The 55,867-nt window shown below is 72.2% G+C and carries 56 protein-coding genes (2 of these 56 cut by a window edge); 30 read left to right on the top strand and 26 right to left on the bottom strand.

The genetic code is table 11. The features are described 5' to 3' along the window. A protein-coding gene (locus tag AB0C38_RS17715; protein ID WP_360673858.1) for a beta-galactosidase crosses the window boundary here: on the top strand, window positions 1-1,071 show its 3' portion. It extends 888 nt beyond the left edge of the window; only the last 1,071 of its 1,959 coding nucleotides appear in the window; the start codon falls outside the window, past its left edge; its stop codon occupies window positions 1,069-1,071. Window positions 1,072-1,073: 2 nt separating this feature from the next. After that, a complete protein-coding gene (locus tag AB0C38_RS17710) occupies window positions 1,074-2,900 on the top strand; it encodes a sialidase family protein (protein WP_360673856.1) in 1,827 nt (608 codons plus the stop codon). On the opposite strand, the gene AB0C38_RS17705 is transcribed toward AB0C38_RS17710, so the two are convergent. After that, complete coding sequence (locus tag AB0C38_RS17705) at window positions 2,806-3,729, bottom strand: DMT family transporter (RefSeq protein ID WP_360673853.1); 924 nt, start codon at window positions 3,727-3,729, stop codon at window positions 2,806-2,808. The genes AB0C38_RS17710 and AB0C38_RS17705 overlap by 95 nt on opposite strands. Window positions 3,730-3,800: 71 nt before the next feature. On the opposite strand from AB0C38_RS17705, the gene AB0C38_RS17700 reads away from it, so the two are divergent. After that, window positions 3,801-4,700 (top strand): LysR family transcriptional regulator, encoded by a 900-nt coding sequence (locus AB0C38_RS17700; protein ID WP_360673850.1) that lies wholly within the window; start codon window positions 3,801-3,803, stop codon window positions 4,698-4,700. A 45-nt stretch (window positions 4,701-4,745) separates the two neighbouring features. Here the strand turns inward: AB0C38_RS17700 and AB0C38_RS17695 are convergent, their stop codons facing one another. The 3 genes from AB0C38_RS17695 to AB0C38_RS17685 form a co-directional block, all read right to left on the bottom strand. After that, entirely contained in the window at window positions 4,746-6,098 is a 1,353-nt protein-coding gene (locus AB0C38_RS17695) for a protein kinase (protein ID WP_360673847.1), read from the bottom strand. Between the two features lie 172 nt (window positions 6,099-6,270). After that, window positions 6,271-6,732 (bottom strand): HNH endonuclease, encoded by a 462-nt coding sequence (locus tag AB0C38_RS17690; protein WP_360673844.1) that lies wholly within the window; start codon window positions 6,730-6,732, stop codon window positions 6,271-6,273. Between the two features lie 110 nt (window positions 6,733-6,842). Beyond that, window positions 6,843-7,784 carry a ferulic acid esterase gene (locus AB0C38_RS17685; protein WP_360673841.1) on the bottom strand — a complete coding sequence of 314 codons (942 nt, stop codon included), beginning with the start codon at window positions 7,782-7,784 and terminating at the stop codon, window positions 6,843-6,845. A 163-nt stretch (window positions 7,785-7,947) separates the two neighbouring features. Here AB0C38_RS17685 and htpG point away from each other — a divergent pair, with 163 nt between their 5' ends. Next, window positions 7,948-9,852 carry a molecular chaperone HtpG gene (gene htpG / locus AB0C38_RS17680; RefSeq protein WP_360673838.1) on the top strand — a complete coding sequence of 635 codons (1,905 nt, stop codon included), beginning with the start codon at window positions 7,948-7,950 and terminating at the stop codon, window positions 9,850-9,852. Window positions 9,853-9,971: 119 nt separating this feature from the next. Here the strand turns inward: htpG and AB0C38_RS17675 are convergent, their stop codons facing one another. Beyond that, window positions 9,972-11,408 (bottom strand): glycoside hydrolase family 76 protein, encoded by a 1,437-nt coding sequence (locus AB0C38_RS17675; protein ID WP_360673835.1) that lies wholly within the window; start codon window positions 11,406-11,408, stop codon window positions 9,972-9,974. Window positions 11,409-11,560: 152 nt separating this feature from the next. Here AB0C38_RS17675 and AB0C38_RS17670 point away from each other — a divergent pair, with 152 nt between their 5' ends. Together AB0C38_RS17670 and AB0C38_RS17665 are read left to right on the top strand one after the other, a co-directional pair. Beyond that, window positions 11,561-12,208: a phosphoribosyltransferase family protein gene (locus tag AB0C38_RS17670; protein ID WP_360673832.1), complete on the top strand. Its 648-nt coding sequence runs from the start codon at window positions 11,561-11,563 to the stop codon at window positions 12,206-12,208. 56 nt (window positions 12,209-12,264) lie between these two features. Beyond that, window positions 12,265-12,699, top strand: a complete 435-nt coding sequence (locus AB0C38_RS17665; RefSeq protein WP_360673829.1) for a DUF6292 family protein — start codon at window positions 12,265-12,267, stop codon at window positions 12,697-12,699. Window positions 12,700-12,778: 79 nt separating this feature from the next. Here AB0C38_RS17665 and AB0C38_RS17660 read toward each other — a convergent pair whose 3' ends face one another. Beyond that, window positions 12,779-13,183, bottom strand: coding sequence for a hypothetical protein (locus tag AB0C38_RS17660; protein ID WP_360673826.1), 405 nt, complete (start codon window positions 13,181-13,183; stop codon window positions 12,779-12,781). Window positions 13,184-13,322: 139 nt separating this feature from the next. Then, complete coding sequence (locus tag AB0C38_RS17655) at window positions 13,323-13,481, bottom strand: hypothetical protein (RefSeq protein WP_360673823.1); 159 nt, start codon at window positions 13,479-13,481, stop codon at window positions 13,323-13,325. A gap of 163 nt (window positions 13,482-13,644) precedes the next feature. On the opposite strand from AB0C38_RS17655, the gene AB0C38_RS17650 reads away from it, so the two are divergent. Then, window positions 13,645-14,820 (top strand): FUSC family protein, encoded by a 1,176-nt coding sequence (locus AB0C38_RS17650; RefSeq protein WP_360673820.1) that lies wholly within the window; start codon window positions 13,645-13,647, stop codon window positions 14,818-14,820. 3 nt (window positions 14,821-14,823) lie between these two features. Here AB0C38_RS17650 and AB0C38_RS17645 read toward each other — a convergent pair whose 3' ends face one another. The 3 genes from AB0C38_RS17645 to AB0C38_RS17635 form a co-directional block, all read right to left on the bottom strand. Continuing rightward, window positions 14,824-15,003 carry a hypothetical protein gene (locus AB0C38_RS17645; protein ID WP_360673817.1) on the bottom strand — a complete coding sequence of 60 codons (180 nt, stop codon included), beginning with the start codon at window positions 15,001-15,003 and terminating at the stop codon, window positions 14,824-14,826. A 109-nt stretch (window positions 15,004-15,112) separates the two neighbouring features. Further along, a complete protein-coding gene (locus AB0C38_RS17640; protein ID WP_360673814.1) occupies window positions 15,113-15,307 on the bottom strand; it encodes a hypothetical protein in 195 nt (64 codons plus the stop codon). Window positions 15,308-15,319: 12 nt separating this feature from the next. Continuing rightward, window positions 15,320-16,528 (bottom strand): glycosyltransferase, encoded by a 1,209-nt coding sequence (locus tag AB0C38_RS17635; RefSeq protein ID WP_360673811.1) that lies wholly within the window; start codon window positions 16,526-16,528, stop codon window positions 15,320-15,322. A gap of 313 nt (window positions 16,529-16,841) precedes the next feature. Here AB0C38_RS17635 and AB0C38_RS17630 point away from each other — a divergent pair, with 313 nt between their 5' ends. The 6 genes from AB0C38_RS17630 (at window position 16,842) to AB0C38_RS17605 (ending at window position 24,485) form a co-directional block, all read left to right on the top strand. Further along, on the top strand, window positions 16,842-17,456 hold the full coding sequence (locus tag AB0C38_RS17630; RefSeq protein ID WP_360673808.1) for a DUF47 family protein: 615 nt from the start codon (window positions 16,842-16,844) through the stop codon (window positions 17,454-17,456). Continuing rightward, the gene (locus AB0C38_RS17625; protein ID WP_155543624.1) at window positions 17,457-18,452 is read left to right on the top strand and encodes an inorganic phosphate transporter; all 996 of its coding nucleotides are present in this window, start codon (window positions 17,457-17,459) and stop codon (window positions 18,450-18,452) included. It abuts the gene before it with no gap. 77 nt (window positions 18,453-18,529) lie between these two features. Next, complete coding sequence (locus AB0C38_RS17620; protein ID WP_360673805.1) at window positions 18,530-19,723, top strand: zinc-dependent alcohol dehydrogenase; 1,194 nt, start codon at window positions 18,530-18,532, stop codon at window positions 19,721-19,723. Between the two features lie 20 nt (window positions 19,724-19,743). Beyond that, window positions 19,744-21,768 (top strand): CocE/NonD family hydrolase, encoded by a 2,025-nt coding sequence (locus tag AB0C38_RS17615; RefSeq protein ID WP_360673802.1) that lies wholly within the window; start codon window positions 19,744-19,746, stop codon window positions 21,766-21,768. A 33-nt stretch (window positions 21,769-21,801) separates the two neighbouring features. Next, window positions 21,802-22,875 carry an NAD-dependent epimerase/dehydratase family protein gene (locus AB0C38_RS17610; RefSeq protein ID WP_360673799.1) on the top strand — a complete coding sequence of 358 codons (1,074 nt, stop codon included), beginning with the start codon at window positions 21,802-21,804 and terminating at the stop codon, window positions 22,873-22,875. A gap of 17 nt (window positions 22,876-22,892) precedes the next feature. Continuing rightward, entirely contained in the window at window positions 22,893-24,485 is a 1,593-nt protein-coding gene (locus tag AB0C38_RS17605) for an NAD(P)/FAD-dependent oxidoreductase (protein WP_360673796.1), read from the top strand. 21 nt (window positions 24,486-24,506) lie between these two features. On the opposite strand, the gene AB0C38_RS17600 is transcribed toward AB0C38_RS17605, so the two are convergent. Further along, entirely contained in the window at window positions 24,507-24,971 is a 465-nt protein-coding gene (locus AB0C38_RS17600; RefSeq protein WP_360673793.1) for an SRPBCC family protein, read from the bottom strand. A gap of 85 nt (window positions 24,972-25,056) precedes the next feature. Here AB0C38_RS17600 and AB0C38_RS17595 point away from each other — a divergent pair, with 85 nt between their 5' ends. Beyond that, entirely contained in the window at window positions 25,057-26,040 is a 984-nt protein-coding gene (locus tag AB0C38_RS17595; protein WP_360673790.1) for a YihY/virulence factor BrkB family protein, read from the top strand. A 5-nt stretch (window positions 26,041-26,045) separates the two neighbouring features. Then, a complete protein-coding gene (locus AB0C38_RS17590; protein WP_360673787.1) occupies window positions 26,046-26,426 on the top strand; it encodes a VOC family protein in 381 nt (126 codons plus the stop codon). Between the two features lie 300 nt (window positions 26,427-26,726). On the opposite strand, the gene AB0C38_RS17585 is transcribed toward AB0C38_RS17590, so the two are convergent. From AB0C38_RS17585 to AB0C38_RS17575, 3 genes are all read right to left on the bottom strand, one after another. Beyond that, complete coding sequence (locus tag AB0C38_RS17585) at window positions 26,727-27,047, bottom strand: hypothetical protein (protein WP_360673784.1); 321 nt, start codon at window positions 27,045-27,047, stop codon at window positions 26,727-26,729. 154 nt (window positions 27,048-27,201) lie between these two features. Continuing rightward, complete coding sequence (locus AB0C38_RS17580; protein WP_360673781.1) at window positions 27,202-28,215, bottom strand: DNA topoisomerase IB; 1,014 nt, start codon at window positions 28,213-28,215, stop codon at window positions 27,202-27,204. Between the two features lie 60 nt (window positions 28,216-28,275). Beyond that, window positions 28,276-29,778 (bottom strand): FAD-dependent oxidoreductase, encoded by a 1,503-nt coding sequence (locus AB0C38_RS17575; protein ID WP_360673778.1) that lies wholly within the window; start codon window positions 29,776-29,778, stop codon window positions 28,276-28,278. 84 nt (window positions 29,779-29,862) lie between these two features. On the opposite strand from AB0C38_RS17575, the gene AB0C38_RS17570 reads away from it, so the two are divergent. From AB0C38_RS17570 to AB0C38_RS17555, 4 genes are all read left to right on the top strand, one after another. Then, window positions 29,863-31,134, top strand: a complete 1,272-nt coding sequence (locus tag AB0C38_RS17570) for an ATP-grasp domain-containing protein (RefSeq protein WP_360673775.1) — start codon at window positions 29,863-29,865, stop codon at window positions 31,132-31,134. A 73-nt stretch (window positions 31,135-31,207) separates the two neighbouring features. Next, window positions 31,208-32,239 (top strand): chemotaxis protein CheB, encoded by a 1,032-nt coding sequence (locus AB0C38_RS17565; RefSeq protein ID WP_360673772.1) that lies wholly within the window; start codon window positions 31,208-31,210, stop codon window positions 32,237-32,239. Between the two features lie 20 nt (window positions 32,240-32,259). Further along, window positions 32,260-33,000: an ATP-binding protein gene (locus AB0C38_RS17560; protein WP_360673769.1), complete on the top strand. Its 741-nt coding sequence runs from the start codon at window positions 32,260-32,262 to the stop codon at window positions 32,998-33,000. An 11-nt stretch (window positions 33,001-33,011) separates the two neighbouring features. After that, window positions 33,012-34,865, top strand: a complete 1,854-nt coding sequence (locus tag AB0C38_RS17555) for a CheR family methyltransferase (protein WP_360673766.1) — start codon at window positions 33,012-33,014, stop codon at window positions 34,863-34,865. A 14-nt stretch (window positions 34,866-34,879) separates the two neighbouring features. Here the strand turns inward: AB0C38_RS17555 and AB0C38_RS17550 are convergent, their stop codons facing one another. After that, the gene (locus AB0C38_RS17550) at window positions 34,880-35,035 is read right to left on the bottom strand and encodes a hypothetical protein (RefSeq protein WP_360673763.1); all 156 of its coding nucleotides are present in this window, start codon (window positions 35,033-35,035) and stop codon (window positions 34,880-34,882) included. Window positions 35,036-35,229: 194 nt separating this feature from the next. Here AB0C38_RS17550 and AB0C38_RS17545 point away from each other — a divergent pair, with 194 nt between their 5' ends. After that, window positions 35,230-35,442, top strand: coding sequence for a CDGSH iron-sulfur domain-containing protein (locus AB0C38_RS17545; protein ID WP_360674158.1), 213 nt, complete (start codon window positions 35,230-35,232; stop codon window positions 35,440-35,442). Here the strand turns inward: AB0C38_RS17545 and AB0C38_RS17540 are convergent. Together AB0C38_RS17540 and AB0C38_RS17535 are read right to left on the bottom strand one after the other, a co-directional pair. Next, the gene (locus AB0C38_RS17540; RefSeq protein ID WP_360673760.1) at window positions 35,424-36,425 is read right to left on the bottom strand and encodes an iron-containing redox enzyme family protein; all 1,002 of its coding nucleotides are present in this window, start codon (window positions 36,423-36,425) and stop codon (window positions 35,424-35,426) included. The genes AB0C38_RS17545 and AB0C38_RS17540 overlap by 19 nt on opposite strands. 9 nt (window positions 36,426-36,434) lie before the next feature. Then, window positions 36,435-37,568 (bottom strand): glutamate--cysteine ligase, encoded by a 1,134-nt coding sequence (locus AB0C38_RS17535; protein WP_360673757.1) that lies wholly within the window; start codon window positions 37,566-37,568, stop codon window positions 36,435-36,437. Window positions 37,569-37,681: 113 nt separating this feature from the next. Between AB0C38_RS17535 and AB0C38_RS17530 the strand changes: the two genes are divergently transcribed. Beyond that, complete coding sequence (locus AB0C38_RS17530) at window positions 37,682-38,077, top strand: STAS domain-containing protein (RefSeq protein WP_360673754.1); 396 nt, start codon at window positions 37,682-37,684, stop codon at window positions 38,075-38,077. Here the strand turns inward: AB0C38_RS17530 and AB0C38_RS17525 are convergent. Then, complete coding sequence (locus AB0C38_RS17525; RefSeq protein WP_360673751.1) at window positions 38,074-39,162, bottom strand: glutamate--cysteine ligase; 1,089 nt, start codon at window positions 39,160-39,162, stop codon at window positions 38,074-38,076. The genes AB0C38_RS17530 and AB0C38_RS17525 overlap by 4 nt on opposite strands. A gap of 96 nt (window positions 39,163-39,258) precedes the next feature. Here AB0C38_RS17525 and AB0C38_RS17520 point away from each other — a divergent pair, with 96 nt between their 5' ends. From AB0C38_RS17520 to AB0C38_RS17505, 4 genes are all read left to right on the top strand, one after another. Continuing rightward, entirely contained in the window at window positions 39,259-39,621 is a 363-nt protein-coding gene (locus AB0C38_RS17520) for a hypothetical protein (RefSeq protein WP_360673748.1), read from the top strand. Between the two features lie 8 nt (window positions 39,622-39,629). Beyond that, window positions 39,630-40,109, top strand: a complete 480-nt coding sequence (locus AB0C38_RS17515; RefSeq protein ID WP_360673745.1) for a hemerythrin domain-containing protein — start codon at window positions 39,630-39,632, stop codon at window positions 40,107-40,109. Between the two features lie 69 nt (window positions 40,110-40,178). Beyond that, entirely contained in the window at window positions 40,179-41,366 is a 1,188-nt protein-coding gene (locus AB0C38_RS17510; RefSeq protein ID WP_360673742.1) for an amidohydrolase, read from the top strand. A 104-nt stretch (window positions 41,367-41,470) separates the two neighbouring features. After that, entirely contained in the window at window positions 41,471-41,932 is a 462-nt protein-coding gene (locus AB0C38_RS17505) for a hypothetical protein (RefSeq protein WP_360673739.1), read from the top strand. A gap of 48 nt (window positions 41,933-41,980) precedes the next feature. Here AB0C38_RS17505 and AB0C38_RS17500 read toward each other — a convergent pair whose 3' ends face one another. The 6 genes from AB0C38_RS17500 to AB0C38_RS17475 all read right to left on the bottom strand — a co-directional run bounded on the left by AB0C38_RS17500 (window position 41,981) and on the right by AB0C38_RS17475 (window position 48,169). Then, window positions 41,981-42,877 carry a TauD/TfdA family dioxygenase gene (locus AB0C38_RS17500; protein WP_360673736.1) on the bottom strand — a complete coding sequence of 299 codons (897 nt, stop codon included), beginning with the start codon at window positions 42,875-42,877 and terminating at the stop codon, window positions 41,981-41,983. Then, on the bottom strand, window positions 42,874-44,187 hold the full coding sequence (locus tag AB0C38_RS17495) for an LLM class flavin-dependent oxidoreductase (RefSeq protein WP_360673733.1): 1,314 nt from the start codon (window positions 44,185-44,187) through the stop codon (window positions 42,874-42,876). The genes AB0C38_RS17500 and AB0C38_RS17495 overlap by 4 nt, the downstream gene beginning before the upstream one ends. Next, the gene (locus AB0C38_RS17490; protein WP_360673730.1) at window positions 44,184-45,026 is read right to left on the bottom strand and encodes an ABC transporter permease; all 843 of its coding nucleotides are present in this window, start codon (window positions 45,024-45,026) and stop codon (window positions 44,184-44,186) included. The genes AB0C38_RS17495 and AB0C38_RS17490 overlap by 4 nt, the downstream gene beginning before the upstream one ends. Continuing rightward, the gene (locus tag AB0C38_RS17485) at window positions 45,023-45,796 is read right to left on the bottom strand and encodes an ABC transporter ATP-binding protein (protein WP_360673727.1); all 774 of its coding nucleotides are present in this window, start codon (window positions 45,794-45,796) and stop codon (window positions 45,023-45,025) included. The genes AB0C38_RS17490 and AB0C38_RS17485 overlap by 4 nt, the downstream gene beginning before the upstream one ends. Beyond that, window positions 45,793-46,812 (bottom strand): ABC transporter substrate-binding protein, encoded by a 1,020-nt coding sequence (locus AB0C38_RS17480; protein WP_360673724.1) that lies wholly within the window; start codon window positions 46,810-46,812, stop codon window positions 45,793-45,795. The genes AB0C38_RS17485 and AB0C38_RS17480 overlap by 4 nt, the downstream gene beginning before the upstream one ends. A gap of 142 nt (window positions 46,813-46,954) precedes the next feature. After that, complete coding sequence (locus AB0C38_RS17475) at window positions 46,955-48,169, bottom strand: ROK family transcriptional regulator (protein ID WP_360673721.1); 1,215 nt, start codon at window positions 48,167-48,169, stop codon at window positions 46,955-46,957. 89 nt (window positions 48,170-48,258) lie between these two features. Between AB0C38_RS17475 and AB0C38_RS17470 the strand changes: the two genes are divergently transcribed. Beyond that, on the top strand, window positions 48,259-48,594 hold the full coding sequence (locus tag AB0C38_RS17470; RefSeq protein WP_360673718.1) for a metalloregulator ArsR/SmtB family transcription factor: 336 nt from the start codon (window positions 48,259-48,261) through the stop codon (window positions 48,592-48,594). A 1-nt stretch (window position 48,595) separates the two neighbouring features. Continuing rightward, window positions 48,596-49,072 carry an SRPBCC family protein gene (locus AB0C38_RS17465; protein WP_360673715.1) on the top strand — a complete coding sequence of 159 codons (477 nt, stop codon included), beginning with the start codon at window positions 48,596-48,598 and terminating at the stop codon, window positions 49,070-49,072. Here the strand turns inward: AB0C38_RS17465 and AB0C38_RS17460 are convergent. Continuing rightward, window positions 49,041-50,006 (bottom strand): YafY family protein, encoded by a 966-nt coding sequence (locus AB0C38_RS17460; RefSeq protein ID WP_360673712.1) that lies wholly within the window; start codon window positions 50,004-50,006, stop codon window positions 49,041-49,043. The genes AB0C38_RS17465 and AB0C38_RS17460 overlap by 32 nt on opposite strands. Window positions 50,007-50,059: 53 nt before the next feature. On the opposite strand from AB0C38_RS17460, the gene AB0C38_RS17455 reads away from it, so the two are divergent. Genes AB0C38_RS17455 through AB0C38_RS17445 form a run of 3 tightly spaced genes read left to right on the top strand, consistent with a single transcriptional unit; the run spans window position 50,060 to window position 55,455 of the window. Then, entirely contained in the window at window positions 50,060-51,190 is a 1,131-nt protein-coding gene (locus AB0C38_RS17455; RefSeq protein WP_360674154.1) for an epoxide hydrolase family protein, read from the top strand. A 28-nt stretch (window positions 51,191-51,218) separates the two neighbouring features. Further along, window positions 51,219-54,215, top strand: coding sequence for a BTAD domain-containing putative transcriptional regulator (locus tag AB0C38_RS17450; protein ID WP_360673709.1), 2,997 nt, complete (start codon window positions 51,219-51,221; stop codon window positions 54,213-54,215). Between the two features lie 31 nt (window positions 54,216-54,246). Further along, window positions 54,247-55,455, top strand: coding sequence for an FAD-dependent monooxygenase (locus tag AB0C38_RS17445; protein WP_360673706.1), 1,209 nt, complete (start codon window positions 54,247-54,249; stop codon window positions 55,453-55,455). A gap of 8 nt (window positions 55,456-55,463) precedes the next feature. On the opposite strand, the gene AB0C38_RS17440 is transcribed toward AB0C38_RS17445, so the two are convergent. Continuing rightward, on the bottom strand, window positions 55,464-55,867 hold the 3' portion of the coding sequence (locus AB0C38_RS17440; RefSeq protein ID WP_360673703.1) for an HIT family protein. It continues 46 nt past the right edge of the window; only the last 404 of its 450 coding nucleotides appear in the window; its start codon lies beyond the right edge, outside the window; its stop codon occupies window positions 55,464-55,466.

The raw sequence follows: 55,867 nt of genomic DNA, 5'->3' as shown, positions 1-55,867 counted from the left end.
CTGCTCGAACAGGCGCCGAGCGCGGTGAACTGGCGGCCCCGCAACAGTCCCAAGCCGCCGGGCGCGATGCGGCTCGGCAGCTGGCAGGCCATCGCGCAGGGTGCCGACGCCGTGCTGTTCTTCCAGTGGCGTCAGACCAGCGGCGGCGCCGAGAAGTTCCACTCGGCGATGGTTCCGCACGGCGGCCGCGACACCCGGACGTTCCGGGAGACGGCCGCGCTCGGGCAGGAGCTGGCCCGCGTGCCGGAACTGGCCGGGACGCGCGTGCGGGCCGACGTCGCTCTCCTGCACGACTGGCCGAGCTGGTGGGGCCTCGAACTCGACTCGCACCCGGCGGCGCTGGAGCAGCTGGAGACGCACCTCGCGCACTACGCGCCGTTGTTCGACGCCAACATCACCTGCGACGTCGTCCATCCGTCGCGGGATCTCACGCGCTATCAGCTCGTCGTCGTCCCGAACCTGTATCTGCTGGAACAGGCTTCCGCGGACAACCTGCGTGCGTACGTCACGGGCGGCGGGCACCTCGTGGTGTCGTACTTCTCCGGCATCGTCGACGGGTGCGACCGCGCCTACCTGGGCGGGCATCCCGCACCGCTGCGGGACATCCTCGGCCTGCGGGTCGACGAGTTCTGGCCCGTGGACTCGATCTCACTCGAGTTCGCCGACGGGACAACGGGTTCCGGGTCGATCTGGTCCGAGTGGATCGAAACCGAAGGCGCCGAGGTGATCGCGTCCTTCGCCGCCGGGGACCTGGCCGGGCGGCCCGCGATCACGCGGCACCGGTTCGGTGCCGGCGTCGCCTGGTACGTCGGCACCCGGCCCGATCTGGGCGCACTGTTCGATCGCGTCACCGCCGAAGCCGGCGTGACGCCGGTGCTGACGGCGCCGGCCGGTGTCCAGGCGGTCGTCCGGCACAGTGCGGAAAGCGCTTACCTGATCCTGCTCAACCACGGCACCGAGCCGGTCACCGTCGACCTGCCGCACGCCGCGCCGGACCTGCTGGGCGACCCGTCACGGCCGCTGCGCGAGGTCCGGCTCGCCCCGCGAGGTGTCGCCGTCCTGAAGGGATGAGAATGAGAACACTGGGGAGATGGGCCGCTCTGGTGGCCCTGGTGGCGAGTGCGCTGCTCGCCGTGAGTCCGGCGCAGGCCGCGCCGCGGTTCGACCAGCAGGTGCTGTTCAAGGCGGCGCAGGACCCCGGGTACAGCTGCTTCCGGATCCCGGCGATCGTGAAGTCCACCCACGGAACGCTGCTCGCCTTCGCCGAAGGCCGCATCGACAACTGCGGCGACACCGGCGACATCGACCTCGTGCTCAAGCGCTCCACCGACGGCGGGAAGACGTGGTCGCCGCTGCAGGTGGTCAACCGCGGCGGGGGCGACACCCACGGCAACCCGGTGCCCATCGTGGACAGCCGCACCGGCCGGATCGTACTGGTCACGACGTACAACAAGGGCCGTGACGACGACAAGGCGTGCGACGTCCCGTGCCCGCGCACCCCGCACTCGCAGTACAGCGACGACGACGGCCTGACCTGGTCCACGCCGGTGGACATCAGCGCGCAGGCGAAGCTGCCGAACTGGGACTCCTGGTACGCGTCCGGTCCGGTGCACGGGATCCAGCTGACTCGCGGGCGGCACGCGGGGCGGCTGGTGTTCGGCGTCAACGCGGAGACCAGCGACGGCACGAACTCGATCGAGAACCACGCCGGGCTCGTCTACAGCGACGACGGTGGGCGCAACTGGCACGTCGGCGCGGTGAACTCCTACCCGCACCCGGTCGGCGGGACGTACCCGCAGAAGCCGTCCGAAGTCACCGTGGTCGAACTGGCCGACGGGTCGATCTACGCCGGCGGCCGTGAGCAGGGCGGCACCGACATCGGCAACCGCGACTACGCCATCAGCCGCGACGGCGGCGAGACGTTCTCCAGGTCCTTCACCACCATCCCCGACCTGGTGACGCCGATGGTGCAGGGGGCGGTGCTGCGCGTCGGCAACCGGCTCCTGTTCTCGTCGCCGTCCGACACCGACCGGCGCCGCTGGATGATGATCCGGTCGTCGTACGACAACGGCCGGACGTGGGAGAACGCTGAGCAGGGCACGCAGATCACCACGGACTGGTCGGGCTACTCGGACCTCGTGCAGATCGGCGGCTCGGAGATCGGGCTCATGTACGAAGGCGGCGCGGTCGACGCCCGTGACGAGATCCGTTTCGCACGCTTCGACGAGGATTACCTGGGCTGGAGGAACTCGGCCGGACCGTCCACACCGGACGTTTCGGGGCACGCGGACGCCCGGGTGCTCGGGGGTGCTTCCGTTGCTGCCGGCCGCTTCGGCGGTGGTCTCGTCTTGGACGGCACGGACGACTACGTCCGCGTGCCGTACGACCCGGCGCAGCCGCCGGGCGACGGTGACCTCACCTGGACGGGCTGGTTCCGTTATGGCGCCACGAAGGGCAACCAGGTGCTGTTCTGGCTGGGCGGGATGGGCACGACGGCCCCGCAGCTGTGGTTGCGTGGTGAGCCGGCGAACCACCGGCTGATCGCGACGATGACCACGGCGGCCGGGACGTCGTCGATCACGACGTCGCAGGCCTACGACGACCAGGCGTGGCACCACCTCGCGCTGGAGCGCACCGGCGGGAAGCTGCTGCTGTGGGTCGACGGCGTCCAGGTCGCGTCCGGTGCCGCGGTCGCGGGCTCCGTCAGCCAGACCGTGTCGTTCCAGCTGCAGCTGGGCCAGCGGCTCGACAACGCCTACCGCTGGAACGGCTCGTTCGATGAGGTCCGCTACTACCGCCGTGCGCTCACGGCGCCGGAGCTCGACGCGATCCGCCTGCGGAACGCGCCGGTTCCGGCGGGACAGGTGCTGCGGCTGCCGTTCGACCGGATCCACGGCTGAGGGAGAGGAGGACGACGCCGGCGATGCTGACTGCACCGCCGGCGACGTCCACCCACCCGGGCGTCTCGCCCAGCCAGACGAACGCGACCACGAGGGCGACGGCCGGCACGAGGTAGAGCGCCCCGGTCGCGACGGCGATCGAGTGCCTCGCGACGGCGTAGCCCCAGGCGACGAACCCGGCGGCCGAGGGGAGCACGCCGAGGAAAACGACGGACAGGGTCGCCGGCGGGGGCGCCGTCGCGAACCCGTGCACGGCCTGCGGGGCGAGGGGTGCGAGGAAGACCGTCCCAGCCCACATCGCGTAACAGGCGACTTCGAGGCCGGTGTAGCGCTTCAGCAACGGCTTGCTGCAGAAGTGGTAGACGGCCTGGACGGCCGCGGCGGCCAGCACGACCCAGGCCGCGCCCGAGTAGCCCAGGCCGCCGCCCACCGCGATGAGCGCGCTGCCGCCGAGCGCCACCGCGCTGCCCAGCACCTTCAGGACGGTCAGGCGCTCGCCCAGGAACGCCGCGGCCAGCAGGACGCTGAACACCGGCGCCACCGAGACGAGCAGGCTCGCGGTGCCCGCCGGGACGTGGACCTCACCCCAGTTGAGCAGGACCTGGTAGGCGCTCATCCCGGCCAGCCCGCACAGCGCGATCAGCGGCAGGTCGGCCGTGCGGGGCACGCGCACTTTCAGGAGGGGCGCGGCGAGCAGCAGGACGGCCGACGCGACCGCGAGGCGCGCGAAGGACAGGCCGGCGACGCCGTAGCCGTCGAGGCCGACCTTGATCGCGGGGAACGCCGAGGCCCACAGGACGACGGTGACGGCGAGTGCTCCGAGTTTCACGCCTCCATCGTGGGCTGTGCGATACTGAAGAACCAGTTACGGTTAGTTCGCCAATCAGGAAGTCAGACTTCATGATGGAGCTCCGCCGCCTGCGCATCCTGCACGGACTCGCCCAGCACCGGACCGTGGCTGCCACGGCGGCGGCCCTGCACCTGACCGGCCCGGCCGTCTCGCAGCACCTGGCGGCGCTCGAGCGCGAGGCGGGGACACCGCTGCTGGAGAAGCAGGGCCGCACGCTGACGTTCACCCCGGCCGGGCGGCTGCTGGTGTCCCACGCCGAGGTCATCCTCGACGACCTGGCGGCGGCGGAGTCGGCGCTGGCGGAGGTGGCCGAGAACGGCACCACGGGCACGGTCCGCCTGGCCGCGTTCGCCTCCGCGTCCCGGCAGTTGCTGCCGCGGATGTGGTCCTCGGTCTCGCTGCGCCTGGCCGTGCAGGAGCCGGAGACCGCGCTGGCTTCGCTGCGCAGGGAGGAGGCGGACATCGCGGTGGTGCACAGTTATTCACTGCTGCCGCGCGACCTCCCGCCCCGCTGCGAAGACCGCATGCTCCTTGCGGAACCGGTCCTCCTGGCGACGTCCGCTGCGTCGGCCCCCGGCACACCGATGCGTCTGGCGGACTTCGCCGACGAGCCGTGGCTCGTGCCGACGGCCGACCTCTCGTGCCACGAAATGATCCAACGCGCCTGCGGGGCGGCTGGATTCGTGCCGAAGGTGGCGGCGGAGTCCCCGGATTTCGCGGTGTTGATCGCTTTGGCGGCGGCTGGGGCGGGGGTGGCCTTGGTACCGGCCATGGCGTTGCCCGCGGGACCGCTGGGCGTCAGTCTTCATCGGCTCACGGAACCGTTGACGCGCAAGGTGTTCGCGGTGACCCGGTGGGGAATGGCGCGGCGGCCGGACATCCGGGCGGTGCTCGACGGGTTGGAACGGTCGGCAGCGGAGTGGACGGCGGAGTCGGAAGCCGGGTCCTGACCTACGACCGGCGTGCCGGCTCGCGCAACCGCCGGTCGGCGATGCTCAGAGCGTTCGGCAGGTGAGCTCCGGGCGCGCGGTTCCGTTGCCTTGACCCGTCAGCGCCGTCAGGCCGAACGACGTCGAGCCGTTCGCGTCGAGTTTCGCGTTCCAGTCCGCGTTGTCGACGGTGACCGTCGAGCCGTCGACCGTGAACGTGCCGTTCCAGAGGCCGGTGATGTGGTGGCCGGCCGGCAGGGTCCAGCGGACGCGCCAGCCGAGGAGGCCGGCTGTCCGGTCGTTGCGCACCGTCACCTCCACCTGGTAGCCGCCCGGCCACGAGTTCGTCACCCGGTAGCTGGCCGCGCAGCCCAGGTCGGCGAGGGCCGATGAACTGGTCGTCGGGGGCGTCGACGAAACCGGGGGAGTGGTGGACGGGGGCGCGGCGACGACCGGCGTGCTGCCGGGCACGAGCACCGTGCCGATCAGCACGCCCAGGGCCAGCAGCAACGCCCCGGCGGCGCAGGCCAGCACGAGCCGGCGGCGTGGCTTCCGGACGCGCAGCAGGCGCGTCCCCACCTGGGGGACGACGCGGGGTGGCGGCAGCGGACGGCCGCCGGTGACCGCTTCGAACAGCTCCTGGACCTCGGCCATCGCCGGCCGCTGCTGCGGGTCCCGCTGCAGGAGCCGTCCGAGGACCTCGGCCAGCGGGCCGGTGTGCTTCGGCGGGGTGACGTCGTCCCGGGCGATCCGCTTCAGCAGGACGATCGTGTTGTCGTCGGTGCCGAACGGCGGGGCGCCCTCCAGCGCGCGGTAGAGCGTCGCGCCGAGGGAGAAGACGTCCGCGGGGAACCCGGCTTCGGCGCCGCCGGCGACTTCGGGCGCCAGGTAGGCGGGCGTGCCGGCGATGAAGCCGCCGCCCGTCACGGTTCCTTCGCCGGTGGCGCGGGAGATACCGAAGTCGGCGATCTTCGCGACGCCGTCGGCCGTGGTGAGGACGTTGCCGGGCGTGACGTCCCGGTGGACGATGCCTTCGGCGTGCGCGGCGGCGAGCGCCGAAGCGACCTGTTCGCCGATGCGCGCGACCTGGTCGGCCGGCAGGCTTTCCCGCTCCAGCAGGACGTCGGCCAGGCTCCGCGACGGCAGGTACTCCATGATCAGGTACGGGTTGCCGTCGTGCTCGACGGCGTCGTGCACGGTGATGGCGTGCGGGTGCCGCAGCCGCGCCGTGAGCCGCGCCTCGCGGAGTGCCCGCTGTCCGCCCTGGCCGCCGCCGGAGGGGTCGTAGCCCAGCTGTTTCACCGCGACGACGCGGTCGAGCCGCTCGTCGCGGGCACGCCAGACGACGCCCATCGCGCCCTGGCCGATCCGGTCGACCAGCCGGTAGCGCCCGGCGATCAGCTCTCCTGCGTCGGTCACGACGACCTCCCGGCCTTCCCCGGAACACACGGATGCCGGGAACGATCGGTTCGAGCTTAACGACCCGCGGTCGGGGCCGCCGACGAGCGGGGCGATGCGGGGCGGCTGCCTCCGGCGCCGCGAATGACTCATTCGCGGCGCCGGAGGTCGCGAATGACTCATTCGCGACGCCTCACGCGGCGAGCGCGTGCAGCTGGTCCCACGTCGGGACGAACGGGGTGAACCGCAGCGTCATCCCCGCCTCGGCCGGCAGCTTGTCCGCCTTCCGCGCGTTGCAGCTGCGGGACGCGCCTCCGCAGGCGGCGACCGTGTTCAGCCACGACGTCCGCGCACCGCCGCGGCTGAGCGGCGTCACGTGGTCGATCGTCGTGGCGCGGCGGCCGCAGTACGCGCAGCGGTGGCCGTCGCGGGTCAGCACCCCGCGCCGGGACCAGCGGGGCGGCTGCGTATATCGCCACTTCATGACGACGTACCGCAGCAACCGCACGATCTTCGGGCGCGGGAACAGCCCGTAGGCGAGACCGTCTTCGGCCTCGTGGATCTCGGCGACGTGCCGGACCAGCATGCGGATCGCGTGCGGGACGGACACGGTCTGCAGCGGCTCGTAACCGGCGTTGAGCACCAGGACGCGCATGGTGAACCCCTTTCGATGACGCAAAAGCCGCCCGTCGGCTGGTCCGGCGGGCGGCTTTTGCCTGGTGCGCTTCATCGTCGCCGAGGGGCACGACGTGCGTCAATCGTGTTTCACCCCAGCGGATGCGCGCGGAAGAACCGCCAGATGACCGGCGTCGCGTCGATCACCGTCGGCGTGGCCGAGTCGTTGTTCGGCTTCGTGCTCGGCCAGACGTGCCCGGCGCCTTCGACGCGGTAGTGCGCCAAGTCGCTGCGCCGATCGCAGCCGAGCCACTTCTGCGCGACGACACCCTTGACCGGCTGCCACGAAACGGGCTTCGGGAAACAACCGTCCCTTGTGGACCATCCGGCCAGCCAGTCGGGGATCGACGGCAGGCCCTTGTCCGGGTTGCCGGTGTAGGGGATGGTCGTGTCGGCGGTGCCGTGGAAGTCGAGGATCGGCGCCGGCCGGCTCGGGTGGCAGGCGCCACCCTGCGGGTAGAACGCGCCCGACACCGGGGCGAACGCCGCGATCCGGCCGGGCAGCCGGCACGCCAGCAAGCCGACGAACCCGCCGCCGTTGGACTTCCCGGCCGCGAAGATCCGGTCGTTGTCGACGCACAGCTCGCGCTGCAGGGAGTTCAGCAGGTCGCTGGTGAACAGGACGTCGTCGGCGGCCGCCGAGTAGGGCGCGCCGGTCCACGCCGACTCGCCGTCGGTGCCGATCAGGCCCTGCGGGTAGACCGAGATCGCGTCGAGGGCCGAGAAGCCGGACAGCTCCTCCTGGTACTGCGACGTGCGCTTGTGCCCGTGGAACGACAGGACCAGCGGGTACGCCCGGCGCGGGTTGTAGTGCGCCGGCAGGTGCACGGTGTACTCGCGCTCGAGCCCGCCGGAGACGACGTGCCGGGTGGTCGTCACCCCGGACGGCACGGGCGCGGCGCGACCGCAGCCGGTGGTGCGCACGGGGTGGTCGACGACACCGCCCGAGGCGGCGGCGGGAGCGGCGAAGGCGGTGGTCAGGGCGCAGGCCGCGGCGAACGCGGCCGCCCACCGGGGCAGGGGTCCGGGCACTCGATCCTCCTTGATCGGCAGCGGGGCGTGGCCAGCATCACCCCGGGGGGCCGGGCCCGCCTACATTGCGTTCATAAAGTGCGCGACCGGGTGAGCACCGGGAATGTCGGACCGCCTCGGTAGGATCGGCCCGCTCGGCACCCCGCACCGGAAAGGACCGGAAGTGACCACCCCGATCGAGACGCTCGAGTTCCAGTCGGAAGCGCGTCAGCTGCTTCAGCTGATGATCCATTCGATCTATTCGAACAAGGACACGTTCCTGCGGGAGCTCGTGTCCAACGCCTCCGACGCCCTCGACAAGCTGCGGCTGGAGTCGTACCGCGACAAGGACCTGGGCGCGGACACCACCGATCTGCACATCGCGCTCGAAACGGACGCGGACGGGCGGACCCTGACGGTGCGGGACAACGGCATCGGCATGACGCGCGACGAGGTGGTCGCCCTCATCGGCACGATCGCCAAGTCCGGCACCGCCGACTTCCTGTCCAAGCTCAAGGAGGCCCAGGACGCCGCGGCGTCGCAGGACCTGATCGGCCAGTTCGGCGTCGGGTTCTACGCGAGCTTCATGGTCGCGGACAAGGTCACCTTGGTGACGCGCAAGGCCGGCACGTCCGAAGGCGTCCGCTGGGAGTCGAGCGGCGAAGGCACGTACACGATCGAGCCGGTCGAAGACGCGCCCCAGGGCACCGCGGTCACCCTGCACCTCAAGCCCGAGGACGCTGAGGACCACCTCTACGACTACACGTCCCCGGCGAAGATCCGGGAGATCGTGAAGAAGTACTCCGACTTCATCACCTGGCCGATCCGGATGGCCGGTGAGGCCGCCGAGGGCGAGGAGCCGAAGGCCGAGACCGTCAACTCGATGAAGGCGCTGTGGGCGCGCTCGTCGAGCGAGGTGACCGAAGCCGAGTACCACGAGTTCTACAAGCACGTCAGCCACGACTGGCAGGACCCCCTGGAGACGATCCGGCTGCAGGCCGAGGGGACGTTCGAGTACCAGGCGCTGCTGTTCCTGCCGTCGCAGGCGCCGATGGACCTGTTCCTGCGGGAGCGCAAGCGCGGCGTCCAGCTGTACGTGAAGCGCGTCTTCATCATGGAGGACTGCGAGTCGCTCGTTCCCGAGTACCTGCGGTTCGTCAAGGGCGTCGTCGACGCGCAGGACCTTTCGCTGAACGTCTCGCGGGAGATCCTCCAGCAGGACCGGCAGATCCAGCTGATCCGCCGCCGCCTGGTCAAGAAGGTCCTCTCGACGGTCAAGACGATGATGACGACCGACGCCGAGAAGTACGCGACGTTCTGGCGGGAGTTCGGCCGGGCGGTCAAGGAGGGCCTGCTCGACGACTTCGAGAACCGCGACGCCATCCTCGAGATCTCGTCGTTCCCTTCGACGAACGACGTGGAGAAGCCGACTTCGCTGCGCGAGTACGTCGAGCGGATGAAGGACGGTCAGGAACACATCTACTTCATGACCGGCGAGTCTCGGTCCGCGATCGAGAACTCGCCGCACATGGAGGCGTTCCGGGCCAAGGGCTACGAGGTGCTGGTGCTGACCGACCCGATCGACGAGATGTGGGTCGACGCGGTGCCGGGCTTCGACGGCAAGCAGTTCCAGTCGATCGCCAAGGGCCAGGTCGACCTGGAGTCGGACGAGGACAAGAAGGCCACCGAGGTCGCGCGCGAGCAGCAGAGCAAGGACTTCGAGGGCCTGTTGTCGTGGATGGGCACGGCGCTGGGTGAGGACGTCAAGGAGGTCCGGCTCTCGTCGCGGCTGACGACGTCGCCGGCGTGCGTCGTCGGCGACACGCACGACCTGTCGCCGACGCTGGAGAAGATGTACCGCGCGATGGGGCAGGAGCTGCCGCCCATCAAGCGGATCCTGGAGCTGAACCCGGAGCACGGCCTGGTGACCGGCCTCCGGGAGGCGCACACCGCCCGCCCGGAGGACTCCGGGCTGGCCGAGACGGCGGAGCTGCTCTACGGCATGGCGTTGCTGGCCGAGGGCGGCGAGCTGGGCGACCCGGCCCGGTTCATCAAGCTCCTGGCGAGCCGCCTGGAGAAGACGCTCTGACACGTAACCCGCGTGATTGAAGCCGTGACCCGCGTGATTGAAGCCGGAACTCGCGAGTTCCGGCCTCAATCACGCGAGATCCGGGCTCGATCACGTGAGTTCCGGCTCGGATCACGCGGTCAGGGGGCCGCGTTCATCAGGTCCAGCGCGGTCTGCTGGCGGGCCGCGTCGGCCTGGTCGAACGGGCCCGCCCACATCAGGCCGTACGCGTCCGCGCTGTTTCGGTCGTTCGCGTACGCCGAGTTCGCCTGGCGCTGCAGGTAACCCGTGTACGGGTGGTCCGGCAGCGCCGCGTTCAGCGCCGCCAGGTCCCGGGCGTACACGCCCTTGAACGTCGGCCCGTCCCCGCCGCCGCCCCCGGCCGTCTCGCCCGGGTCGCGGAGGATGCCGCCCGGGTTCAGCGAGCCGTTCGTCGTCGACGCGTTCGCCATCGCGCGGGCCTTCGTCAGCAGGCTCGCATCGCCCGTCGCGCGGTTCAGTTCGGCCAAGGCCGCCAGCGGCACGCCCTGGTTGTACGTCCAGACCGCCTGGCCGTTGTTCGCGCACGTCGACGTGGTCAGGCCGTCGTTGACCAGGTTCGACCCGTTGATCATTCCGGTGCCCGAGAACCACGTCCAGCCCGTGCGGGCGCGCGACAGGTACGTCGTGTCGCCCGCGATGCGGTTGTGCAGAGCCGCGTTCAGCTGGATGTACAACGAGTTCGGGATGGCGTTCTTGTAGGTGCGGCTCGTGCTCCACCAGACCCCGCCGCCGCAGACACCGTCCCAGTAGGCGAACATGTGGTCCGCGTCGGCTCGGGCGGTGTTCAGGTAGCGGCTGTCGCCGGTCAGGTCGTACGCGTCCACCCACGCCAGGCCCCACCACCCGGTGTCGTCGAGGTAGTCGTTGCGGAACTGGCCGCCCTGCGCGCCGAGGTTCTTCGTGTACGTCGTGTCGATCGCGTAGCGGTAGCTGCCCATGCCGCTGATCCGGGCGTTGTCGATGATCGCGGTCAATGCGTTGGCCGAGTTCCACCAGCCGGTCGTGTCGAAGAGGCCGGTGCCGAGGTTGTAGCGCTCCATCAGCGCCGTGGCGGCCGCGGTGCGCCGGTCCCAGGCGTTCCACGTCGGGCGGGCCCAGCCGGTGCAGGCGACGCTCCCCGAACCCGCGGGCTGGCCGCAGGCGCGCAGCAGGCCGACACCGCGGTTGTTCCAGTCGTCGGCGTTGTACATCAGGGTCCGCCAGCCGGTCGAACCCGACGGCGTCGCGGTGTCGCCCAGCTTGCTGCCGGACGCCCACGAGCGCCCGGCGTCGAAGGAGCGGTCCAGCCAGACGTGGTCGCCGGCCGCGCCGCCGGTGATCGCCGCCCAGCCCATGTCGTCGCCGTCGTCGAGGTGCAGGGAAAGGCGGCGGCCACTGATGGACGCCGAAACACCTTCGCGGTCACCGGGGGAGAGCGCGGGATCCCTGGCGTCGCAGTACTTGTCGCAGATCGCCGCGAGTGGAGCGGCGGGCGAGGGGGCCGGAGTGGGAGTGGCGGCCAGGACCACGGTCAGCAGGGGAATCAGGAAGCTCATGTCCACCTTCCACGCTGAAGGGCGATGCTTCCATTTTCGGGAGCTAATAATATTGGTCCAGTCCTCACCGAGACAGGTTTCGGACAGGAATTCACGCACGCCGCCGGTCCGGCCCGGGGTTTACCCTGGGGAGCGACGCGGAAGGAGCCGGCATGCGCGTCTTCGCCGATCGTGAGGACGGCGGCCGGCAGCTCGCGGAAGAGCTGAACCGCCGCGGCTGGACCGATCCGCTCGTGCTCGGCCTCGCCCGCGGCGGCGTGCCGGTGGCCGCCGTCGTCGCGCGGCGGCTCGGCGCCGAGCTGGACGTCGCGGTGGCGCGCAAGATCGGCGCGCCCGGCCGGCGCGAGTTCGGCGTCGGCGCGGTGACCCCCGACGGTCCCGCGATCTACGACGAGACGATCCTGCGTGGGCTGAAGCTCACCGCGGCCGGGATGGCGCGGGCGGAGCACCGCGAACGCGGGGAGGCGCGCCGCCGGCTCGAGCGCTACCGGGACGGCCGGCCTGCCATCGGCTTCGCCGGCCGCGACGTCATCCTCGTCGACGACGGGCTCGCGACCGGCGTCACGGCGACGGCGGCGCTGCGCGACGTGCGGTCCGGAAAGCCGCGGACCGTCGTGTTCGCGGCGCCGGTCGGTGCCCCCGATGCGGCGGCGGGGCTGCTGCGGGAGGCCGACGACGTCGTCTGCCTCACCGAGCCGCCGGACTTTCGCGCGGTCGGTCAGTGGTACGCGGATTTCCGCCAGACGAGTGACGAGGATGTCCTGGACACGCTGCTCCACCTGGGCGAACACCGGGGTTGACCGGCCGGGCGGCGGGGTACCACCGGGCGGGGGTTCCGACGGGATGGGCAGGCGTGATGATCGAACGGGACGGGCTCGGCGCGGCGGCGCGCGGGCTGAGGCAGTACCTCCTGGCCATCGCGGCCGAGCTGGACGCGCCCGCCTGGTTCTGCGAGGTCGACGTGCCCGCCACCGCGTACCTCGCGCTGGAGCAGCGCCTCGAGCGGTTCCCGGACCACGAAACGGCGCTGCTGTGGGACGAGCGGGACGGCTGGGCCGTGGCGGTGGAGTCGGCGACCGGCGACGACATGGTCGTGCTCGCGTACCTGGGCGAAGACGTGTTGCCGGTCCCGAAGGCGGTCGTGGCGTTCGTGCGCGGTCTCTACGGCGACAGCTACCCAGGGCAGCCGGAGCCCCCGGACTTCCGGAGACCCGGGGCCCCGGACGGCTTCGACGAACGTCTCGCCGCCTACGCGGTCGACACCGTCTGCCTGCCCGAGGGCCAAGCCTGAGTCACCGCGGCGGCAGCACGCAGGACTCCGCGCCCGCATCACCAGCCGTCACCCTCCGCTCGCTGGATCCGCGGAGCAGTCACATTCCCGTCACCACCCGGTTGATCGCCTCGGCGACCAGGTCCGGTTCGGCGACCGTGACCGTCAGGCCCGGGTGGCGGATCAGGCCCCACGGGTCGATGCCGGTGACCGGTTCGTGGAAGCGCAGGCACACGCCGCCGCCGGTCGTCGTCCCGAAGGTCAAGCCGCGGTCGGCGAGCGACAACCTCACGCCCAGCCCGCGAAGCGCGCTGTACGGGCCGCTGACCTCCGCGCCGGCGACGTTGCTCAGCGGTGTCGTGACGAGCCACGGCCCCAGCCGGACGCGCAGGCCGCCGGCGTCCAGGTCGAGCCCGCTGCCGGGCCCTAGCGCGCGGCGCAGCCAGGGGAACCGGACGGCGAAGTCCGCGTGCAGCCGGTGGTGCACGACACGTTCGCGGTCCATCGGAACCTCCTCGGGCACGGCGCAGCGGATGGGAAACAGGGGCGTGGAAGGGGCCGGACGGCGGAACTGGGAGGTCCGCCGTCCGGCCCGCGGCCGGGACCCGCGCCGGTCCCTGCAACCAGGACGCGGGCCCCTGGTCTCAGGGGGAACGCCAGTCGGGGCCGACGTCGATCATGTGCCGTGCCGCGCGCTGTGACAGGAGAAAGCCGCCGCCCGCAAGAACGATGGCCACCGCACGGCCGATCTCGGAGCCGGCGGCGCGCCGCGGCGATGCGGGCAATGGTGTCTGAAGGGACACGGGCCTCTCCTCTCGTTCCCGGTCGGCTACCACGTCCATCGAGGACTAAACCCGCGGCCGGGAGGCGATTCGCGCGCCGGAACGCCGGGTAACCGGGCGTGACGAAGACGGGGAGGACGATGGCGGACGACGAGCGACGCACCGGGGCCACGCGGGGGCGAGGATGACCGGGGGGCACAACGGAAAGCGCCGCGCGTTCCGGGTGAAGGTAGGGGACGACGTCAAGCGCGGCCTCGCCGCCGCATACGCGCCGGTGGACACCGAACAGCACAACCGGACTCCCGTCAGCTGGCTCGCCCGCGCACTGCGGGTGCCGGGTCGCGAACGCCGGGTTCTCGTCCAGACGGCCAAGGCCACGCTGGCGGCGACCGGGGCGTGGCTGCTGGCGACGCTGGTGCTGAAGCTGCCGCAACCGTTCCTCGCCCCGTACGCGGCCATCTTCCTGGTGGAAGCGACCGTGTACCGGTCGTTGCGCGGGTGGCTCCAGCAGGTCGGCTCGGTGGCCACCGGCGTGCTGCTCGCGGCCGTGGCCGGCCAGCTGATCCCGTCGCAGGCGGTCGCGCTGGCCGTCGTCGTCTTCGTGGGCCTGCTCGCGGGCAACTGGCGGCGCTTCGGGGACTCGGGGGTCTGGGTCGGCGTCACCGGCATGCTGCTGATCTCCTACGGCACGGCCCGCGACCCGGTGCTGATGGGCGACCGCCTCCTGGAGACCGCGCTGGGCGCGGCGATCGGCGTCGCGGTGAACACGCTGATCCTCCCGCCGCTCTACGGCGAACGCCTGGGCACGGCGACCGCCCGGCTCGCGACGGCGCTGGCGGACCTCCTGGAGTCGCTGTCGGATCTGGTCCGCCGCGACGAGCCGGGGGATCTCGGCGAGCTGCTGACGCAGGCCCAGGACACGCGCAGCCAGGTGCTGGCGGCCGAGGAAGCGGCCGGCCTGACGCGGGAAGGGCGGCTGCTGAACCTGCGCCGCGGCCGCCCGAAGGCCGGGACGCACCACGAGCGTCCACTGCGGACACTGATCGAGCTGTGGCCGTCGGTGGCCCAGCTGATCGCCGCGGTGCGCATGACCGCGGCCCGGCGGGAACAGCACCCGTTCGACTACCCCTGGCCGGACGCGCGGGACTCGCTGGCCGACCTGGTGCACCTGCTGGCCGGCGTCGTCCAGCAGGTGGCGGTGGCCGGGCAGCCGGTCGACCTGGACGAGTGCCGCGCGCTGCTGCGGAAGCTGGAGGAGCGGCTGGTGACGGCCGAAGGCGACGGGGTGCCGGCCCGGCTGGGCCTGGGCACGATGATCCTCCCGGCGCGGCTGCTGGTGGAGAAGCTGGAGAACCGCTGAGCGCTACGGCACCGCGACGGCTTCGGCCTCCGAACGGTGGCGGCGGCAGGCCGTGCACACCATCGTCTGACCCAGCATCGTGCCGTCGGCGGCGACCAGCCGGGCGACGTGCAGCGCGGGCAGCCCGCACTCCTCGCACGGGATGGGCTTGCTGTCGCGGCTGATCATGACTCGGTTCGGCATGGTGCCCCCCTGACGATGGCTGGTCCCGACCGCTTACCCCGTGGCCCAGGACACACTCGTCCGGAGCAGTCGCGTCACTCGAAAGGAGTACTCAGGACGCGGGGTACCGCTAGGCTCTGAGCAGGTTCGCCAGGTGGACGGCGTTGCGGACCAGCGTCGCGTTCGTCGAGGCCACGGCCTCGGGCGGCTCGTCGAGGTCCTGGTAGGGCGCCGTCCTCGTTGCCCGGCGTGCGATGAGATCGCCGCTCGACTTCGCGGGCGACGGCTTGAGCGTGCAGGTCAGCGTGAGGACACGCAGGGTCATGACGGTCTCCGTTCAGCGGGCTTCGGCGGTGACCGCGGATTCGGGCACCAGCTTGTGGTAGGCGCGCAGCGTGTCGGCGGCGACGCGGTCCCACGAGTAACGGGCCGCCGCGCGGTCGTGGCCGGCGGTGCCGTACGCGTCGCAGAGCGCCGGGTCGTCGAGCAGCCGCCGGACCCGCGCCGCGAGCTCCTTCGGCCGGCCCGGGCGGACCAGCACCCCGGTGACGCCGTCGACGACGGTGTCGGCCAGCCCGCCCACCGCGGCCGCGACGACCGGGACCCCGCAGGCCATCGCCTCGAGCGCCACGATCCCGAACGGTTCGTAAAACGGTGTACACAGGACGGCGTCGGCCGAACGCAGCAGGGAGGGCAGGTCCTCGCGGGAGACCCGGCCGGGCCACCGGACGCGGTCGCCGACGCCCAGCTTGCCGGCCAGCTCCCGCAGCCGCTTCGCCTCGGGATCCTGCGGCAGGAGGTCGCGCTCGGGACCGCCCGCGATCACCAGCTCGGTGTCGGGCAGCTGGGCGAGCGCGGTGATCGCGACGCCGAACCCCTTGCGCGGCACCAGCCGGCCCACGCTCACCAGCCGGTGGCGTTCGTGGCGGCGGGCCACCGGACCGTCCACGGTGAACCGGCCGAGGTCGACGCCGCACGGCACGATCGAGATCCGCGACCGCGGCACGCCGAGGCGCGCCAGCTCGAACACCTCGTCCGGGCAGGTGGCGATCACACTCGCGGCCTGCCGGCCGATGATCCGCTCCAGCCGGACCCGGTCGGCCGGGCCGGTGTCCCGCTCGCCCCGGTACCGCTTCTCGACCGCGCCGAGGGCGTGGAAGGTCTGCGCGACCGGCGTCCCGGTCGCACTCGCGGCGAGGACGGCCGCGAGCCCGGACAGCCAGAAGTGCGCGTGCGCGAGGTCGGGCCGGTCGGTGGCCCACCGGTCCCGCAGGAAGCTGCCGAACTCGCCCGCGTACGGGAGGAGGACGTCCACCGGCTCCTTCCGCGGCGGCCCGGCGGGGACGGACACGACCCGGTAGCCCTGGGGCGCCCGGACTTCGGCCGGTTCGTCGCGGCTCTCCCGGCGCGTGTAGACGGTGACGTCGTGGCCGGCGCGAGTGAGGGCCGCCGAAAGCTCGGCGACGTGGACGTTCTGTCCGCCGGCGTCGGTTTCGCCCGGTGCCGCCAAGGGGTTGGCGTGCCCGGACACCATCGCGATCTTCATCGGTGGGGCGTTCCCTTCGGGGTGCTGCGGACCCTCTCGGCGAGGAGGTGGTCGTGAGGGGTGGGGAAGGCGCCCGGCCCGTGGCGGTGCCAGGCCGTGCGTCGCCTCCAAAAGGGACAGTCCGGGCCGGGACCGGCGGACATCCTCGCCACACCGCGCGCCCCTGAGCCGCGCGGATGCCGGGGCAGTACGCTCGGGCGCCGGGATCCGGGATCGGTCATGACCCCTGGTTTCCCGGAGAACGACTGTTAAACGTGCCCCCGGAGGGGGTACCCGGCTCGCGGCGCCCGCGCCGACGAAGGGACGGCCTTCCATGCGGTTCACCCCACGGGGTACCCGGTTCTTCGACCTCCTCACCGACGCGGCGAAGAACCTGGTGACCGCCACCGCGGTGATGAGCGAGCTCATCACCGCCGAGCCCGGTGAGCGGGAACCCTTCGCCAAGCGCCTGCACGAGGTCGAGCACCAGGGCGACGAGCTGATGCACACGATCATGGTGGAGCTGAACAGCTCGTTCGTGACGCCGTTCGACCGTGAGGACATCCAAGCGCTGGCCGGGAAGATCGACGACGTGCTCGACTTCCTGGACACCGCGGCGGACCTCGCCGTGCTGTACCGCATCGAGGCGTTCCCGCCGGGTACCGACCTGCTGGTCCGGGTGCTCTCCCGCGCCGCGGAGCTGACCGCGACGTCGATGCCGGGGCTGGCGAAGGTCGGGGAGCTCGAGCCGTACTGGATCGAGATCAACGAGCTCGAGAACGAGGCCGACCGGATCTACCGGCGCATCCTGGCCCACCTGTTCGAGCCCGGCGGCGACGCCCTCGAGGTGCTGAAGACCAAGGAGGTCGTCGAGCAGTTCGAGCTGGCGGCCGACGCGTTCGAGCACGTCGCCGACGTGGTGCAGACCATTGCCGTCAAGGAGTCCTGAGTGACGGGCACCGCCGCCCTGGTCGTCGTGATCGTCCTCACACTCTTCTTCGACTACACCAACGGGTTCCACGACGCGGCGAACGCGATCGCGAGCGCGGTGTCGACGCGGGCGCTGACCCTGCGCGCGGCGCTGCTGCTCGCGGCGGTGATGAACCTGGCGGGCGCGCTGCTGTCCACCGGCATCGCCGCGACGGTGGCCAAGGGCATCATCGACGTCCCGGCCGGCCCGGACGCGCTCACGGTCGTGTTCGCCGCGCTCGCGGGGGCGATCACCTGGAACCTGACCACCTGGTACTTCGGGCTCCCGTCGTCGTCCTCGCACTCGCTGATCGGCGGGATGGTCGGTGCGGCGCTGGCCGCCGCGAGCACCGTGCACTGGGCCGGGATCGGCGAGAAGGTGCTGATCCCGATGGTCGCGTCCCCGCTGCTCGGGCTGGGTCTGGGCTACTTCGCGATGGTCGCGGCGCTGTGGCTGCTGCGCCGCGCCAACCCGCACCGCAGCGGCCGGGTGTTCCGCCGGTTCCAGATCCTCTCGGCGTCGGCCCTCGCTCTCGGCCACGGTCTGCAGGACGCGCAGAAGGGCATGGGCGTGATCGTCCTGGCGTTGGTGGCGGCGGGGGAGCAGAAGACGTTCGACGTGCCGCTGTGGGCGACGCTGCTGTGCGCGGCGGCCCTTTCGCTGGGCACCTACTCGGGCGGTCTCCGGATCATGCGGACCCTGGGCCGGCGGGTGTTCCCCCTGGACCCGCCGCACGGCTTCGTCGCGGAGTCGGTGGCTTCGTCGGTGCTGTACGTCACGGCGTTCGCGGTCAAGGCCCCGATCTCGACGACCCACGTGATCACGGCGGCGATCATGGGCGTCGGCGCGACGCGGCGGCTCTCGGCGGTGCGGTGGGGGATCGCCCGCGACATCGTGCTGGGCTGGGTCCTGACCTTCCCGGCCGCGGCGGCGGTCGCGGCAGCCGTGTACCTGGTGGCCGACGCGCTCACCTGACCCGCGTTTGCCCGGACCGCGTGCGGGAAACCGGGGCCCGGGAGCCATCCGGGACCCGCACGCGGAAAGGGAGAGCCATGAAGGCAGTGACCTGGCACGGCAAGCGCGACGTCCGCGTCGAGGAGGTACCGGACCCCAAGATCGAGGAGTCCACCGACGCCGTCATCCGCGTCACCTCGACCGGGATCTGCGGCTCCGACCTGCACCTGTACGAGGTGCTGGGCGCGTTCATGACCGAAGGCGACATCCTCGGCCACGAGCCGATGGGCGTCGTCGAGGAGGTCGGGGACGCCGTGACCGGCATCAAGCCCGGCGACCGCGTCGTGATCCCCTTCACCATCTCCTGCGGCCACTGCTGGATGTGCGAGCGCGGCCTGCAGTCGCAGTGCGAAACCACCCAGGTCAAGGACCAGGGCAAGGGCGCCGCGCTGCTCGGCTACACCAGGCTCTACGGCCAGGTCCCCGGCGGGCAGGCCGAGTACCTGCGCGTCCCGCAGGCGCAGTACGGCCCGATCAAGGTCCCGGACGGCCCGCCGGACGAGCGGTTCGTCTACCTCTCCGACGTCGTGCCCACCGCCTGGCAGGCCGTCGAGTACGCGAACGTCCCCCGCGACGGCACGGTCGTCGTCTTCGGGCTCGGGCCGATCGGGCAGATGAGCTGCCGCATCGCGCGGCACCGCGGCGCCGGCCAGGTCATCGGCGTCGACCTCGTGCCCGAGCGGCTCGGCCGGGCCCGCGAGCACGGCGTCACCGCGATCGACACCCGCGACCACAAGGACATCGGCGACGCCATCCGCCAGCTGACGAACGGCCGTGGCGCGGACTCGGTCATCGACGCCGTCGGCATGGAGGCCCACGGCGCTCCGGTCGGCAAGCTCGCGCACAACCTCGTCAACCTGCTCCCGCAGCAGCTCGGCGCCAAGATCACCGAGAAGGCCGGCATCGACCGCCTGAGTGTGCTGTACGCGGCCATCGACAGCGTCCGCCGCGGCGGCACGATCTCGCTGTCCGGTGTCTACGGCGGCATGGTCGACCCGATGCCGATGATGGAGCTGTTCGACAAGCAGATCCAGCTGCGGATGGGCCAGGCCAACGTCCGGCACTGGCTCGACGACATCATGCCGGTGCTGACCGCCGACGGCGACCCGCTCGGCGTCGAAGGCTTCGCCACCCACAAGCTGCCCCTGTCCGAAGCGCCGCGCGCGTACGAGATCTTCCAGAAGAAGCTCGACGGCGCCCAGAAGATCCTGCTCCAGCCCACCGTCCAGTAGCCCCCGGGAGGAACCTGCCGTTGCGAGCCGTCACCTCGCTGCCGTACGCCATCACCGAGACCGATCACGTCCGGATCCCGGTGTCCGACGGAACCGTGCTGTCCGCCCGAATCTGGCGGCCGGTCGCGTCGGACACCGAGCCGGTGCCGGCGATCCTCGAGTACATCCCCTACCGCAAGCGGGATCTCACCGCGCCCCGCGACTCGATCCACCACCCCTACCTCGCCGGGCACGGGTACGCCTGCGTTCGTGTGGACATCCGCGGCACCGGCGAGTCCGAGGGGGTCCTGGCCGACGAGTACCTCGAACGCGAGCAGCTCGACGCCGAGGAAGTCCTGGAGTGGATCGCCGCGCAGCCGTGGTGCACCGGCGACACCGGGATGATGGGGATCTCGTGGGGCGCGTTCGCCGCGCTGCAGGTGGCCGCGCGGAAGCCGCCGAGCCTGCGGGCGATCGTGATCTCGTCGTTCACCGACGACCGGTTCGCCGACGACCTGCACTACATGGGCGGCTGCCTGCTGTCGGACAACGTCGCCGAGTCCGGCACCATGTTCGCCTACGCCACGCTGCCCCCGGACCCGGCCGTCGTCGGCGGGCGGTGGCGCGAGATGTGGCGCGAACGGCTGGACAACTGCAGCCTGTGGATCGAGAACTGGCTGGCCCACCAGCGCCGTGACGACTACTGGCGGCACGCGTCGGTCTGCGGGAACTACAGCGACGTCCAGGTCCCGGTGCTCGCCTCGAGCGGCTGGGCCGACGGCTACTCCAACGCCGTGATCCGGCTGCTCGCCCACCTCGACGTCCCGCGGCGCGGCCTGATCGGGCCGTGGTCGCACAAGTACCCGCACCTCGGCGAGCCGGGCCCGGCCATCGGCTACCTCCAGGAAGTCGTGACGTGGTGGGACCACTGGCTCCGCGGCGAGGAGAACGAGGCCATGGACGGGCCGATGCTGCGGACGTGGATGCAGGAGAGCGTCCCGCCGTCGACGTCGTACGAGGACCGGCCCGGCCGGTGGGTCGGGGAGTCCACTTGGCCGTCGCCGCATGTGCGCCTCACCGAGCTGCCACTGGCCCCGCACCGGCTCGCGCGCCCGGGCGAAGTCGTCGAGGACCACGCATTGGTGGTGTCGTCGCCGCTGTCGGTGGGGCAGTTCGCCGGCAAGTGGGCGTCCTACAGCGCGCCGCCCGACCTGCCCTACGACCAGCGCGAGGAGGACGGCGGGTCGCTCGTCTTCGACACCGACGTGCTCACCGAACGCTGCGAAGTCCTCGGCTCGCCGAAGGTGCGGCTGGAGGTCTCGGCCGATCAGCCGGTCGCGATGGTCGCGGCGCGGCTGTCCGACGTCGCGCCGGACGGGCGCGCCACGCGCGTCACCTACGGCCTGCTCAACCTGACCCACCGCGACGGCCACGACGAGCCCGCGCCGATGGAACCCGGCGAGCGCTGCGCGGTCGAGATCGAGCTGAACGCCGTCGCGCAGGCTTTCCCGGCGGGACACCGGATCCGGCTCTCACTGTCCACTTCGTACTGGCCGCTGGCCTGGCCGCCGCCGAAGCCGGTGCTGCTGTCCGTCCACACCGGACACAGCGCGCTGGAGCTGCCGGTGCGCCCGGCCGCCGAACCGGACGAGCTGCCGGCCCGGCCGTTCGGCGAACCCGAAGGCACCCCGCCGATCCCGGTGACCGCGCTGACGCCGGGGGAGCAGCGCTGGACCGTCTCGCGGGACCTCGTCGACTACCACTCCGCGCTGGACATCGTGAAGAACGCGGGCACCGTGCGCTTCGACGACCTCGACCTGGAGGTCACCCGCGACGTCCGGGAGCGCTACACCTGGGAGGCCGACGACTTCTGCTCGCCGGTCGCGGAGACCGCGTGGTCGGTCACGTTCGCCCGCGGCGAGTGGGTCGCGCGCAGCGAGACCCGCACCCGCGTGTCCTGCACGGACACCGAGTTCGTCATCGACGCCCAGCTCGACGGCTACGAGGGCGCCCGGCGGATCGTCTCCCGCAACTGGCACCGGACGATCCCGCGCGACCTGGTCTAGTTTCACCTCCGCGTGCCGGGGTACGCACCCGGAGTGCGCATCGTGATCACCGGGGCCACCGGTAACGTCGGGACGGCGCTGCTGGACGCCCTCGAACCCGGCCACGACGTCGTCGGCCTGGCCCGGCGGCTGCCCGACACGACGGCCGAGCCCTACCGGGCCGCGGGCTGGCGGGCGATGGACATCGGCGTGCCGGGCGCGGACCGCGAGCTGACCGACCTGTTCGAAGGCGCCGACGCCGTCGTCCACCTCGCCTGGGCCATCTCGCCGGTGCGCGGCGACCCGCCGATGTGGCGGACCAACGACCACGGCACCCGGCACGTCCTCTCGGCGGTCGCGGCGGCCGGCGTCCCGCACCTGGTCGTCGCGTCGTCCGTGGCCGCTTACGGGCCCGCGCCTCGCTGGGAGAAGGTGCCCGAAGCCCACCCGTGCACCGGGATCGCGCCCAGCGCGTACAGCCGGGGCAAGGCAGCGCTGGAGACCCTGCTCGACCGGTTCGGGGAGCGGCACCCGGAGGTCGGGGTGGCGCGGCTGCGGCCGTGCGCGATCCTGCACCGGCGCGCGGCCGGGGAGTTCTCGCGGTGGCTGCTCGACCCGGTGGTGCCCGCCCGGCTCGTCGGCGGCCGCGGGCTGCCGGTTCCGCTGTGGACGGACCTGCGCGCGCAGATCGTCCACACCTCCGACGTCGCCGCCGCGATCCGGCTGATCCTCGACGCCCGCTTCACCGGCCCGGTCAACCTCGCCGCGCCCGAGGTGCTCGACGCCGATGCGCTGGCCGCGGTCCTCGGCGGCGTCCGCGTGCCGGTGCCGAAGCCGTTGGCGCAGGTCGCGGCACGGGCCGCGTGGTGGACCGGTGCACTGCCGCTGCACCCGGGCTGGCTCGAGCTCGCCGACCGGGCGGCGCTCGCCGACACCACCCTGGCGGAGACCGCGCTGGGCTGGCAACCTCGGTACGACGCACCGTCCGCGCTCGCCGAACTGGTCGCCGGGCTCCGGTCGGGCGCGGGGGCGGCGAGTGCACCCCTGGCTCCGCCGCGCCGCGACGGGGCACTGGCCCGGCTCCGCTCCCTCACCCGGGCCGGACCGAGCCACCAGTCGCAGTCCTGAACTCCGGGAGGCCGCCAGTGAGTACCGAAGCCGTCGACGCCGTCGTGATCGGCGCCGGGCACAACGGCCTGGTGGCGGCGAACGTCCTCGCGGACGCGGGCTGGTCGGTGCTCGTGCTGGAGGCCACGGAGCACCCGGGCGGCGCGGTCCGGACCGCCGAGGTCACCGAGCCCGGCTTCCGCAACGACCTGTTCAGCGCCTTCTACCCGCTGACGGCGGTGTCCCCGGCGATCCGGAGCCTGCGGCTGGAGGAGCACGGCCTGCGCTGGCGGCACGCGCCCGACGTCCTGGCGCACGTGCTGCCCGACGACCGGAGTGTGGTGCTGTCACGGGACATCGACCGCACGGCAGCGTCGGTCGAGGAGTTCGCGCCCGGCGACGGCGACGCGTGGCGCCGGCTGTTCGAGGAGTGGCGCGAAATCCGCGAACCCTTGCTGAACGCGTTGTTCACGCCGTTCCCCCCGGTCCGCTCGGGGCTGAAGCTGCTGCGCCGCACCGGCACGGCCGACGCGTTGCGCTTGGCGCGCATGCTGACGCTGCCCGCGCGCCGGTTCGGCGACGAGCTGTTCGCCGGGGAAGGCGCCCGGCTGCTGGTGGCGGGGAACTCCGCGCACAGCGACCTTTCCGTGGACAACGCGGGCAGCGCCGTCTTCGGCTGGCTGCTCGCGATGATCGGGCAGGACGAGGGTTTCCCGGTGCCCGAAGGCGGTGCGGGCGAGCTGATCTCGGCTTTGGTGCGCCGGCTGGAGTCCCGCGGCGGAAGAGTCCAGTGTGGACGTCCGGTCCGGGAGATCCTCATCGGCGACGGCCGCGCGCTGGGCGTGCGCGACAGTTCCGGCTCTCCGGTCCGGGCCCGCAAGGCGGTGCTCGCCGACGTTCCCGCGCCGATCTTGTACCGCAAGCTGGTGGGGGAGGAGTGGCTGCCCGCGCGGCTGGTCGAGGACCTGGGCAAGTTCGAATGGGACAGCGCGACGGTGAAGGTGGACTGGGCGCTGTCCGGCCCGATCCCGTGGACGGCTCCGGGCGCGCGCGGCGCGGGGACGGTCCACCTCGGAACGGACCTCGACGGGCTGTCCGCGTTCGGTAGCGAACTTGCCCGCGGCCGGACCCCACGCCGGCCGTTCCTGCTGCTCGGCCAGATGACCACGACCGACCCGACGCGCTCGCCCGCGGGCACGGAGGCGGCGTGGGCGTACACGCACGTGCCGCGCGGCACGATGGAGAACCGCGCGGCCCTGGAGCGGCGGGCCAAGCGCATCGAGGAGACGGTCGAGGCGAACGCGCCGGGGTTCACCGGCCTGATCAAGGCCCGGTACGTGCAGGGGCCGGCCGAGCTGGCGGACCACAACCCCGGCCTGGTGGGCGGCGCGATCAACGCGGGGACCACGGCGATCCACCAGCAGCTGTTCTTCCGCCCGGTCCCGGGGACGGGACGCGCGGACACGCCGGTGGACCGGCTGTTCCTGGCGGGAGCATCGGCCCATCCAGGCGGCGCGGTACACGGCGGCCCGGGAGCGAACGCGGCCCGGGCAGCGCTGGCCCGGGCCGGTCGCCTCGGCGGCGGGTACGCGGCGGTGATCCGAGCGGCCCACCGCGCGATCTACGGCTGACCCGGCGGTCCGCTTTGCGTATTACGGGCGTGGGTGGCCGGTCTTCGTCCGCGAGTGCTTACCGGTCGCCAAGTCGGCCAGCCGGGCCAAGGACTCCGTGTTCCGCGGCTTCAGCAGCAACGACTGCAGCACCGCCGGAAGGACCTTCGCGGGCCCGCGGACGACGTGCTCGGTCATCCGGACCAGCGTCCCTCCGCCGTGCGGGACGAGCGTGATCCCGACCGCCGCCGCTCCGACGGGCCACGCCCGGGCCTCCAGGGACAGGGAAAGGCCCGGCTGGACCGCTGTCACGACCGTCTCGTCCTGGATGTGCACCGGCCACGGGCCCACGCTGTGGTGGATCCGCGAGCCGACTCCCGGCCAGTCCTGGTCGACGTCGCGGATGTGCGAGCTGCCGACCACCCAGCCGGCGTAGAGCCAGCCGTCGGCGAGGACGTCGAACACGGCGTCGGGTGGTACGTCGATCACTCGGCTGACCTCGGTCACGGCTTCCTCCTGGTCTTCGTGGGCGGGGGAGGAGTACCCCGTCGCGGACGGGGTATGCCCGCCGCGGAGAAGCGGAGGTTCGACGGTGGCGAGACGACGGAAAGAACCCGAAAGCCCGGGCGAACTGTCCAAAGGGACCTGGGGCGGGGTGCTCAAACGGACCTTCAAGCAGTTCAACCGGGACAACCTGACCGACTGGGCGGCGGCGCTCACGTACTACGCCGTGCTGTCGCTGTTCCCGGGCATCATCGTGCTCACGGCGATCCTCGGTCTGCTGGGGCCGAACGCGATCCAGACGGTGATCGACACCATCAACCAGGTCGTTCCGGGGCAGGGTAAGGACATCCTCGTCGGGGCGATCAAGGAGCTGGCGGGCTCGCGCGGCCTGGCCGGGCCGCTGGCGATCATCGGCCTGCTCGGCGCGCTGTGGTCGGCGTCCGGCTACGTCGGCGCGTTCATGCGCGCGTCGAACTCGATCTACGGCATGCCCGAAGGACGCCCGATCTGGAAGACGATCCCGCTGCGGATCGCGCTGACGGTCGGCATCGTCGTGCTGCTGGCGGCGTGCGCGCTGGGCGTCGTCGCGACCGGTTCGGTCGCCCGGCGGATCGGTGACCTGATCGGGCTCGGCTCGACCGGTGTCCTGGTGTGGGAGATCGCGAAGTGGCCGGTGATCGCGGTGCTCGTCAGCCTCGCGTTCGCGTTGCTGTACTGGGTCGGGCCGAACGTGCGGCAGCCGGGGTTCAAGTGGCTGACGCCGGGCGGGCTGGTGGCCGTGGTGCTGTGGGTGCTGGCGTCCGCGGGCTTCGCGTTGTACGTCGCGAACTTCGGTTCGTACAACAAGACCTACGGTTCGCTGGCCGGGGTGATCGTGTTCCTTGTATGGTTGTGGATCTCGAACCTCGCGGTGCTGCTGGGGGCGGAGCTGGACGCCGAGCTGGCCCGCGGGCGCACGATCGAGGCGGGGCGCGGGGAGGATCAGGAGGAGCCGTTCCTGCCGCCGCGCGACACGAAGGCGATGGACGCCGACGAAGCCACGGCCGTGGCGAAGGAAACCGAACGGAGCTGAGCGGGATGGCCTGCCGGATCACCGAGCTCGTGCTGGACTGCCGGGACCCCGACCGGCTCGCGGAGTTCTGGTGTGCGGTGCTCGGCTACGAGATCATCGGCCACGAGCCCGACGGCCTCGAGCTGGGCCCGGCCGGCGGCCGGTTCGGCGCCGGACCGCCGACGCTGATCTTGGCTCAGACGGAGCACCCCCGCCGCGGAAAGCTGCCGTTGCACCTGGACGTGAGCCCGGCGGGCGGCGACCAGGAGACGGAGCTGGCCCGGTTGCTGGCCCTGGGCGCGCGCCCGGCCGACGTCGGTCAGGACGGCAGCGAGTCCTGGGAGGTGCTGCAGGACCCGGAGGGGAACGAGTTCTGCCTGCTGCGCAAGGACGTCGGGGCGGCCTGACAAGAGGCCATGAAAGACTCTTTCACGGCGTCGGACGCGGTGAACGACTCTTTCATGACGTTCGGGAGGTTGCGCGGCTGACGTGCGTCCGGTTCGGTGCGGCGATCTGCGGTGCGGTGAACGACTCTTTCATTACGCCGGGCGCGGTGAACGACTCTTTCATGACGTTCCGGAGGTCGCGCGCCCGACGTGCGCCCGGCTCAGTGCGGCGATCCGCGGTGCGGTGAACGACTCTTTCATCGCGCCGGACGCGGTGAACGACCCTTTCATGACCTACCCACGCGCGCCCGCAGGCAGCGGTCAGCGCTCGTCGGGCGCCGCTGCGCAGCGGCGCCACTGCACCTGGTCGCCGGCTCGGTCCGCGTGCCACACGGGCGTCTCCTCGGACTCCCACGTCGGCAGCAGCCGTCCGGTCACCACGCGACCACGGGCGACCCGGCCGAACAGCTCCACCCCGTCGGCCCGGCGCGCCGCCGGGATCCATGCCGGGAACCTCGTTCCCGGCAGCTTGCGCTCGATCCACTCCCGGGCCGAGCCTTCGCTCCCGTGGTCGGATTCGACGATGCTCGACACCGGGCCGTCGCCGCCGACCGTGAGGCCGATCGACGCGCGCCAGCGCACGGGGGGAGCGTCGGGATTCATTGGTCCCAGGCTCCCGGACGAGCGGGTCCGCGGGCCAGTACACGGACGGGTGGATCGGCGCTCACTCACCGTGTCTCCTGTCCCTCGTTGATCATGATCCATCCGATGGTTTCCCCGGCCGGGTGACTTTCAATCACGCACGGCTGAGCAACCTTGCGCACGCCTTCTCCAGCACCGCCCGCGCGTCGTCCCCGTCGACACGGGCCGCCCGCTTCAGCGCCGCCGAAATCGTGCGCTCGTCGCGGTACGCCTCGACCAGCCGGGGGTCCACATAGGACGACCGGCAGACCGCCGGGGTGTTGCCGAGCGCCCGCGAGACCTCCTTCATCACGCCCGCCTCCGCGCGCTTGCGGGCGGTCTCCGACGAGGGCGGGTCCGCCGCGGCGAACGCCGTCGCCGCCAGGACGGTGGCGTTCCACGTCCGCAAGTCCTTGGCGGTGCAGTCGTCGCCGGCCAGCTCCTTGAACCGCTCGTTGATGTCGGCCGCGTGCACCTCGTGCCAGGCCCGGCCGTCGCGGTGGACGAGCAGCCGGTCACTGTCCGACCGGCTGCGCAGCAGCGACTTCACCACCGACGCCAGTGCCTCGTCCCGGATCGCCACTTCGCGGTCGAGACCACCCTTGGCGACGTAGCAGAACCGGCACTCGTCCCCGCGGACCGCCGCGTGCTCCCGCAGCAGCGTCGCGACGCCGTGGGTGCCGTTCTCCTCCGCGTACTCCTCGCCGCCGGTGCGGAAGATCCCCCGGTCGAGCATCCGCAGGGCCGCCGCGAGGACCCGCTTCCGGGTGAGGCCGGACCCGGCGAGATCGGCCTCGACGGAGGCCCGCCACTCCGGGAGCCGGCGGGCCATCGCCAGCACGCGGTCGTGCTTCTCCTCGTCGCGGTCCCGGCGCCACTGCTCGTGGTAGAGGTACTGGCGCCGCCCCGCGTCGTCGGTCCCGACGGCCTGGACGTGCCCGTTCGGGTACGGGCAGATCCACACGTCCCGCCAGGCCGGCGGGATGACCAGGCCCTTGATCCGGTCGAGCGGCTCGGAGCCGGTGACCGGCTCGCCGTCGGTCGTCGAGTACGAGAAGCCGCGGCCGCGGCGGACCCGCCGGATGCCGGGGCCGCGCAGGTCACTGCGCCGGAGTCGGGTGCGTGCCACCCCGGCTGATACCCGCCCCGGCGGCCGGGAAACCCGGGATGCCCCGGTCGGGGCGGGGGCTCACGCCGGGCCGGGGTGCAGCGGGCGCACCGCCGGGCCCTGGACCACTTCGCCGTCGACGCCGAACCGCGAGCCGTGGCAGGGGCAGTCCCATGTCTTTTCCGCGTCGTTGAACGAGACCAGGCAGCCGAGGTGCGTGCAGTGCGCGCCGACCGTGTGCAGCTGCCCGGCTTCGTCGCGGTGCGCCGCGACGAGCTCACCGCCGACGCGGACGACCTCCGCGTCACCGGGCCGGAGGTCGTCGAGCTTGTCCGCGCGCCACAGCGCGGCGACGTGGTCGCCGATGAGGTACCGCGCGACCGTGAGGTTGTCCTCGGCCACGCCGAGCACCGAGCGGGCGTCGAAACGGTTGGGGTCGAACAGGTCCGCGGCCGGGTGCGGATCGCCGAGGATCCGCGCCGCGAGGACGTGACCGGCCGCGGTGCCGCCGGTCATGCCCCACTGGCCGAACCCGGTGGCCACCCAGAGGTTCTTCGTCCCCGGCAGGTACCGGCCGACATACGGCATCTTGTCCACTGTGGACATGTCGTGGGCGGACCAGCGGTGGGTCACGCGGTGCAGGCCCGCGTGCTCATCCGCCCAGTCCGCGAGCCGCCGGTACCGGCGCTCGACGTGCACGTGCGCGCCGACGCGGTAGTGCTCGCCGCCCGCGATCACCATCGGCGTGCCCGCTTCGGTGTAGCCGCGCACGGAGTGGTGCGTGTCGGCATCGAGGAACATCCCTTCCGGCGAGGCGTTCCCGGCCGCCGGGCCCGCCACGACGAGGTCCCGGACCGGTTCGAGCCGGGCGAAGTACAGGCCGCGGTCGAGCACGGGGTAATGGGTCGCGACGACGACCTCGCTCGCCACGACGTCGCCGCGCGAGGTGCGGACGGTGTGCCCGTTCAGCGCGGTCGCGCGGGCGTTCTCGACGACCGTGCCGCCCGCGCGCTCGATCCCGGCGGCCAGCCCGAGCAGCCACCGGCGCGGGTGGAAGTGCGCCTGCCCGGTGGTCCGGACGGCGCCGAGCGCGGGGACGTCGAGCGCGACGTCGTCGACGAACGACGCGGCCAGGCCCGCCGCGGCCGCGGCGTCCGCTTCCCGTTTCAGCGTGTCGACGGTGTTCTCGCGGGTCGTGTAGACGTAGCTGTCCGCGCGGGTGAACCCGCAGTCGATCCCGGACTCGGCCGCCGTGGCGGCGACCCACTCGAGGGCGGCCGCCTGCGACCCGGCGTAGGTCCTGGCCGCGTCGGCGCCGTGCCGGGACGTCAGCTCCGCGTACTTCACGCCGTGCTGGGCACTGACTTTCGCCGTCGTGTGGCCGGACACGCCGGCGGCGACCCGTTCGGCTTCCAGCACGACGACCGAGCGGCCGCCGCGGGCGAGCAGCAGCGCCGTGGTGAGCCCGGCGATGCCCGCACCGAGCACCGCGACGTCGGCCTCCGCGGGCATCGGCACCCCGGTGCGGTCCGGCGCCGGAGCGGTGTCGACCCAGAGGGAAAGCGGTTCGGGCAGTGCGGTCATGCGCGCGGGATGCCCGCTCGCGGTGCGCCGAAACTCGGCCGTACGGACCGTTTTGGGCCGAAGCGGCCGGGTAGGTCTCCCGGCATGAGTGCCAACATCTTCGTAGTCGGCCTGGACGAGGAGAACCAGCGCGTTCTGGATCGCTTGCCCTGGGCCGGGACCTATCGGTTCCACGGCGTGCTGAGCCCGGAGGACCTGCAACACGGCGAGATCGACTTCGATGCGCTGCTGAAGACCGCGCAGCACCAGCTCGACGCGTTCGACGGCGACGTCGCCGCGATCGTCACCTACTGGGACTTCCCGGCGGCGACACTCGTGCCGATCCTGTGCGCCCGCTACGGCCTCCCCAGCCTGTCGCTGGAGGCGGTGCTGAAGTGCGAGCACAAGTACTGGAGCCGGCTCGAGCAGCGCGAGGTGATCGACGAGCTGCCGAACTTCGGCATCGTCGACCTCGACGACGAGCGGCCGAAGCCGCCCGAGGGCGTCGGTTTCCCGATGTGGCTCAAGCCGGTGAAGGCGTTCTCGTCCGAGCTCGCGTTCAAGGCCCGGGACGACGCCGAGTTCGCCGCCGCGGTCTCCGAGATCCGCGCCGGTGTCGGCAGAGTGGGGGAGGCGTTCGGCGCCGTGCTCGACCAGGTGCAGCTGCCGCCGGAGATCGCCCGGGTCGGCGGGGCGGCGTGCCTGGCCGAAGAAGCGCTGCACGGCGTCCAGGCGGCGGTGGAGGGATACGTCTACCACGGCGAAGTCGTCGTCTACGGCGCGCTCGACTCGGTCGACTACCCGGACAGCTCGTCGTTCCTGCGTCACCAGTACCCGTCGCAGCTGGGCGAGGAGCCCCTCCGGCGGATGCGGGAGGTGGCCGAGCGGGTGATGAAGCGGATCGGCTACGACAACGGCACTTTCAGCATCGAGTTCTTCTGCGACCCCGAGTCGGGCCAGGTCGCCCTGCTGGAGATCAACCCGCGGCACTCGCAGTCGCACGCCGAGCTGTTCGAGTTCGTCGACGGGGTGCCCAACCACGAGATCATGGTGCGGCTGGGGCTGGGCCAGGACCCCGGGCGCCGGCCCCGCGATGGCAAGTACCAGATCGCCGGGAAGTGGTACCTGCGCCGCTTCGAAGACGCGGTCGTGACGCGCGTGCCGACCCGGGAAGAGGTGGCGGCGATCCAGGACCGCATCGACGGCACGCAGATCGCGATCGTGCCCGAGGTGGGGCAACGGCTTTCCGAACTACCGGAGCAGGACAGCTACAGCTTCGAGCTGGCGCAGCTGTTCGTGGCGGCGCACACCGAGCCCGAGATGGCGCGGAAGTACCAGGAGTGCGTGGCCGCGCTGCCGTTCGAGTTCGGGGCGTGACCACCGCGTTTCGTCCTGCCACCGCCGGGCTACCCGCCGGGGAACCCGGGGACTACCGTGGTGGTGGCAGGAGGTGGTGGCCGTGCCCGCAGGCCGGCGGGAGGTCGTGGTCGTCGGCGCGTCCGCCGGCGGCGTCGAAGCCCTGCGCACCGTGGCACGCTCGCTGCCCGCGGACTTCCCCGCGGCGGTCCTGGTCGTCATGCACCTCTCCCCGGGAGCCCGCAGCGCGCTCCCGCTGATCCTCGACCGCGCCGGGCCCTTGCCGGCGTACGCCGCCGAGCACGGGGCACCGCTGCGCCCCGGCGTCATCCACGTCGCGCCGCCGGACCACCACCTGCTCATCGACGACGGCTCGCTGGTGCTGACCCGCGGGCCGACGGAGAACGGGCACCGGCCGGCGATCAACGTGACCTTCCGTTCGGCCGCGGTGACGGCGGGGCCCAAGGCGATCGGCGTCATCCTGTCCGGCACGCTCGACGACGGATCGGTGGGTCTCCGCTCGATCGTCGACCGCGGCGGGCTGGCGGTGGTGCAGGACCCGGCGGACGCCCTGTACGCGAGCATGCCGGAGAACGCGCTGGCCCTGGTGAACCCCGAGTGCGTCCTCCCGGCGGCCGAAATCGGCCCGGCGCTGGACAAGCTCGTCCGGCGGCGTGCGGAAGACGCCGATGCCCCGCAGCCGTCGGCCGCCTTGCTGCTCGAGGACCGGATCGCCCGGGACGGCGTACGGCTGGGGGCCGTGGTGCCCGGCCCGGACCTGCCGCCCTCCGGGTACACCTGCCCGGACTGCCGGGGGGCGCTGATGGAGGTCGGCTCGGCCGGTCGGTACCGCTGCCGGATCGGGCACGCGTGGTCCGTCGAAGCCCTGCTCGGCGCCCACGACACGGAGTTCGAGCGAGCCCTGTGGACGGCGTTGCGCTCGCTCGACGAGAAGACCGCGCTGGCGCGGCGCCTGCGGCAGGACTCGGAGCGCCGCAACCACGGCATGCTCGCGAACCGGTACGCCACCACCGCGCGGGAGTGCGCCGAGGCCGCCGAGACCCTGCGCAAGTTCTTGTTCTCCCTCGCGGCGGAACAGGAGCCGGAGTCGCAGGCCCCGCTGTGAAGCCGGGACAGGTGCAGGTGGTGCCGCAGTACCGTGGCGGGGCGACGGTCGCGCTCGTCACCGGTGTCCTCGACCTGGAGTCCTACCCCGACCTTCGCGACGGGCTGCTCAAGCTCGCCACGGAGGCACCCGACGGGCTGATCGCGGACATCGGCGGGCTGGACATCGACGACGCGACGCACCTGACCGTGTTCACGCTGATCGCCTTGCGGATCGGTGACTGGCCGGGCATCCCCTTCACCGTGGTCACCGGCCGTCCCGAGCACCGGATGATGTTCGCCGAGCGGGCCGTCGACCGGTTCGTGCCGGTGCACGACGACCACGAAACGGCCGAGAACCTGCAGTCCCGGTCCCCGCGCCGCCGGGCCGCGCAGCTGCTCGCCCGGTCGGCGAACTCGTCCGCCCTCGCCCGCGACTTCGTCCGGCGGGTGTGCGCGGAGTGGGACTTGCCGGCCTTCACCGACGACGCTCTCCTGGTCGCGACGGAGCTCGTCGAGAACGCCATCCGGCACACCGAGTCGGCTCCACGGCTGCGGCTGGAGCTGAGCCGCGGCGTGCTGAGCGTCGCGGTCAGTGACGACAGCCCCCGGCAGGCGGTCGTGCGGGAGCGGCTCGACGTGCTCGAACCGGGGCTCGGCCTGCGCATGATCGCCCAGGTGGCGAAGGTGTGGGGCTGCAGCCGCTCGTGGTCGGGTGGCAAGACCGTCTGGGCCGTGCTCACCACGCGTGCCGCCCCTTCCGGCGGCCGCGGCGGCCGGTAGCGTGTCGGACCGTGACCGAGCCCAAGGACCCCAACGGTGAATTCGAGTCGGTGCTGGCCTACTTGAAGGAGTCGCGGGGCTTCGACTTCACCGGCTACAAGCGCAGCAGCCTGGTGCGGCGCGTCCGCCGGCGGATGACCCAGATCGGCATCGACAGCTACCCGGAGTACATCGACCAGCTCCAGGTGAACGCCGAAGAGTTCGTCGCGCTCTTCAACACGATCCTGATCAACGTCACCGGGTTCTTCCGCGACCCGGAGGCGTGGGACTACCTGCGTGAGCACGTGGTGCCGAGCCTGCTGGCCGAGCGCAGCCCGGAAGAACCGGTCCGGGTCTGGAGCGCCGGCTGCGCGGGCGGCCAGGAGGCCTACAGCCTCGCCATGCTCTTCGCCGACGCCATCGGCATCGACGCGTTCCGCAAGCGGGTCAAGATCTACGCCACGGACGTCGACGAGGAGGCGCTGGTCCAGGCTCGGCAAGCGGCCTACACCCCCGCCGAAATCGAAGGCCTCAGCGAAGGTCAGCTCGAGCAGTACTTCGAGCTGCAGGCCGGCCGGTACTGCTTCCGCAAGGACCTGCGGCGCTCGGTGATCTTCGGTCGCAACGACCTGGTACAGGACGCGCCGATCTCGCGCATCGACCTGCTGGTCTGCCGCAACACGCTGATGTACTTCAACGCCGAGACCCAGACCAAGATCCTCGAACGCTTCCACTTCGCGCTGGCGCTGCGGGGCATGCTCTTCCTCGGCAAGGCCGAGATGCTGCTGTCGCACACCCGGATCTTCGAACCCCTCGACCTGAAGCGCCGGGTGTTCCGCAAGGCCGACAACGCACCCACCGGCTACCACCACTTCGTGTCGCCGGGCTTTTCGCAGCGCGCGGCCCACGAGATCACCGGGCTGGACGAGCTGCGTGAACAGGCCGTCTCGGCGAGCCCGGTGGCGCAGATCGTGGTGACCGAGGACGAGATCACCGCGCTCGTCAACGCGCAGGCGGAGGTCGCGTTCGGACTGTCCGAGCGCGACATCGGCCGTCCGCTGCGCGACCTCGACATCTCGTACCGCCCGGTGGCGCTGCGCACCTACGTCGAGCAGGCCCGGCTGGAGCGGCGGTCGCTGCGGATCAAGGACGTCGAGTGGCGCCGGTCCGGCGAGGCCGTGTGGTACGAGGTGCACGTCAACCCGCTGGTGGGCAAGGAGAACAAGCTGCTCGGCGTGTCGGTGGTGTTCCACGACGTCAGCTGGGGGCGGCAGCTGCTCACCGAGCTCGAGCACACGAACCGCCAGCTCGAGACGGCGTACGAGGAACTGCAGTCGACGAACGAGGAGCTCGAGACCACCAACGAGGAGCTCCAGTCCACTGTGGAAGAGCTGGAGACGACGAACGAGGAGCTCCAGTCCGCCAACGAGGAACTGGAGACGATGAACGAGGAGCTCCATTCCACCAACGACGAGCTGCAGACGATCAACGACGCGCTGCGCGAGCGCAGCCTCGACCTCGACGAGGTCAACGAGTTCCTCGAGTCGGTGCTGACGTCGGTCCGGTCCGGCATCGTGGTGGTCGACCGGGAGATGCGGGTCAAGGCCTGGAACCGCGGCGCCGAGGAGCTGTGGGGCGTCCGCCGGGAGGAGGCCGAGGGACGGCACCTGCTCAACCTCGACATCGGGCTGCCGCTCACCGAGCTGCGCCCGGCGGTCCGCGACGCGCTGGCGGACGCGGAGTTCCACACCGAGATCGTGCTGGACGCGATCAACCGGCGCGGCCGGGCCACCGTGGTCCACCTGTGGTGCAGCGCGCTGCGCGGCGCGAACGGGGAGAGCCAGGGCGCTTTGCTGATGATGGAGGAGACCCCCGCGGCGACGTGACCGGCGGGTACGCGTCAGCCGGACTGCGGGTCGCTGTCGTCGTGCGGGTCGCCGCTCGACGTGCCCTGCTCGCCGCGGAGCGTTTCGCGCTCGGTTTCCGGGGTGTCCTCGTGCGGGTCGTCGCCGCGGGGGCCGTCCGCCGGGTTCCTGGTGCGGTCCTGGGAGGTCATTTCCGTGCCTTCCGCCGGGGTCCTTTCCGGGCCGGATACCCCGCCGAGGCCGGTTCAACCGGCGGCGTTTGCCCCGGTCCTCGCCGGGTAGCCCGGTGCCTACGCGGGCGTCCGCCGGCGAGGTGAAGGAGACCGAGATGACGACGCCCGTGGAACCTGCCCGGCCTGCACTGTCCGATGTGGATCGTGCCCGCGTGCCGAGCGCTGAGCGACCCCGTCGCGTGACCGTCGTCCCGGGCGGCCCGGTCCTCGTCGAGGGACCGGTGGAGCTGTGCACGCCGGACGGCGAAGTCGTGCGCTCCGACCGGTTCGTGGTCGCGGTGTGCGCGTGCCGCCGGAGCAAGCGGTTCCCCTTCTGCGACACGAGCCACCGCAAACGGGTGCGGACTCAGCCCGGCAACGGCTGACGCAGCGAAGACCGCCCGGCGCGCCAGCTGTCCAGCAGCCGCGCGGCGAACCGGCCCTCCAGGAACTCCGACGCCTGGATCCCGAACACGACGTCGGCGGCCAGCCCGGGCTCCTGCTCGAGCAGGTCGCCGAGCACGTCGTGGCGCATCACCTGTTCGTGGACCGCGTCCGCCTCGATGTGCTCAGTGAAGAAGAACCGGCACGCCTCGGGCGCGCCCAGCCGCCGCAGCGCCTGGTCCATCCGCGTCGCGGACGGGCCCGTGGTGATCTCGGTCGCCGCGAGGTGACCGCACAGCGCGCCCCGCAGCGACCGGTGCAGGCCGAACATCGACATCATGTTGACGACCGCGAACATCGGGCCCGGCACGTGGTCGGCCAGCTCCAGGTACCCGTCCGGGAGTCCCGCCGCGTGCAGCAGATCCGCGAAGAGGCGGGCGTGGGCCAGCTCCGCGCGGCCGCCGCCGAACTCGTCGAACTCCACCGCCACCAGCGCCGCCTTGGCCCGGCCGCGCAGCCGCGGGATCACCCACGCGTGCGGGTCGGCCTCCTTGTGGTGGTAGACCGAGCGGTGCGTGAAGTACTCCCGCAGGTGGTCCCAGCTCCCGTGGTCGCGCAGGAAGTGCGAGACCCCTTCGACGTCCAGCGGCTCGACGAGCAGCGCGTCGAGCGCGGCCGGGACGTCGTCGCCGCCCGGCACGTTTTCCCGCAGCGCGGCCAGGAAACGCGCTTCCAGCGCGCCGCGCAGGCGCAGCAGCTCGGGATCCCATTCCCAGTCGTCCGACACGCCGGGCAGGCCCTGGTAGTGCAGTTCGTAGCACAGGTGCAGGGCGAGCTGGAAGTCGTCGCCGAGCGGGTCGGCGTCCACCAGGCCCTCGAAACCGAGGTCGGCTCGCGGCCGTTCGCGGAGGAGGGTCCCGAGCACGGACTCCGAAAGCGGGCCACGCGAAGCCGGCAGCGTCGCGGTGGCGGTGAAGGTCGTCATGGCCGGGGGCTACCCGGTGCGCCGCGTTCCAAGCCCGGCGGGCACGGTCCGCGCAGTGAGCCGGCGCACGGCTTCCGCCGTCCCGCGCCCGGCCACCGCGCGCTGCTGCGCCGAACCGGTCCCGTCCGCGCGCAGCGCCGCCACGAGCGCCTGGACCTCGGCCAGGTCGCCGCTCTCCTCGAGGGCGGTCCGGACGTGCTGCAGCAGGGCTTCGACCAGCGTCCACGCGGGCCGGGGCGTCTCGTCGAGGGCGTCGACGAGCGGGCCGCTCAGTCCGTGCCGCGCCGCGGTCCACACCGCTACCGCGGCGACCTGAGCGGACAGCGGCGCGGCTTCCCGCCCGTGGGAAAGGTCGTCCAGCGCCCGCCGCACCAGTGCCCGGCTCAGGAGGGCCTGCAGCACGGCGTGGTCGACGGTCAGCGCGGTGTCGGCGACGCGGAGCTCGACCGTCGGGAACCGGCCGGACGGGCGGGCGAGCCAGAACGTCTGGTCCCGGTCGACGAGAGCACCGCAGTCGACCAGCGTGCCGACCACCCGGCGGTGTTCGGCGTGGTCCCGCAGGTGCGGTGCGATGCCGAAACCGGGGAAGCGGGACTGCAGCACCACCCGCCAGCTGTGGTATCCGGTGTCGCGGCCGTGGTCGAACGGCGCGTTGACCGACAGGGCGAGCAGCGTCGGCAGCCAGCGGCCGAGGTGGTTGACGACCGCGACCGCGGTGTCGGGGTCGGCGACCCCGACGTGGACGTGGCAGCCGCAGGCCTCGTAGTCGGCGACCACCGCGCCGTAGGCGGCGTCGATGTCGGCGTACCGGCCGGTGGCCGCGGACGGCGGCGTGGCCGGGCCCGGCCCGAGCGGCGTGCCCGTGGCCAGCAGCGCGCAGTCCTCGGCCGCGGCGGCCCCGGCCAGCACCCGGCGGGCCGCCGTCAGCTGGTCGCGGAGCTCGCCGGCGGTGGTGCAGACGCCGCTGGCGGCTTCGATCTGGGTGAGTCGCAGTTCGCGGTGCACGCGGACGCCGTCCGGCAGCGGCCCGTGGTGGTGGTACCGCGCCAGCACCGCCTCCGCGCTCGGCGACGCGTGTCCGGTGCGCGGGTTCACCAGCAGGAACTCCTCTTCGACGCCCATCGTGGGCGGGCCGTCGGACATGGGGTGGGCTCCTTCCGCGCGGGCGCTCGCGCGGGTTACCCGTTCCGCCGCCGGAAACGCGCGTGGACCCGGGGCTTGTTTGGCCAGGAACGAGGCAGGGGTACCTCGGACCCATGACGATCTTCGAACGTGCGCGTCCGGCCGGAGTCGATCCGCCGCGGACGCGCCGGGTTCCTCCGCCTCGCGCCCCGGCCGAGGGCGACCTGCGGAGCCAGACCCGGTCGAAGACCGCCGACGTGATCGTCGTCGAGGTCGGCGGGGAGATCGACGCGTGCACCGCGCCCCGGCTGGAGGCCGCGCTGGCCGAGCACGTGCGTGCCGGCCCCGGCGTCCTGCGGGTCGACCTCGGCGAGGTCGGGTTCCTCGGCGCCGCGGGCCTCCAGGTCCTCGCGCGGGCGCAGCGGGACGCGGAAGCCGCGGGCGTCCACCTCGTCGTCGACCCGGGGCGCTCCCACGCCGCCGTGCGCGCGCTCCAGCTCCTCGACCGGGTCGAAGCGCCCCGGCTCTAGTCCTTGCCGGTCAGCAGGTCGACGACGTCTTCGCCGCGCTGACGGTTCGCGAACGTGCGCCGCTGCCGGTCGGCGCCGCCGCCCTCCACCGCCAGCCGCGCGGTGCCTTCCCGCGCGAACTCCAGGTCTCCCGCCGCTTCCAACGCCGGTGCGGTCAGCGTGATCAGGTCTTCGAGCACCGCCTTCACCGGCTCCAGGTCCCCGGTCCCGGGGTTCGGGCAGCAGCCGGTCACCCCTTCCCTGGACGCTCGCCAGAGCCGGCCGCGCAGCACCTCGTTCGACAGCTCCGGTGACCGCGCGCCGTCGGCCAGGGCGGTCGCGACGAGACCGCGGGCCAGCACCCCCAGCAGCACCGCCTCCACCGGTGTCGCGGCGACGTCGGCGATGCGGAACTCCAGTGTCGGCTGCTTCTCCGACAGCCGGACGTCCCAGTAGATCATCCCGCGGTCCAGGATCGCGCCCGAGCGCAGCCAGCCGTCGACGATGCTCTCGTACTCGTCGAGCGAGGAGAACCGCGGCGGCGGCCCGGCCGAGGGCCACCGGCTCCACTGGTGGTAGCGCCAGCTGGCGTAGCCGGTGTCGTAGCCGTCGCTGACGGCCGAGTTCGCGGTGATCGTGAGCAGCGCGGGCAGCCACGGCCGGACGCTGTTGAGGACCCGGATCCCGCTTTCCTTGTCGGGGATCGCGACGTGCACGTGGCAGCCGCAGGTGAGCGAAGTCCACGCGGTGGCGCCGAAGTGTTCGGCCATCCGCTGGTAGCGCGGGTTCGGCGTGATGCGCGGCGGGTCCACTTGGGACACCGGGGGCGCGCCGGCCGGCAGCAGCCGGTAGCCGCGGGCGCGGGCCGCCCGGGACAGGTCGTTGCGCAACCCGCTCAGCTGGCGCAACGCTTCGTCGTGGGTACGGCAGACGTCGGTGGCCGCTTCGGCCTGCGACAGGTTCAGCTCGTGTTGCAGCTCGCCCTCGCTGCCGTCGGCCGCTTCCGCGGCGTCGACGACGTCGTCGCCGGCCTGCGAGAGGTGACCAAGCGGGTCGACGACGAAGAACTCCTCTTCGACGCCGAACGTCAGCACGTCTGGGTTCACCGGTGCTCCTGGGGATCGGGGGAGCCGGTCGGATACCCCGAAAGGGTGGTGCGCAAACGGCGTTTTCCCCGGTGACGAGCGGGTAACCGGGCGGCTATGAACCCGAGCACCGCCGCTTCTCCGTCGCTGCTGGCCGCCGACGCCGGGGCCACCGTGCGCAGGCTGTCCCGGTGCGTGGACGAGGGCGGACTCGACTCACCCGCCGAGATGTACCGCGTGCTCGGCGCGCTGCGGCTGCTGGCGGACGACCTGACCCACCTGCTGCCCGCCCTGCAGGACCGGCTGGAGGAGGGCGTGCTGTCCGGCCGGGTGGCCGGCCGCGGCGACGCCGTCGCGGCGACGTGGGAATCGGTGGGCGACGTCGGCCGGTCGCTGGCCCACGCCGGCACCGTCGCTCTCCTGATGACGAAGGAACTCGAGAACTCCCAGGTCGCTTTACGGGACCTGGCCACACCGTGAGGAATCCGATGTCGACCGACGCGATCGTGCTGCTCAAGAATGACCACAAGACCGTGGAAAAGCTGTTCAAGGAGTTCGAGAAGGCGGAAGACGATGCGTATCGCGAGAAGCGCCGGATCGCCGACGCGATCGTCGAAGAGCTGACCGTCCACGCGTACATCGAAGAGGAGATCTTCTACCCGGCCGCGCGCGAAGCCGTGCCGGAGACGAAGGACCACATCCTGGAGAGCGTGGAAGAGCACCACGTCGTGGTGTGGATGCTCTCGGAGCTGCGCGGCCTCGACCCGGCGGACGAGACGTTCGACGCGAAGGTGACCGTGCTGACCGAGAACGTCCGCCACCACGTCGAAGAGGAAGAAGACGAGTGGTTCCCGGAGGTCCGGTCGGCGCTGGGCCGCAAGCGGCTGCAGGAGCTGGGGCAGCGGATGCTCGACGCCCGGCCGGACGCGCCGAAGAACCCCCTCGAGTTGAAGAGCGCGAAGGCCTGAGGTTCGCGGCGCCGGCGTGAAACACTGCCGGTGGCGTGACCGTGCGTGGTGGGGGGTATCCCGGTGGGTATGGAGTGGCACGAAGAGCGGCACGAGCGGGCCGACGAGCGGATCGCGCAGCTGGACGACCGGCTGTGGGCGGTCGCCACCGCGCTGCACGAACGGCCGGAACTGTCCTATGAGGAGCACGCGGCCGCCGGGCGCCTCACGCGGGAGCTGGCCGCGGACGGCTTCGAAGTGGAAACCGGGGTTGCCGGACTGCCCACGGCGTTCGTCGCGCGGGCCGGCAGCGGGCGGCCGTGCGTGGCGCTGCTGCTGGAGTACGACGCGCTGCCCGGGCTGGGCCACGCGTGCGGCCACAACCTGATCGCCGCGGCGGGCCTCGGCGCCGCGCTGGCGGCGCGCGAGGTGCTGGCGGACAGCCCGGGATCGCTGCTCGCCGTGGGGTGTCCCGCGGAGGAACGCGGCGGGGGCAAGGTGGCGCTGGCCGAGGCCGGCGTCTTCGACGACGTCGACGCGGCCCTGACGATCCACCCGGGCGTCCACTCGTGGTCCTGGGCCCCGCTGACCGCCCAGGTCGAGCTGAAGGTGACCTTCCACGGCCGCGCCGCCCACCCGACCGGCGACCCGGAAGCCGGCATCGACGCGCTCGCCGCGCTGATCCAGGTGTTCGGCGCGGTCTCGGTGCTGCGCCAGCGGCTGCCCGCCGGCTCCCACGTCCAGGGGATCATCACCCACGGCGGCGAGGCGACGAACATCGTCCCCGACCGCGCCGAGGGCCGCTTCGGGCTCCGCGCCCTGACGGCCGCGGCCCTGGACCGCCTGGCCGAGGACGTCGGAACGTGTGCGGAGGGAGTGGCGCTGGCGACCGGCACGAAGGTCGACGTCGAACGCCTCGGGCGCGGGTTCGCGCATTTCCGCGACAACCCGGTGCTCTCCGAGCGGTTCACCGAGCACCTGGCGGCGTGCGGGATCCACGCGACGCCGCCGGTCCCGGGGGTGTACCTGGGCTCGTCCGACATCGGCGACGTCAGCGTCCGCGTCCCGGCGATCCACCCGTTCGTGGGAATCACGGCGGAGGAGTACGCCGTGCACACCGAAGAGTTCGCGGCCGCGTCGGCGAGCCCGCGCGGACGGTCGGTGATGCTGGCCTCGGCGGCGGCGCTGGCCCGCACGGCGATCGACCTGCGGACGCACCCCGCGCTGGTCAGCCGGGCGTGGGACTACTTCCGCGAGCAGGAGCGGAACGGGCGCTGACCCGGCTGTTCGGGTGAACCGGCCGCGCCGGCCTCAACCGCCGGGCCGGCCGGGGCGTGTCCGCCGTGGCAGAACCACGGGGGGATCGTCGAAGGGAACGATGCATGCGCATCCTTGCTCGGATCGGTGCGGCACTGGGAATCGCGGCCTTGGTCGCCGGGGCGACCACGGGAGTGGCCGCGGCCGCGCCGCCCGGCTTCACCGTGGTCGTGAACCACAGCACGGGCGGCCGGGCGATGTCCGTCACCGCGACGATGAGCTGGTCGGCCTCCGCGAGAACGGTGACGTTCGGCCACGTGACCAACCTGATCTCCGCCGACGAGTGCGCCAATATCACGCTGACCGGCTTTCAGGGTTCGACCAGGGTGGCGACCTATCCCGACGACGACCTCGGGCTCTGCACCCACGACGGCATCGACCACGGGATCGACTACGGCACCCTGTCCCTGACGACGACCGTGCCGGGTGGCATCGACCACGTGGTCATCCGGCTGACCGACGTGAACCACAAGATCAGCCACTACGCGAACTGCTACCGGACCGCGTCCACCTGCCAGCAGGGCTAGCGTCCTGGGCGCTGGTGGCCGGGACCGCCGGCCACCAGCGCCATCGGCTCACGCCACCGACGTGTAGTGCGAAGCGTCGCCCTCCAAGGACTCGCTCGGCCGCCCGTCGATGCCGGCCGGGACGTCGCCGGCCACCGTCACCCGGTTCAGGCGCCGCGGGAGGCCGTCGTAGTTGTCGATCGCGTAGTGCTGCGTGATCCGGTTGTCGAACAGCACCAGCTGGTTCGGCTCCCACGCCACGCGCACGACGTTCTCCGGCCGCGTGACGTAGGACTGCAGCAGCCGCAGCAGGTCCCGCGACTCGCTCACCGACAGGCCTTCGATCCGCTGCGCGAAGCCGCCGATGAACAGGCCGCGCTCGCCGGTCACCGGGTGCACCCGCACCACCGGGTGCAGGGTCCGGTACTTGCGCGAGACGAACTGGGCCCGCCGCGCCTGCTCCTTGTCGTCCACCGTCTCCGGCGGCTGGACGTAGTCGTAGTCGTTGGTGTGCACCGCCCGCAGCGTGTCCGCGAACGCCCGCAGCGGTTCCGGCAGGTCCCGGTAGGCCGCGGCGGCGTTCGCGATCAGCGTCTCGCCGCCGTAGGGCGGCACCACGAGGCTGTGCAGCGTGCTGGCCTTCGGCGGGTTCAGCACGAACGTGACGTCGGTGTGCCAGTGGTTGGCGCGGCCCAGTTCGCTGTCCACCGGCAGGATCGTCGGTGCGCCGTCGGCGGCGGGCACGGTCGGGTGCGCCTTGGTCAGCTCGCCGAAGCGCGCGGCGAACCGCTGCTGGCCCTCGTCGTCGAGCTCGGTGTTGCGGAACACCAAGGCCTTGTGCTCGTGGAGGGCGTCGGCCAGGAAGGCGACCTGGGACGCGTCGAGGTCGCCGGCGGGGTCGAGGCCGATGATCTCGGCGCCGATCCTCCCGGTGATCTTGCGGACGTCGGTGCTGATCGCGGTCATGCGGGCTCCTTCACTCGGTTGCGGTTGGCGGGACGCGCGAGGCCGTAGTGCTCGCGCAGGGTGGTGCCGGAGTACTCGGTGCGGAACAGGCCGCGCCGCCGCAGTTCCGGGACGACGAGGTCGACGAAGTCGTCGAGCCCGCCGGGCAGGGTGGGCGGCATGACGTTGAAGCCGTCCGCGGCGCCGCCGGTGAACCAGGCCTCCAGCTCGTCGGCGACCTGGACCGGCGTGCCGGCGAAGACGCGGTGCCCGCGTCCGCCGGCGAGGCGTTCGAGCAGCTGCCGGATCGTCAGGTCTTCGCGCCGGGCCAGGCCGACGACCAGCTCGAACCGGCTCTGGCCGCCTTCGGTGAAGCTGCCGACGTCGGGCAGCGGGCCGTCCAGCGGGTAGCCGGTGACGTCGTGGTCGAGCATCTTCGACAGCTGCCGCAGCCCGTAGTCCGGCGTGATCAGTGCGTTCAGCTCGGCTTCGCGCCGGCGGGCCTCGGCTTCGGTTCGGCCGAGGATGGGGGAGATGCCCGGGAGGATCTTGATCTCGTCCGGTGTCCGGCCGTACTTCGCGAGCCGGCCCTTCACGTCGTCGTAGAACGCCTTGCCCTCGGGATAAGTCTGCTGTGCGGTGAACACGGCTTCGGCGTGCCGGGCCGCGTACTCCTTGCCGGTCTCCGACGAGCCTGCCTGAACCAGCAGCGGATGGCCCTGGGGCGGGCGTTCGATGTTGAGCGGCCCGCGGACCTGGAAGTGCTCGCCGTCGTGCGCGATCGGCCGGATGCGCCCGGTGTCGGCGTAGACGCCGGTCTCGCGGTCGACCAGCGCGGCGTCGTCGTCCCAGCTGTCCCACAGCTTCTTGACGACCTCGATCAACTCCTCCGCCCGGTCGTAGCGCGCCGCGTGGGCGGGCCGCTTGGCCAGGTTGAAGTTCCGGGCCTCGTCGATGCCCGCCGAGGTGACGATGTTCCAGCCCGCCCGGCCGCCGGAGAGGTGGTCGAGCGAGGCGAACTTCCGGGCCAGGTGGTAAGGCTCGTTGTAGGTCGTCGACGCCGTCGCGATCAGTCCGATGTGGACTGTCGAGGCGGCGAGCGCCGAGAGCAGCGTCAACGGCTCGAAGTGGCTGTGGGAGTTGTGCTTCACGTTGCCCCACAGCGCCACACCGTCGGCGAGGAAGAGCGAGTCGAGCTTGCCGCGCTCGGCGGTCCGCGCGATGTCGACGTAGTGCTGCAGCGTCCGCGCCCGGTGCGGGTCGGTCGACGGGTGCCGCCACGCGGCTTCGTGGTGGCCGTTCGGCATCACGAACGCGTTGAGGTGCATCATGCCTTCTCCTTGGGACGCCAGGTCGAAAACCGCCGTTCGAGGACGACGAAGCCCTGGTTGACGAGCACTCCGAGCACCGAGACCGCGATGATCCCGGCGTACATCTGCTGGATCTGGAAGTTCACCTGGCTGGTGTTGATCAGGTAGCCGAGCCCGGCTTTCGCGCCGACCATCTCGGCGGCGACCAGCACGAGGATCGAGTAGGACGCCGCCATCCGGATGCCGGTGAACACCGTCGGCACCGCGGAAGGCAGGATCACCTTCCGGAAGAGCCGGGGGCTGGACAGCCCCAGCGAACGCGCCGCCTTGACCAGCAACGGGTCCACCGTGTTGACGCCGGCGATCGTGTTGAGCAGCACCGGCCACACGCACGCGTAGACGACCAGGGTGACCTTCGACAGTTCGCCGATGCCCAGCAGCAGCGTGAACACCGGCAGCAGGGCCAGCGCGGCGGTGTTGCGGGCCAGCTCCAGGAGGGGCTGCAGGAACCGCGCGACCGGCTGGTACCAGCCGATCAGCAGGCCGAGCGGCACCGCGACCGCCACGGCGATCGCGAACCCGGCGGCCGACCGCCCGACGCTGGCCAGGAGGTGCTCGGTGAGCTGGCCGTCGAGGGCGAGCTCCCAGAGCGCTCGGAGGTCTTCCGACAGCGGCGGCAGGAACGTCCGCGTGCTCTCGTCGAGGACGAACCGGGGGAGCAGCTCCCAGAGCGCCACGAACAGCACCACCGCGGCCGAGCCGTGCACCGCGCGGGTGAGCTTCTTCGTCAGCCGCCGTGGTCGTGGTGGCTCGGGCGCGGGTCCGGTGTGGACGGACGGTGCTTCCAGGGTGGTGGTCATCCGACCGCGCTCCGTTCGTGTTCGGCCGCCTTGCGGACCTCGTCGTGCAGCAGCTCCCAGAGCCGGTGCCGCTGCCGCCCGAACGCCGGGTCGGAGCGGACGTCGCCGGCGCGGTCGCCGAGCTCGATGTCCACGACGGCTTTGAGCCGGCCGGGCCGCGAGGTCAGCACGGCCACCCGCTGCCCGAGGTAGACGGCCTCGTCGATGCCGTGCGTGATGAACACGATCGTCTTGCCGGTGCGGCGCCAGATCCGCAGCAGCTCGTCCTGCAGCTGCTCGCGGGTCTGCGCGTCGAGGGCGGCGAAGGGCTCGTCCATCAGCAGCACGCCCGGGTCGTAGGCGAGGCTGCGGGCGATCGCGACCCGCTGCTTCATCCCGCCGGACAGCTCGTGCGGGTAGCGGTCCTCGAACCCGGAAAGCCCGACGAGGTCGAGGTATTCGCGCGCCCGTTCGGCCCGCTGCCGCTTCCCGAGCGCCCCGCCTTCGAGGCCGAACTCGACGTTGGCGCGGGCGGTGCGCCACGGGAAGAGCGCGTACTGCTGGAAGACGACCCCGCGGTCGAGTCCCGGGCCGCGCACCGGCTCACCGTCGATGAGCACCTCGCCGGACGTCGGGGTGGTGAGCCCGCCGAGCAGGTCGAGCAGCGTCGACTTCCCCGAGCCGCTCGGCCCGACGAGCGAGAGGAACGTGCCGTCGGTGACGTCGAGGGAGACGTCGTCGAGCGCGGTGAGCGCGCCGAAGGTCTTGGTCACCGAGCGGATGCTGATCACTTGGTCACCGCCGGGGCGCCGGCGCGGTAGGGGTTGAACTCGTTGGTGTAGAGCTTCGAGGTGTCGATCCGGTCGCCCTTGATGTATCCCTGCTGCTTCAGCCACGGCTGCCAGAGCGTGTAGTCCTGGTCGCCGATGAGCCCGCCGTGGGTGATGCCGACGCTCTTCCAGTACTTCAGGGTGCCGGTGTTCTCGTTGCGCCCACGGGCTTCGATGATCTTGGTGAAGCGGGCGATCACCTCCTCGCGCGGCGTGGTGCGCTCCCACTCGATCGCCTTGGCCACCGCGGAGACGAAGATCTTCGTGGTCTCCGGGTACTTCTTGATGAAGTCGGTGCGCAGCACGTACGGGCCGCCGTTGTAGGGGCCGAACGCCTGGACGTCGCTGAAGAGCGGCCGGACGCCGCCGGCCGCGAGGGCGTGGTCCTGCAGGATGCCCTGCAGGGCGACGACGTCGAGCTGGCCGTTGCGCAGGGCCTGCTCGGCGTTCACCGGCGGGATGACGACGAGCTGGACCTGCTTGATCTCGTCGTCGGACAGCCCCTGGTTCTTCAGCCAGGTGTCGAGCGCGGCCTCCAGGTTGGCACCGGCCGTGTTGACGCCGACCTTCTTGCCGATCAGGTCCCGGGCGGTCCGGATCGGACTGTCCTCTTTGGTGTAGTAGCCGATGAAGGCCTTGTCGTCGGAGCCGTAGTAGTTGACGACCGCCTTGATCGGCGCGCCGGCTTCGGCGAGCTTGACGACCGCGCCGGTGAAGGCGCCGCCGAAGTCGGTCTGGTCGGTGGCGGCGGACTGGATGTCCTGCGGGCCGCTGATCGTGTTGCCGACCCACTTCAGCTTGACCGGGCCGAAGTAGCCCAGGTCCTCGGCGAGCTCGGGCAGTGTCACGGAGTTGGCGCTGCCCTGGTAGCGCAGCTCCAGCTTTTCGGGTTGCCCGGGAGTGCCGGTGGCCGTCGCCGAGGCGCACCCGGACAGCAGCACCGCGGCGGCGACGAGGGCGGGCAGAGTTCGTTTCACGGTGGGTTCTTTCGGCTCGGGAGTCGGCACGACGCGACCACCGGCCGATATGGCCGGCGGGGCGCCGGTGGGGATGAACCAATTGTTCGCAGCCGCCGCGAGGGCGGTCAACTTTGCGAGTTTCTGAATTAACTCCCGCGCTTCACGCCGTGCCGAGCAGCGACGTGCGCGACAACCGCGTCAGGAGCGGACCGAGCGGGTCGTCGTAGAGGACGTCGAGGAGTACGGCGCCACCGGCGGTCGCCAGCTCCGTGCCCGGGAAGCTCGTCGCCACAACGGTTTCCGCCGGATCGGCGCAGCTGCGTGACCGCTCGCGGACCTCGTCCCGGATGGCGGGAAGACACCCGGGTACCTGGGCTACACTCCGGTCGACCAGCACGAGCACGGCCGGGTTCAGCACGTCGAGCAGCAACGCCGCCGCCTGGCCGATCAAGCGTGCGCGGTCCTGGAACAACCGCACCGCCGCGGTTTCGCCGTCCGTCGCGAGCGTCAGCAATTCCGGAAAGGACACGCCGGCTTTGCGCGCGAGGGTCGCTTCCGAAACGGTCGCCTCCAGGCACCCGGTACGCCCGCAGCGACAGGGTTCGGTGCTGTCGTCGACCGGCAGGTGCGCGACCGCGCCCGCCGCCGACCGCGGGCCGTGGTGTACCACGGAGCCGGTGGCGAACGCCGCGTCGACGACGTTGCCGGTGAACAACTGCACCACGCTTTCCCGGGCGCGCGGGTGACCGAAGAGCTGTTCGGCGTGCACGAGCGAGCGGGCGTGCCCGTCGACCGCCACGGTGAGCCCGGTCGACGCCGTCAGCAGGTCGCGGACCGGGACGTCGCGCCAGCCGAGCAGCGGGTGGTCGACGACGGTGCCGGACTCGCGGTCGACCCAGCCGCCGGTGGCGACGCCGAGCCCGAGCGGCTCGCGGTCCGGCGCGTGCCCGAGCAGGAGGTCGTCGAGGATCTCGGCGGCGCGGGCGAGCAGGTCTTCGGCGGCCAGCCCGTCGTGCGGTTCTTCGTGCTGCACCAGGACGTTCCCGCGCAGGTCGAGCAGGGCGACGGTGGCGTGGTGCACGGCGAGGTGCAGCGCGCCGGCGACGTGCCGCCCGGTGTCGAGGTCGACGGGCACGTGCGGCCGCCCGACGCTCCGGCGTGGTTCGGCTTCGGGGAGTTCACGCAGCAGCCCGAGCCGCGCGAGGTCGGCGGTGTGGCCGGTGACCGCCGCCGCGGACAGTCCGGTCCGCCGCGCGATGGTGCTGCGCGCGATCGGTCCGTCGTCGAGGACCGCCCGCAAGACGGCGCTCGCGCTGGCACTGCGCCGGGCGCCGCGCGCGTCCGTCCTCTGTGGACCGTCGGCCCCCGGCGTCATGGCCTGATCGTGGCAGACGCGGGGACGCGAGCCCAGCGTGCCCAGGATGTGGGTCTTGACGCATACCCATATGGGCATATGATGACCGCGTGGCACGAGCAGCGACGACAGCGGACACCTTCAACGCGGTCGCCGAACCCCGGCGGCGGCAGATCCTCGACGTCCTCATGGCCGGGGAACGGTCGGTCGGGGACCTCGTCGACGTCCTCGGGCTGGCGCAGCCGCAGGTGTCCAAGCACCTGCGGGTCCTGCGGGAGGTGGGAGCCGTGGACGTGCGCGACGAAGGCCGCCAGCGCGTCTACCGGCTCAACGGCGCCGCGCTCAAGCCCATCCACGACTGGGTCAAGCGCTACGAGCGGACGTGGTCGGAACGCTTCGAGCTGCTGGACGACGTACTCGAAGAACTCAAGGAACAGGAGCACTGACGTGGAAATCACGACCCCCGCGGACGACCGGATCCTCATCACGCGCGAGTTCGACGCGCCCAAGCACCTCGTCTACCGCGCCTGGACCACACCGGAGCTGGTGAAGCGCTGGTGGGCGGGGCATCGCGGGACGACGACGAAGGTCGAGATGGACCTGCGGCCCGGCGGCCGCTGGCGCTACGTGCTGGAGACGAACGACGGTGCCGAGGTCGGTTTCCACGGCGAGTACCGGGAAGTCGTGCCGGACGAGAAGATCGTCTACACCGAGGTCTTCGAGCTGCCGGGCGTGGACCTCGACTCGGTGGACGGGCCGCTCAACACCGCCACCTTCACCGCGCTCGGGGACCGGACGCGCTTCGAGCTGCTGACCGAGACGGGCAGCAAGGAACTGCGGGACATGATTCTCGAGTCCGGCATGGAGGTCGGCGTGCGGGAGCAGATGGTCCTCATCGAGGAGCTGGCGAACTCCTTGCGCTAGCTCGCAGGAACCGTTCGCCCGTCTTGGCCAGCTCGGCGGCCAGCTCCGGGGCGTCGAGGACCTCGAAGTCCACTTCGAGGAGCCCGAGGTACAGCGAGAGCATGGCCGCGTTGTCCGAACCCACCTCGGCGACGCAGCGGTCCGGCCCCTCCGGCGTCACCTCGACCGCCAGCGGCAGCCGGGCCCGCACGTACTCCGCCGACGCGTGCAGGCGCACCTTCGCGTGGTAGCGCCAGGTCGCCGCGCCGACGCTGCGCTGGACGAACTGGGCGACGTCGCCTTCCGGCGGCTCGCGCGGGGTGAAGCGCGGCCCGTTCGGCACCTTCGGGGTCATCCGGTCGACGCGGAAGGTGCGCCAGTCGTCCCGTCCGGTGTCCCACGCGACGAGGTACCAGCGCCGGTTCAGGCCGACCAGCCGGTGCGGCTCGACGTCGCGCCGGCTCGCCGCGCGGTCGTGGCTGGTGTAGTCGAACCGCAGCCGTTCGCCGGCCCGGATCGCCGACGCGATCGCCGTCAGCACGTCGGCGTCCACGACGGGGCCGGTGCCCGGCACCGAGACCGTCGCGGCCTGCAGGGCGTGCACCCGGTGCCGCAGCCGTGACGGCAGCACCTGCTCCAGCTTCGCCAGCGCGCGCACCGATGTCTCGCCGATCCCGGCGACGCCGGTGGCCGTCCGCAGCCCGACCGCGACGGCCACCGCCTCGTCGTCGTCCAGCAGCAACGGCGGCAGCTGCGCGCCCGCGCCGAGCCGGTAGCCGCCCTGGACGCCGGAGGAGGCCTCGACCGGGTAGCCGAGGTCGCGCAGCTTCCCGACGTCGCTGCGGACGGTGCGCGTCGTGACGGCCAGCCGCTCGGCCAGGTCGGCGCCGGTCCAGTCGCGGCGCGTCTCGAGCAGCGACAGCAGCCGGAGGAGGCGGGCGGAGGTCTGCAACATTTTCCGAGGATCGCACGAATCGCGGAAGGAAGTCTTCCGCGATGGTTCCTAGCGTGCTGCTCATGACGAATCCGTTCCGCATCGAAATCCCGCAAACCGACCTCGACGACCTGCACCGGCGCCTCACCGAAGCGCGGTTCGCCGATCCCGTGCCCGGCAACGAGCCCGACTGGTCCCGCGGCATCCCCACCGCCGCCGTGCGCGAGCTGGCCGAGTACTGGCGCGACGGCTACGACTGGCGGGCACAGGAAGCCGCGATCAACGCGTTTCCGCAGTTCACGACCGAGATCGACGGTCAGACGGTCCACTACCTGCACGTCCGCTCGGCCGACCCGCACGCCGTCCCGCTGCTGCTCACGCACGGCTATCCCAGCACCTTCGCCGAGTTCCTCGACGTCATCGGACCGCTGACCGAGCCGGGCCCGGACGCGTTCCACGTCGTCGTCCCCTCGCTGCCCGGCTTCGGGTTCTCGACGCCGCTGAGCGGCCCCGGCTGGGAGCTCGCCCGCACGACCGACGCGTTCGCCGAGCTGATGACGCGCCTGGGCTACGACCGCTTCGCCGCGCAGGGCGGCGACATCGGCGCGGGCGTCACCGGACGGCTCGCCGCGCTGTACCCGGACCGCGTGCTCGGCACGCACGTCACCAGCGACCGGGGCACCATCGCGCTGGCCGGCGAGCAGCTTCCGTTGCCGGAGAACCTGACCGACGCGGAACAGTCCGAACTGGACGCGGCCCGCGAAGCCTGGAAGGCGGGCCGCGGTTACCTCGACCTGCAGTCGCACAAGCCGGAGACGCTCGCAGCCGCCCTCACCGACTCGCCGGTCGGGCAGCTGGCCTGGATCGCCGAGAAGTTCGAGGCGTGGACCAACCCGAGCGGTGGCATCGACCGCGACCGGCTCCTGACGACCGTCAGCCTGTACTGGTTCACGCGCAGCGGCGCGACGGCCGCCCGGTTCCTCTACGAGGCCGCGCACTCCGGCCACGGCTGGCTGGCGCCGTCGGACGTGCCGGCGGGCTGGGCGGTCTTCGACACCTCGCCCGTGGTCCGGAAGATCATGGACCCGGACGAGAAGATCGCGCACTGGTCGGAGTTCGCCGAGGGCGGTCACTTCGCGGCGATGGAGGTGCCGGAGCTGCTCGTGACCGACATCCGCGCGTTCTTCCGGGATCTGCGGCCGTGACCGGGGGCGGTGGGCCAGAATCGGCGGCGTGCAGTTCGCGATCCTCGGGCCGGTCGAAGCCCGCCGGCCCGACGGGACCTCCGTCCCGCTCGGTGGTCCCCAGCTTCGGGGGCTGCTGGCCCTGCTCGCCCTCGACGCCGGGCGCGTCGTCGGCGCCGAGCGGCTGATCGACGGCCTGCACGGCGACCACCCGCCCGACGGCGCCGCCGAAGCACTCCAGTCGCAGGTCTCGCGGCTGCGGCGGCGCCTGCGGGACGGCGGCGCGGCCGAGGGGCTCGTCGAGTTCACGCCCGCCGGGTACCGGCTGGCCGTCGACCCGCAGGACGTCGACGTCCACCGTTTCGAACGGCTCACCACCGAGGCACGGGCGACCGCCGACCCGGCCGCGAAACGGGAACTGTTCGCCGAAGCGCTGTCGCTGTGGCGGGGGCCCGCGCTCGACGGCCTCGCGGACCCGCCTCGGGCGGCCCGGCTGGCCGAGCTGCGCCTGGCCGCGACCGAGGACCGGGTCGAAGCCGATCTCGTGCTCGGCCACCACGAACGGCTCGTCGCCGAGCTGCGCGAGCTCACCGGCGAACACCCGCTGCGCGAACGGCTCGCCGCCCAGCTCATCCGCGCGCTGCACGGCAGCGGCCGTTCCGCCGAGGCCCTGAGCGTCTTCGCCGAGATCCGCGAACGGCTCGCCGACGAGCTGGGTGCCGACCCGTCGCCGGAGCTGGCGGACGCGCACGTCGCCGTCCTGCGGGCCGCCGCGCCCGCGCCCGCCCGGCGGGTTCCGGTGCCGCTCACCGGGTTCGTCGGCCGGACCGAGCTCGATGACCTGAAAGCCGCCCTCGAGGACGCCCGGCTCGTCACGCTCACCGGGCCGGGCGGCGCGGGCAAGACCCGGCTCGCCATCGAAGCGGCAGCCGGCGAAGCCTGCTTCGTCGAGCTGGCGACGACCACCGACGTGCCGCGGGCCGTCCTCGCCGCACTGGGTCTGCGCGAGCAGGGCGTGCTGGCCCCGGGCGCGGCGGAGGAGCCGGCCGACCGCCTGGCCGCCGCCCTCGCCGACCGGCCCCTGCTGCTGGTTCTCGACAACTGCGAACACGTCGTCGCCGAGGCCGCGCGACTCGTCCGGCGGCTGCTCGGCGCATGTCCCGGACTGCGTGTCCTCGCCACCAGCCGCGAACCGCTGGGGCTCATCGGCGAGACGCTCGTGCCGGTCGGAGCCTTGCCCTCGGACGCCGCGGTCCGGCTGTTCACCGACCGGGCCGCGGCCGTGGCACCGGGCAGCGTGCCCGATCCGGGCGCGGTGAGCCGGATCTGCGCGGCCCTCGACGGCCTCCCGCTGGCGATCGAGCTCGCCGCCGCCCGCCTGCGGTCGCTGTCGGCGGACGACGTCGCCGCCCGGCTCGGCGACCGCTTCCGGTTGCTGTCGCGCGGCGACCGGACCGCCGAGCCGCGGCACCGGACCCTGCGCGGCGTCGTCGAGTGGAGCTGGGACCTCCTCGAACCGGACGAACAGCGGCTCGCGGGCCGGTTCGCGGTGTTCGCCGGTGGCGCGCGGCTCGGCGCGGCCGAACGGGTCTGCGCCGTCCCCGACGCCGACATCGTGCTCACCGGCCTGGTCGAGAAGTCCTTCGTCGAGTTCGCCGGCGGCCGGTACCGGATGCTGGAGACGATCCGGGCGTTCTGCGCCGAACACGGCGACGACCGGCGGGCCGAGCACGCGAAGTACTACCTCGACCTCGCCCGCGCGGCGGAGCCGAAGCTGCGCGGCGCGGACCAGCTGTCCACCCTGGACGAACTGACCGCCGAGCACGCCGAGCTGCTCGCGGCGCTACGCTGGAGCGCGGCCGAAGAACCGGCCACCGCGGTGCGGCTCATCGCCGCCCTGACCTGGTACTGGTGGCTGCGCGGCCGGCGCGGCGAGGCGACCCCGTTCGCGGACGCCGTCGTCGCGGCCTTCGGGGCCGAGCCACCGCCGGGACTTGCCGAGGAGTACGTCGTCTGCCTGATCCACGCGTCGGGCACCGACGTCGAGATCGAGCCGATCGTGCACGGGCTCGATGGGCCGCTTCGGCACCCGTACCTCTTCCTGCTGTGGGCGTTTTCCCCGCACACCAAGGTGCGGGACGGCGAACGGCTGGCCGCGCTCGTCGGCGACGACCCGTGGTCGCGGGCGTTCACGGGGATCGGCGACGGCCTCGGCGCGCAGTACCGCGGCCGGATCGTGGAAGCCGAGACGCACTTTTCGGCGTCGCTGGAAGGGTTCCGGGCGCTCGGCGACCGCTGGGGCGAGGCCAGCGCGCTGGAGAAGCTCGCGGAGTTCGCGGACTGGCGCGGCGACCACGCGCGGTTCCGCGAGCTGATGGACGAGTCCGTCCGGCTGGCCGGCGAGCTGGGTGCGGTCGAGGACGCCGCCGACCTGCTCTGCCGCCGCGCCGACGGCGTGCTGCGCGCCGGGGACGCCGAGACCGCCCGGGCCGACTACGAAACCGCCGCCGACCAGGCACGCGCGGCCGGCACGACGTCGACGCTCGCGCGGGCGCGCGGCGGCCTGGGCGAGATCGCGCGGCGCGCGGGCGACCTGGCTACGGCCCGGCGCTGGTACACCGCGGCCGTCGGCCTCGCCGTCGACCCGGTCACCGGCGGCGAGACGCGGATCCGGCTCCACGCGGGCTTCGGCTGGACGGCCGCCGCCGAGGGCCACCTCGACGAGGCGACCGACCTGCACCAGGAGGCGCTGGCGACGGCCCTCGAACACGCGAACCTGCCGGGCGCGGCGCAGGCGGTCGAAGGCCTGGCCGGCGTCCTCGCCGCGCGGGCCGAGGACGAGCGGGCCGCGTTCCTGCTCGGCGTCGCCGTCGGGCTGCGCGGCACGCCGGTCACCGGGGACGCGGACGTCGCTTCGGTGACTGACCGCGTGCGGGCGCGGATCGGCGCCGAGGCCTACTCGGAAGCCTTCGGCCGAGGCCGCGAAATGCCCCCTGAGCAGGCGTTGAGCGAGTTCGGTCAGCGGCGGTTCGTGCTCGGTTCGTGAGCGGTCAGCGGCCGCGCCCAGAGTTCGGGGCATGACGAAGAGCATCCTGATCTCCGGCGCCAGCATCGCCGGCCCCGCCCTCGCCTTCTGGCTGCACCGCCACGGCTTCGACGCCACCGTCGTCGAGCGCGCCCCGAGCTTGCGCGAAGGCGGCTACAAGGTCGACATCCGCGGGGTCGCGGTCGACGTCGTCCGCCGGATGGGCCTGCTGGCGGAGGTGCACGCGGCGAGCACCGACATGCGCGGCGCGGCGTTCGTGAACAAGCGCGGCAAGAAGCTCGCGACGCTCGACGCCGACACGTTCGGCTTCCGCCACGGCGACGACACCGAGATCCTGCGCGGCGACCTCGCGAAGATCCTCTACGACGCGACCCGGGACGACACCGAGTACGTCTTCGGCGACTGGATCACCGGCCTCGACGAGCGCGCGGACGGCATCCACGTGACGTTCGCCCACGGCGCCCCGCGCCGGTTCGACCTGGTGGTCGGCGCCGACGGCCTGCACTCCGGCGTCCGCGCGCTGGCGTTCGGCCCGGAGGAGGACTTCCTGCGCCGGTTCGACGCGTACATCTCGATCTCGACGGTGCCCAACACGTTCCAGCTGGACCGGTGGGAGCTGCTGCACTCGGCGGCCGCGGGCAAGATGGTCAACGTCTACAGCACAGCCCGAGCCGACGATGCGAAGGCCGCGTTCTGGTTCACCGCCCCGCCGCTGACCTACGACCGCCGGGACATCGAGGGGCAGAAGGACCTCGTCGCGGCCCAGTTCGCCGGGCTGGGCTGGGAGATCCCGGAGCTCCTGGATGCGATGCGCGAAGCGGGCGACTTCTACTTCGACCCGGTGTGCCAGATCGTCATGGACCACCTGTCCACCGGCCGGGTGACCCTACTCGGCGACGCGGGCTACTGCGCGTCCCCGGCCTCGGGTCAGGGCACGAGCCTGGCCCTCGTGGGCGCGTACGTCCTGGCGGGGGAGCTGGCCGCGGCGGACGATTCCGCGGTGGCGCTTTCCCGCTACGAGAGCGAGATGCGGCCGTACATCTCGAAGAACCAGGCGCTGGCGAAGACGGCGCTGCGCGGGATCATCCCGTCGTCGCGGGCGTTCGCGTGGTTCAACACCCGGATGATCAAGCTGATGCCCTACCTCCCGGGCCGCAACCGGGTCTTGGAGCAGATGTCCCGCCCGATCCGCGAGGCGGCGAATGCCTTGGTGCTGAAGGACTACGCACTGGTCGTGTGAAGGCCCGCCTAGCGCGCCGCGTGGACCTTCGCTGCCACCTCGGCCAGTTCCTCCCGGTCGCGGATCCGCCAGTCCGCCTCCAGGACGAAACCGTCGTTCGCGTGGCGGGGGATCACGTGCAGGTGGACGTGGGGGATCTCCTGGTCCGCCGCCGTGCCGTCGGCGAGGAACAGGTTGATCCCCTCGCACCGCAGGTCCGTGCGGCGCAGTGCCGCGGCGAGCTCCTGGGCGATCCCGAACATCCGGGCGCCCGCCTCGGCCGGCAGCGCGGCCAGGTCCTCGTGGTGCGCGCGGGGGAGCACCAGCAGGTGGCCGGTCGTCACCGGGCGCAGGTCGACGATCGCGACGAAGTCGTCGTCCTCGTGGACGAACGCCGCCGGGGCGCGTCCGGCGGAGATGGCGCACAGAACGC

The organism is Amycolatopsis sp. NPDC048633, assembly GCF_040650695.1.
Classification (GTDB): domain Bacteria; phylum Actinomycetota; class Actinomycetes; order Mycobacteriales; family Pseudonocardiaceae; genus Amycolatopsis.
The sequence above is the reverse complement of the archived record's forward strand: the minus strand, read 5'-3'. Positions and strand labels throughout refer to the sequence as shown.

Coding starts and splice junctions, on each gene's coding strand:
- AB0C38_RS17495 (WP_360673733.1), bottom strand. CDS start 44,187: ATGATGCACCTCAACGCGTTCGTGATGCCGAACGGCCACCACGAAGCC.
- AB0C38_RS17630 (WP_360673808.1), top strand. CDS start 16,842: ATGCGGTTCACCCCACGGGGTACCCGGTTCTTCGACCTCCTCACCGAC.
- AB0C38_RS17490 (WP_360673730.1), bottom strand. CDS start 45,026: ATGACCACCACCCTGGAAGCACCGTCCGTCCACACCGGACCCGCGCCC.
- AB0C38_RS17700 (WP_360673850.1), top strand. CDS start 3,801: ATGATGGAGCTCCGCCGCCTGCGCATCCTGCACGGACTCGCCCAGCAC.
- AB0C38_RS17445 (WP_360673706.1), top strand. CDS start 54,247: ATGACGAAGAGCATCCTGATCTCCGGCGCCAGCATCGCCGGCCCCGCC.
- AB0C38_RS17510 (WP_360673742.1), top strand. CDS start 40,179: ATGGAGTGGCACGAAGAGCGGCACGAGCGGGCCGACGAGCGGATCGCG.
- AB0C38_RS17535 (WP_360673757.1), bottom strand. CDS start 37,568: ATGTCCGACGGCCCGCCCACGATGGGCGTCGAAGAGGAGTTCCTGCTG.
- AB0C38_RS17530 (WP_360673754.1), top strand. CDS start 37,682: ATGACGATCTTCGAACGTGCGCGTCCGGCCGGAGTCGATCCGCCGCGG.
- AB0C38_RS17635 (WP_360673811.1), bottom strand. CDS start 16,528: ATGAAGATCGCGATGGTGTCCGGGCACGCCAACCCCTTGGCGGCACCG.
- AB0C38_RS17460 (WP_360673712.1), bottom strand. CDS start 50,006: ATGTTGCAGACCTCCGCCCGCCTCCTCCGGCTGCTGTCGCTGCTCGAG.
- AB0C38_RS17690 (WP_360673844.1), bottom strand. CDS start 6,732: ATGCGCGTCCTGGTGCTCAACGCCGGTTACGAGCCGCTGCAGACCGTG.
- AB0C38_RS17475 (WP_360673721.1), bottom strand. CDS start 48,169: ATGACGCCGGGGGCCGACGGTCCACAGAGGACGGACGCGCGCGGCGCC.
- AB0C38_RS17650 (WP_360673820.1), top strand. CDS start 13,645: ATGACCGGGGGGCACAACGGAAAGCGCCGCGCGTTCCGGGTGAAGGTA.
- AB0C38_RS17675 (WP_360673835.1), bottom strand. CDS start 11,408: ATGAGCTTCCTGATTCCCCTGCTGACCGTGGTCCTGGCCGCCACTCCC.
- AB0C38_RS17590 (WP_360673787.1), top strand. CDS start 26,046: ATGGCCTGCCGGATCACCGAGCTCGTGCTGGACTGCCGGGACCCCGAC.
- AB0C38_RS17515 (WP_360673745.1), top strand. CDS start 39,630: ATGTCGACCGACGCGATCGTGCTGCTCAAGAATGACCACAAGACCGTG.
- AB0C38_RS17520 (WP_360673748.1), top strand. CDS start 39,259: ATGAACCCGAGCACCGCCGCTTCTCCGTCGCTGCTGGCCGCCGACGCC.
- AB0C38_RS17640 (WP_360673814.1), bottom strand. CDS start 15,307: ATGACCCTGCGTGTCCTCACGCTGACCTGCACGCTCAAGCCGTCGCCC.
- AB0C38_RS17645 (WP_360673817.1), bottom strand. CDS start 15,003: ATGCCGAACCGAGTCATGATCAGCCGCGACAGCAAGCCCATCCCGTGC.
- AB0C38_RS17550 (WP_360673763.1), bottom strand. CDS start 35,035: ATGACCTCCCAGGACCGCACCAGGAACCCGGCGGACGGCCCCCGCGGC.
- AB0C38_RS17575 (WP_360673778.1), bottom strand. CDS start 29,778: ATGACCGCACTGCCCGAACCGCTTTCCCTCTGGGTCGACACCGCTCCG.
- AB0C38_RS17570 (WP_360673775.1), top strand. CDS start 29,863: ATGAGTGCCAACATCTTCGTAGTCGGCCTGGACGAGGAGAACCAGCGC.
- AB0C38_RS17665 (WP_360673829.1), top strand. CDS start 12,265: ATGATCGAACGGGACGGGCTCGGCGCGGCGGCGCGCGGGCTGAGGCAG.
- AB0C38_RS17540 (WP_360673760.1), bottom strand. CDS start 36,425: ATGACGACCTTCACCGCCACCGCGACGCTGCCGGCTTCGCGTGGCCCG.
- AB0C38_RS17660 (WP_360673826.1), bottom strand. CDS start 13,183: ATGGACCGCGAACGTGTCGTGCACCACCGGCTGCACGCGGACTTCGCC.
- AB0C38_RS17620 (WP_360673805.1), top strand. CDS start 18,530: ATGAAGGCAGTGACCTGGCACGGCAAGCGCGACGTCCGCGTCGAGGAG.
- AB0C38_RS17505 (WP_360673739.1), top strand. CDS start 41,471: ATGCGCATCCTTGCTCGGATCGGTGCGGCACTGGGAATCGCGGCCTTG.
- AB0C38_RS17500 (WP_360673736.1), bottom strand. CDS start 42,877: ATGACCGCGATCAGCACCGACGTCCGCAAGATCACCGGGAGGATCGGC.
- AB0C38_RS17670 (WP_360673832.1), top strand. CDS start 11,561: ATGCGCGTCTTCGCCGATCGTGAGGACGGCGGCCGGCAGCTCGCGGAA.
- AB0C38_RS17710 (WP_360673856.1), top strand. CDS start 1,074: ATGAGAACACTGGGGAGATGGGCCGCTCTGGTGGCCCTGGTGGCGAGT.